The organism is Micromonospora phaseoli (assembly GCF_900109115.1).
Lineage (GTDB): Bacteria > Actinomycetota > Actinomycetes > Mycobacteriales > Micromonosporaceae > Micromonospora > Micromonospora phaseoli.
In genome coordinates this window covers 63180-118200 of the sequence record NZ_FNYV01000005.1, presented here as the reverse complement: position 1 = coordinate 118200, position 55021 = coordinate 63180, and the positions used below count along the sequence as shown (strand labels likewise).

Genomic DNA, 55021 nt, shown 5'->3' with positions numbered 1-55021 from the left:
CCAGCCCCAGCGTGAGCGCGAACAGCATCTCGCCGTACGAGCCATGGTCGTTGATCTTGTCCAGGATCTCACCGGAGAAACCCCGCGCGATCTGCCGCGCCTGAAGCGCATCGCCGGACTGGGTGGCAACAAACGCCGTGATCGGCGCCACCACCGCCAGGATGGCCACCGCCCAGTCCAGCCGGGACCGGAACCGGGGCAACGCGATGTACGCGAGGGCGAGCAGCACCAGCAGCGGCACGAACACGACGACCGCGTGCACGACCAACACGTGCACGGGCAGGCCCAGCACCTTCTCGAACATCGGCACCTCCGGGGTTGGATGATCGCGGGATGTCAGCGTACGGGCCGCTGGTTGATCAGCCCAGGACCCGTTTCATCACACGCATCGGCGACCGCCCGGGTTCAGCGGGGTGCCCGCGGGTCGGCCCGGCCGTGGCCGCCGTCACCGATTCCCGGTCGTTGGTTGTCGCGCCAGGGCGACCATGCTGTCATTGACGCATGTCCAGCCGTGCGGACCTGCTCCGGTCGAGGGGCCTGCGGGTCACCCGACCGCGCCTCGCCGTGCTCGACGTGCTGGCCGAGGGCGGCCACCTGGAGGTCGACGAGATCACCCGACGGGTACGGGAGCGGCTCGACTCCGTCTCCACCCAGGCGGTCTACGACGTGCTGGGCGCGCTCTCCCGGGCCGGGCTGTCCCGCCGGATCGAGCCGGCCGGAAGCCCCGCCCGCTACGAGGCCCGGGTCGACGACAATCACCACCACGTGGTGTGCCGGGGCTGCGGCGAGATCGCGGACATCGACTGCACCGTCGGCAGCGCCCCCTGTCTCGATCCGGACACAGCCCACGGTTTCCAGATCGACGAGGCGGAAGTGACCTTCTGGGGCCGGTGCCCCTCCTGCCAGGCCCGTCGTAGCGCCGACAACTGATCATCGGGCCGGACCTGGCCGGGCGTGGCACGCTTGACCAGTGGAAACCGTCGACGTCGGCCTGTTCGGCCCAGGTTCGGTCACCTGGAAGCTGCACGAGGAGCCCATCCTCTTCGTCGCCGGACTGCGCTCTCTCTACCTTCAGGCGCTGCACCCACGGGCGATGGCCGGGGTGGCCCAGAACAGCAACTACCGCCACGACGCCTGGGGCCGGCTGATCCGCACCGCCGACTACGTGGGGACCACCGTCTACGGCACCACCGCCGAGGCGGAGCAGGCCGGGCTTCGGCTGCGCCGGCGGCACGCCCGGATGACCGCGGTCGACAAGGCCACCGGCGAGCGGTTCCGGATCGACGAACCCGACCTGCTGCGCTGGGTGCACGTCACCGAGGTGGAGTCGTTCCTCGACACCGCCCGCCGGGCCGGCGTACGACTGGATGCCGCCGAGGTGGACCGCTACTACACCGAACAGCGCCGCGCAGCCGCCCTGGTCGGGCTGGACCCGGAGACGGTGCCCGGCACCGCCGACGAGGTGGCCGAGTACTACCGGTTGACCCGGCCTGAGCTGCGGATGACCCGGGAGGCCGCCGAGACCGCCCTGTTCCTGAGCGTCCCGCCGCTGCCCTGGAAGCTCAACCTGCCCGCCCGGGTCGGGCTCAACCTCGGGCCACCCCGGTGGGCGTACCTGGGGGTCGCCGCGACCGCGTTCGCACTGCTGCCGGCGTGGGCCCGGCGGCTCTACGGTGGGTTGGGTCTGCCGACCACCGCCCTGTCGGCGGACGTGACGGTACGCGCGCTCCGGCTCGCCCTCACCGCGCTGCCCCGCGACTGGCGGGAAGGCCCGATGCAGCGCACCGCCAAGGAACGGGCCGCCCAGCTGACCGAGACCGGCTGAGCACTACCGGCTGGCGTCAGTCCTGCGCTGCGGGCGGCCCGGCGAAGCGCTCTACCGCGGCCCACGGCTCCTTGCCTGGCATCGCTGAGCCCGCCGGACAGTGGCGCCGAAAGTCGCACCAGGCGCAGCGCGGCCCGGCTGCGGTCGGGAAGGCGTCGTCCGCGTCACCGCCTTCGGCGACCGACCGTTCGGCGGCCATGATGTCGCGGGCGGCCGCCTCGGCCCGGGTCACCTGCCGCGCCAACGACTCGACGGTGTGCTCGTGCCCGGCGATCGTGCCGCTGGGCAGGTGGTGCAGCTCGACCCGGCGGCACGGCCGGCGGAACACCCGCTCGGCCGCGTACGCGTAGAGCGCCAACGCCTGCGAGCCTCTCGCGTCGTCGCCATCCAGCCCGGTGCGGCCGGTCTTGTAGTCGACGATGACCAGCTCCGGGCCGTGCGGGCCGGGTCGCGAGTCGATCCGGTCGGTGCGGCCGTTGAACGCCAGCACCCCCGTCTTCACCGCCACCACCCGCTCCACCCCGACCGGCTCGTCGGTGGGATCCAGCCCGCCGACGTAAGCCTCCAGCCAGGCAAGCGCCCGACGGTAGGCGTCGCGCTCCTGCTCGTCGTCGCGGTAGCCGTCCCGAACCCAGACGCCCTTGAGCAGCGTCGGCAGCACCTCCGGCCGCCGCCGGTCGGCGGGCAGTGCGAACCAGTTCTTCAGGGCGGTGTGCACGCTGGCGCCGAGCGAGTTGTGCGCCCACGGTGGCCCCTTCGGCGGTGCCGGCCGGTCGACGTAGGAGTAGCGGTAGCGCCGGGGGCAGTCCTCGTAGGCACCCAGTTTGCTCGGGGTGCAGACGAAGAGCCGCTCCGGCATGCCCTCGAAACCGAGCTGCTCGGGCTGCGCGTCGCGGGGCCGGGGCGGGCGGCCACCGGCGGCGGGTCGTCCGGCTGGGGAGGCTCGTCGCACAACTGCGATCCTGCCATCCACCCCCGACAGACCCACCAACCCGGGTCAGCCGCCGCTGTACTGCACGACGAACGCGGCGATCGCGTCCGCGATGAGCTGCACGGCGATCGCGGCCAACAGCAGGCCGGCGATCCGGGTGAGCACCTCGATCCCGCCCGGCCGCAGGACCTTCACGATCCCGCCGGAGAAGCGCAGCACGATCCAGACCGTCAGCATCACCGCAACGATCGCGGCGGCGATGGCGGTGTAGTCGACCGTCCGGTCGGCCTGCTGGACGAAGAGCATCGTCGCCACGATCGCGCCGGGCCCGGCCAGCAGCGGCGTACCCAGCGGAACCAGGGCGATGTTGGCGGTGGCCTGCTTGGTCGGGTCGTCGGCCTTGCCGGTCAGCAGCTCCAACGCGACCAGGATCAGCAGCAACCCTCCCGCCGCTTGCAACGCCGGCAGGTCGACGTGCAGGTAGGCGAGGAGCGTCTGGCCCGCCACCGCGAAGACCACGATGACGCCGAGCGCCAGCGCGACCGCCTGCCAGGCGGCCCGGTGGCGTTCCCGAGCCGGCAGCGGGCCGGTCAGCGCGAGGAAGATCGGCATCATGCCCGGCGGGTCGACGATCACCAACAGGGTCACGAAGACCTCGCCGAAGAGCTTGAGATCCACCCGGTCACCGTAGCGGCGGCCGGCGGGCCCGAACCCCGGGTCAGCCCGAAGCGACCCCGGTCACCCCGGAGGAGGCGGCGACGATCCGCTCGTACGCCTCGACGCCGGTGGTGAACGCGCCCAGCTGGACGGTCTTGTGAGTGCCGTGGAAGTCCGACGAGCCGGTCACCAGGAGCCCCAGCTCGGCGGCGAGTCCGCGTACGTGTGCCCGCTCGGCGGGCGAGTGGTCCTCGTGGTCTGCCTCCAGACCGACCAGGCCGACCGTCGCCAGCTCGGCGATCAGCTCGTCCGGCACGATCCGGCCGCGCCGGCTGGCCCGGGGATGGGCGAAGACGGGCACCCCACCGGCCGCCCGGATCAGCCGGACGGCGTGGAAGACGTCGATGTCCTCCTTGGGCAGCCGGTACCGGTCCCCCAGCCAGTCCGGCCCGAACGCCTCGGAGGTGGTGGCGACCAGGCCGGCCCGGATCAGCGCCTGCGCGATGTGCGGCCGGCCCACCGTGCCACCGGCCGCCCCGGCCAGGATCTCCGGCCAGCTCACGTCGATACCGTCGGCGCGCAGCAGCGCCACGATCCGCTCGCCGCGGGCCACCCGGGCGGCCCGCACCCGGGCCAACTCGGCGACCAGCTCCGGCGCGTCCGGATCGAAGAGGTACGCCAGCAGGTGCAGCGGGACCGGCGGCTGCTCGCCGTACCACCGGCAGGACAGCTCCGCCCCACGGACCAGGCGCAGCCCGGACGGCAGCGCCCGCAGCGCCGGCTGCCAGCCGTCGGTGGTGTCGTGGTCGGTGATGGCCACCACGTCGAGGCCGGCCTCGGCGGCGGCGCGGACCAGCCCGGCCGGGCTGAGCGTGCCGTCGCTTGCGGTGGAATGGGTGTGCAGGTCGATCCGGTCAGCCACCGCTGACCACCACCGGCAGCTCACCGGACGGGAGCCCCGCAAGGGTGACCGGGGTGGCGGGTCGACTGGTGCGTAGCGGATCGACGGCCACCCGGACCAGGTCCCCGGCGGCGTCGGCGTAGTAGGCCGTACCCGGTGCGCTCCAGACCACGGTGCCGGTCATCGCGGGCCCGGCCGGCTGGGCCTCGGCGGAGCGGTCGAGCCGCGTCAGATCCACCAGCAGTGCCGACTCCTGGTCTCCGGATCGCCCGTTGACCAGCAGCCAACGCCCGTCCGGTGACACCGAGCCACGGCCGTCGCCATCCACTTCCGGCCCGCAGTCCGGTCCGGCCGGGGCGAGACCCTGTGCCGGGTCGAGCAGGGTCAGGCAGGCCGGCCGGCCGGCGGGCACGGCTACCTCGCCGACCAGACGCCCGTCGGGCAGCGCATCGAAGACCTGGGTGCTGACCCGGTCGGTGCCCTGATCGAGTGGGCCGGGTTTCAGGCCCCACAACACGTGCCCAGGGCGGTCCGGCGCCAGCCGCACCAGCACGGTGTCGTCGACGAAGCGCTGCGGCACCGCCTCGGCCGGCGCTTCGGCGCGTACGGTGTCGGCCAGTTCGCCGTTGACGATCCCGGCGGCGGCCAGCACGGTCCCCTGTTTCCAGGCGACCCGCCGGCCCTCCGGATCCAGGATGATCTCGTCGGCGCCGGCCAGCAGCACCTGTGCCGTGCCGTCCGGACGCACCGACCAGAGGGCACGCCCGGCGATGGTCGGCGCACCGACGGCCAACCAGCCACGGCCGTCGGTGAGGCGATGCGCGCGCTCCACGTCGCCGGTGCCGAGCAGCGGCACCATCCGACCCTGCGCGGTGACGATCATCTCGCCCAGCACCACGTCGACCTCGGCGAACGGGGTCATGGTGTTCGGCCCGGGCGGCGGGATGGTCCGGGTGACGGCCGGCGGTGGGTCCGGCTCGCCGATGGCCACCGACCCGCCCGTCGGTGGCCGGTCGTCGCGCAGTTGCATGCTGCCCGCACTGACCAGCACGATCGCCACCGCGGCCAGGCTCATCCCGGCTGCGGCGCGGCGACGTTGGATGCGGTTGGCGCGCCCGATCACCGCGCTCGCCGGATCGCCGGTGAGTGCGCGCGGAGCTGCCACCCGCCGGGACAACTCCTCCCGAACGGCATCTTCCAGCTGGTTCTGCGGCACGTCCAATGAACGTCCCGGCACACCGCTCGGGTTGTCACGACCTCCGGAAACGACGCTCACCGGCGTTCTCCGACCAGGGCACCATCGGGCCGCGGCGCGGCCGGGGCACTGTCCGACTGAGGCCCGGTCCGGGCGTCGTCCGGCTGCGGCGCAGCCGGGGCACCGTCCGGCTGCGGCGCGGCCAGCGGTGGTGCTCCGGCCTCGCGACGGCCGCCGGTACCGCGCGGCGCGGGAGCGGCGGGTCGGCCACCGACCGGTGCCTTGTCGGGAACAGCGCGGCCCGGCCGGACGTCGGCCGGCCGGCCCGGGCCGGACGTGGCGCGGGCGGCCGGCACGAAGGTCTCCTCCGCACCGATCCGCCGGCGCAGCGTGGCCAGCGCCCGGGAGGTCTGGCTCTTGACCGTGCCGGGCGAGATCTCCAGCAGGGCGGCGGTCTGCGCCTCCGACATGTCCTCGTAGAAGCGCAGCACCAGCACCGCGCGCTGCCGAGCGGGCAGCGCCCGCAGGTGTCGCCAGAGCACGTCCCGATCCAGCCGCTGCTCGATCTCGTCGACGGCGGCCTGCTCGGGCAGGACCGCGGTCGGACGCTCGCCATGCCAGCGTCGCCGCCACCAGCTCGTCGACGTGTTGACCATGACCCGGCGGGCGTACGGCTCAAGCGCCTCGATCCCACCCAGGCGCTTCCACGCCAGGTACGTCTTGGTCAGCGCGGTCTGCAGCAGATCCTCGGCGGTCCCCCAGTCGCCGGTGAGCAGATAGGCGGTCCGCAGCAGCGCCCCGGAACGGGCCGTGACGAAGTCACGGAACTCCTCTTCCAATGGGTTGCTGCTGGCCACCTGCCACCTCCGTGCCTGGTCCTGCCGCAGCCTGCCACAGGCGGACCAGGGGGTCGAGGACGAAGGTGCGCAACATCGCCGATGATCGGTCGAAAAGTTTCAGCCGCTCTATCAGGCTCCGTCGTCGGCCTTGGCCTCGTCCTGCTCCTTGCCCAACCGTGCCTCGACCGCCTGCGGCTCGTACATCTCCTCGACGACACGCAGGTAGAGCTCGTTGGGGTTGGGCAGGTTCTTGACCTCGCGCAGCGCCTGTTCCTGACCGGCGGACTCCAACACGAAGGTGCCGTAGTTGAGCGCGCGCCCGGCCGGCGTCTGCTCGTACTTCATGTCGGTGACGCGGACCAGCGGCATCATCGCGACCCGCCGGGTGATGATCCCGTTGACCACCATGACCCGCTTGTTGGTCAGGATGAAACGGTCATACCACCAGTCGGCGACCCGCCACGCCACCCAACCCATCACCCCGAACCAGAGCAGGACGGCGATCGTGGTGAGCGCGCCGACATCCTGCCCGGCGAGGAAGCCGGAGAGATAGCCGAGCACGAACGTGGCGGCGATCCCGATCAGGACCGGGGTGATGAGGTGAATCCAGTGCCGCTTCCACTCGCCCCGGTAGCGCTCGGTGGGGAACAGGTAGCGGGCCACCAGCGAGCTGGGCTCGTCCTCCAGCGGCAGCACCCGCCGGGGTGCGGAACCGCTCGCGTCGGCACGCAGCCCGGCAAGCTCCTCCTCGGAGATCTGCGGAGGCAGGTAGCCGGCCTCCGGGTCACGCGCCCAGGCCCGCCCCGACCGAGCCTCACCGGCGTAGGCCGGACCGTCGCCGTATCCGGCGTCGTCGGAGAAGGACGGACCGTCGGAAAGACGGGGGCCGGTACCGTAGCCCGGACCGTCGTCTGGATCGATCCGGGGGATCGGTTCGGTGTCGCGTTCCCGGCGTGCCCGGTCCGGGTCGTCGGGATCGAAGGGTGGGCCGGAGGGGCTTCCCATCGGAGGCTAGGCGACCAGTGACGTGAAGAAGTCGCCGAAGCCTTGGGCGATGTCCATGATGCCGCCACCCAGCGACTTGAACACGTCCGCGGCAGAATTTGGCCGGTAGGCGACGAAGAAGATCAAGAATGCGATTCCGGCCCAGGTGAGGACCTTCTTGACCATGGCGGGCCATCCTCTCGCGCGGCGCCGGGTCCCATTACCGCAGCGGCACCCAGAGTATCAGCGTGGTGTCTTACCGTGAATATCTGCGTCCGTTCTCCGACATTCCGGGGGCTTGTCAGGCCTTCCCGTGCAGGTAAGGAGATGGTGCGCCGTACACGAGCTCGGGTGGCGTCCACTCGACCAGGTCGTGCAGCAGCACGTCCTCCGCGAGCAGATGCCCCGCACTCGCCGGCCAGGCTATCGCATAGAGCCACATTCCCCGAGCTTCGCCGGCGTACGCGCTTCGATCTGTCAGCGAATTCACCAGCCACAGTGGAGTCGGGTGGCCGGCCACCTTGATCCCCGCGCGTCCGACATGGCCCGGATGCCCAGGCCCCGGGTCGGTCAACGCCTCGGCCAACTCCGGCCCGGCGTCCGGCCCGGGCACCCCGGCGTACCGAGCACCCAGGCCCACCCCCGGCTCCTCGGCCACGAAGACCAGGTCCGCCGGCCCACCGCCGAGCGGCTCGGGGCCGGCACAGGCGACCACCGTGGCACGCACCCCGAGTCGATCATCGCCGGCCCACGCCACGCCGGTCGTGGTCCAACCCGGCGGCAGCGGCCACGGGCACCACAGCGGAACCGTCGGCCGGCTCGGCTGCGCGGCGGCCTGGATGTGGTCGACCACGCTGGCCATGATCTCCGCGCCGATGTGCTCCGGTACGTGCAGTGGTGCGACCGGCCCGCAGTCGGGGCAGCGGGACTCGGCGTGCATCAGGTCCGGTCCCCGCACCGACCCACCACATCTGGGACAACTCACCGCAACAGTCACCACTCCACCGTCGCCCCGCGCCGGCCCCCCGTCAAGCGGAGCAACCCCATTCCCTCAATCCACATCCCTCCCGGCGCCCTCGCACCACCCCCGGTTGATCATGAGATCGTCGGACACCGCCCGGCGTGTCGCGACGACAACCCCATGATCAACCTGAGGCAGGTCGAGGTGGGATCAGGGGGGAGGGGGGTCGGCGTGGGTGCGGATCCAGGCGTGCATGGCGATTCCGCTCGCCACACCCGCGTTGATGGAGCGGGTCGAGCCGTACTGGGCGATGGAGAAGAGTTGGTCGCAGGCGGCCCGTGCGGCGTCGGAGAGGCCCGGGCCCTCCTGACCGAACACCAGTACGCACCGCCGGGGCAGCGTGGTGGTCTCCAGCGGACGACAGCCGGGCAGATTGTCGATCCCGACCAGCGGCAGGGCCTGCTCCCCCGCCCACGCGACGAACTGCTCGATCGTCTCGTGGTGACGTACGTGCTGGTAGCGATCGGTCACCATGGCGCCCCGCCGGTTCCACCGCCGCCGGCCCACGATGTGCACCTCGGCGGCGAGGAAGGCGTTGGCGTTGCGCACCACCGTGCCGATGTTGAGGTCGTGCTGCCAGTTCTCGATCGCCACGTGGAAGTCGTGGCGCCGCCGGTCGAGGTCGGCGACGACCGCCTCGCGCCGCCAGTAGCGGTAGCGGTCGACGACGTTGCGCCGGTCGCCCTCGGCGAGCAGCTCCGGGTCGTAGCGGGGGTCGTCCGGCGGGTCTCCGGGCCAGGGTCCCACACCGACGTCGAGCTGCTCAGCGGTCACGGTCACGCAGGTTACGCCCCACCAGCACGGCCGACGCCAGGTATCCGACCGGCGAACCCGGGCAGCGCTCAGCCCAGGTCGAGCGCGCCGCCCAGCCGGTCGAGGAAGCGACGGTCGGCGGGGGCCAGCGCGCCGCCCGGCACCACCTCCGACGCGGTGCGACAGACCCGGGCCGCCACCGACTGCACCCACTGCCGGTACGCCGCCGAGTCAGCCGGGTCGGCGCGGCGGTCGAGTACCCGCACCACAGCCCGGCAGGCGGCGAGCACATCCACCAGGTCGGCGAGTTGGGCCACCGGTGCGGACGCGCCGTCGTGCCGGGCGTAGATCGTGGACACCACCGCCCGGACCAGGTCGCTGTCGAAGGCTCGACCGGCGGCCATCGCGTCCAGACCGGCCAGGCCGGCGGCCACACCTCGGTGCGGTCGCCCGGGGCCGGGCTGGGCGGTCGCCACGACCACCCGGCCGGGCAGGCTGGTGAGCAGGTCCCATTCGGTGGCGGAAAAGGCCGTGGTGGTGATGCCGCGTCCGCCGCGTTCACTCATGCCGCCACCTCCGGCGCCAGCATATGTGCCCCGGCGCGGGCCGGTGCCTCTCCGGCGCGAACCCGCTACGGCGTGCCGTGGCGACCGGCGGACGGCCCCGAGTGGCCCGCCGGAAGCCCGGCCGGGCGGTACCCGTACGCCGTCAGCGGGGTTCGGGGAAGCTGGGCCGCTCCGGGTCGACGCCCTCGGGCACGGCGGCCGTCGCGTACTCCCGCTTCGGGACCATCACCTTGCGCCGGAAGACGCAGACCAGCGTGCCGTCCTGGTTGTAGCCACGGGTCTGGACCGCCACCACGCCCCGGTCGGGCTTGGAGGAGGACTCGCGCTTGTCCAGCACCGTGGTCTCGCCGTAGATCGTGTCGCCGTGGAAGGTCGGTGCGACGTGCCGCAGCGATTCGATCTCCAGGTTGGCGATCGCCTTGCCGCTGACGTCGGGCACGGACATGCCGAGCAGGAGCGAGTAGATGTAGTTGCCGACCACCACGTTGCGCTTGAACTGACTCGCCGACTCGGCGTAGTGCGCGTCCAGGTGCAGGGGGTGGTGGTTCATGGTGAGCAGGCAGAACAGATGGTCGTCGTACTCGGTGACCGTCTTACCCGGCCAGTGCCGGTAGACCGCGCCGACCTCGAACTCCTCGTAGTAGCGGCCGAACTGCATCCTGGTCCCCTTCGACGGGAGGCGATGGAGTTCGGCACAGCATGCCTTATCGAAGGTTAAGGAAGGTCGCGGGGCGCGGACGGTGGCGAAAAGTCACACCGACCGGGGGTCCTGCTGCGGTGGGCTGGCCGGAGCGGGCGCGACAGGCGGTTCCGGCGGGCGCCGACCGAGGCCGGACGCAATGAGCGGCGGGGCCCTCCCCGGCACCCGCCGCCCACGCTCTGATGCTTCAAGATTCTGCCGTACGGGTGTCCGACTGCACAGAGACCGAGGTCACATTTATCTTTTTGTTACATTACACAGAGTCACTGATCATCGGCCAAAAGGCGATCTCCGCAGGTCGAATAGGCGCTCGTCAGCACGGAAGTTACCAACTCGTAGCGCGACAATGGGTTGATCTCATTGGAAACGCTCCCATCACGCCTGGTTACGCAATTGCGACGTGCATTTGCGTTCTGCGGAGGCCCCCTGGCACCGACGGTGATCGATGCGGACAAAGCACCCAGCGGGACCCTGCCCAGGGTTTCGGTGGCACCCCGGCGGGAATGCGACGGGGTACGCACCGGTTTCACCAGACGTAGCTGTTCCGCGTGATCGGAGAGATTCAGATGGCAACCGTCGAGCTGACCACGGCTAACTTCGACCAGGTGACCGAAAGCGACGGCATCGTGCTGGTTGACTTCTGGGCCGAATGGTGCGGTCCCTGCAAGCGGTTCGCCCCGGTCTACGAGCGCTCTTCCGAGAAGCACTCCGACATCACCTTCGGCAAGGTGGACACCGAGGCGCAGCAGGAAGTCGCCGCCAAGTTCGACATCCGGTCCATCCCGACCATCATGGCGATCCGCGACGGCGTGATCGTCTTCGCCAAGCCGGGCGCGCTGCCGGATTCCGCCCTGGAGAACCTCATCGAGCAGGTCCGCGCCCTCGACATGGACGACGTACGCAAGAAGCTCGCCGACCACAAGCACTGACGCCACCGGGTGGCCCGGGCCCGCATTCGGGCCCGGGCCACCGGCGTCCTGGTCGGCCACGCTCGTCACAGGTCGGACACGGCACCGCCGATCGGACTCCACCGGCCACCACGCGTGCCGTATCTTCTCAACGCGATGGAAGCGCTGACGGGCCGCGGCCGCACGATCCGGGTGGGAGTCACGGCACTCGGCCTCGCCGTCCTGCTCGCCGGCACCATCTGGGGCCAGGACGACCACTTCCCGTTCGGCCCCTTCCGGATGTACTCCACCTCCGACCCGGCCGACGCGGACGCCCCGGACACCCGGGTCGAAGGTGTGGACCACGCCGGCAACCTGGTCGACCTCGGCGAGGGTGCGACCGGCATCCGGCGGGCCGAGATCGAAGGCCAGCAGAGCCACTACGTCGCCGAACCTGACCGGCTGCGGGAGGTCGCCGAGGCGTACGCCCGACGCAACCCCGAGGCTCCAGCGCTGGCCGAGGTCAGAATCGTGATCCGCTGGCACGACATCACCGACCGTCGGCCCACCGGCCGGTGGGCCGACGAGACCGTGGTGCGTTGGGAAGTCACGCCGTGAGCCGCTGGCTGACCGAGGCGGTGCCCCGAGGCCGCGTCGCCGCCTTCCGCACCCTGGTCTACCTCTTCGTCGCCGCCGACCTGGTCATCTTCACCCCATGGGTACGCGCCCGCGTCGACGTGCCCGGCGACCTCTACCAGCCACTCTTCGTCGGACGGGTACTGCCGCTGCCCACCCCCACCTCAACGCTGGTGGGCGCGATCTTCTGGGCGCTGCTGCTGCTCGCCCTGCTGGCAGCCACCGGACGGGCCCCCCGGCTGCTCGGCTGGACGGTCTTCGCGCTCTACCTCGAGTGGATGATCATCGCGATGAGCTACGGGAAGGTGGACCACGACCGGTTCGCCCTACTCGTCGCGCTGGCGGTGCTTCCCACCGTGGGCCGGGCCCGGCACGGCGATCCGACCAGGAGCGAGGCCGGCGGCTGGGCCCTGCGGGTCACCCAGATCGCGGTCATCTGCACCTACTTTCTCGCCGCCCTGGCGAAGTTCCGCTTCGGCGGGCTGGACTGGGCGACCGGCTCGGTGCTGGCGAAGGCGATCATCCGGCGCGGCACCGAGCTGGCCGACCTGATCGCCCAGGTGCCGCACCTGCTGCTCGTCGCCCAGTTCGGCATCCTCGCCTTCGAGCTGCTCAGCCCGGTGATCTTCGTGCTGCCCGAACGCTGGCGGCACGCAATGGTCGGCTTCTTCTACTCGTTCCACCTGGTCACCATCGCGACCATTACCATCTCGTTCGCACCGCACCTGGTCGCCATGACCAGCTTCCTCCACCTGGAACGGGTCCGCCCGGTCGTCACGGTGCGGCGGCTACTGGTCCGCCGGTCCGGGCGGGGCACCGGCGTCGTGGCCCCACCGGTCCTGGGCGGCGACACCGACGCCGGACCCGATCGCGTACCGCTCGACGACGCCAAGCAGCCGGACGTACCGCTCGTCGGGGGCGAGCCGATCCCCGGTCCGGTCACGCCTTAGGTTCAGCTGCCCGACGGGCCGTAGAGGCGGTCCCGGGTCTCCTGCGGCAGCGAGCAGGCGGCCGTGCCGCCGGGCATCCGGTGCCGGTTGCGGGCCACCCAGCGGTACGCGGGCCAGGCGGCAGCGCGTACCGGCGGGAACCGGAGCCCGGCCCCGGCGGCCCGCCAGAGCCGGCCGCTGTCGCCGAGCAGCGCCGCGATGGCGTCCGGGCCGGCGGCGCGGGTGCCGTCGCGCCCCACCCACTGCACCGCCTCCTCGCACTCGGCCTCGGTCAACCCGAGCCGGTCCAGGTCGGCGAACTGCCAGGGCACCACGTGGGCGCCGGTCGGGATCCGGCGCTCGATGAACTCCGCGCAGCGGGTGCAGAACGCGCAGTCCCCGTCGTAGACGAAGGTCGACCTCTCCATGCCTCCCATCCTCCCCCGGCGTGCACCGGTCGACGCGTGGGTGTCCGGTGCGTCACTTGCACACCGATCGTACGTGTGTTCGAATGGTGGCCATGCGCTGGGACAACCTCACCGCTCCCCCGGTTGAGGGAGTTCCCGGACGGGCAGCGCCAGCGACGCCACCCCTGCCGCTGGCGCTGCCCGACGCGGTCGTCCGCACCTTCGACACCCCGGACTTCGCCGGGATGACCTTCTACGAGGTGCGCGCCAAGTCGATCCTCAACAGGGTCCCCGGCACGTCCCGGGTGCCCTTCGAGTGGACGATCAACCCGTACCGCGGATGCAGCCATGCGTGCTATTACTGCTTTGCCCGAAATACCCACACCTACCTTGACTTCGACGCCGGGGCGGACTTCGACCGGCGGGTGATCGTCAAGGTCAACGCGGGCGAGCTGGTACGCCGCGAGCTGGCCGCGCCGCGCTGGCGGGGTGCGCACCTGGCGATGGGCACCAACGTCGACTGCTACCAGCGGGCCGAGGGCCGCTACCGGCTGATGCCACCGATCATCGAGGCGTTGCGCGACTTCGCGAACCCCTTCTCGATCCTGACCAAGGGCACCCTGATCCTGCGTGACCTGCCGCTGCTGCGGCAGGCGGCCGAGGTCACCCGGGTCGGCATCGCCTTCTCGGTGGGGGCCGTCGACGAAGCGTTGTGGCGGTCGGTCGAGCCGGGGACACCGGGCCCACGCCGACGTCTCGACGCCGTACGCCAGTTCGCCGACGCCGGCTTCGAGGTCGGCGTGTTGATGGCACCGATCCTGCCCGGCCTCAGCGACTCCGACGAGTCCATCGAGGCCACCGTCGCGGCGATCGCGGCCGCCGGGGCGGCCAGCGTGACCCCGCTACCGCTGCACCTGCGCCCCGGCGCCCGGGAGTGGTACGCGGGCTGGATCGCCCGGGAGCACCCGCGGCTCGTGCCCCGCTACCGCGAGCTCTACCGGTCGGGCTCCTACGCGCCCCAGTCGTACCAACGGGAACTGACCGCACGGGTACGCATCGCCGCCCGCCGCCACGGCCTGATCCGGCCCGAGCGCGGCGAACACCGCGACGTGCCGCCCCCGACGCCGGCGCCTGAGCAGCTGAGCCTGCTCTGACCTGCCGGAATCGGCCGGCGGTGGCGCGGCTAGAGTCGGCGGGTGCGCTCCGCCCAGCAGATCCTCGCCGACTCCGCCGTGATCGCCGTCGTGGGCGCCTCACGCGACCCAGCCAAGGCCGCTTACCGGGTACCGGCCGAGATGCAGCGGTACGGCTGGCGCATCATTCCGGTCAACCCGATCGCGGACGAGCTGTTCGGCGAGCCGGTGTACCGGTCCCTGGCCGACATTCCGCACCCGGTCGACCTGGTCGACGTGTTCCGGCCGGCGGAGGACGCCGTGGACGTGGTCCGTGAGGCGGTGGCGATCGGGGCCCCGGCGGTGTGGTTGCAGCTCGGCATCGTCTCGCCACCGGCCCGGCGGATCGCCGAGGAGGCCGGCGTCGACTACGTGGAGAACCGCTGCCTCATCGTGGAGCGCGCCGCCGCCGGACTGACCCGCGCGAACTGAATTCCAGTAGACCTCGGCGGCGGTGACCAGCATCCTTTCCGGGTGCCGATGTCTTGCCGGGCCCTCCTGCGGTGGCAGTTCGACCTGACCTGGTCGCTGTTCGAGTACCACCTCGAACGGCTCGAACCGACGGACTTCTGCTGGGAACCAGCCGAACTCAGCTGGACCATGCACCGAGGCTCCGAGGGAGCCTGGACGCCGGACTGGGCGGACACCGAACCCGATCCGGTCCCGGTACCCACGATCGCCTGGCTCACCTGGCACCTCGGCTGGTGGTGGAGCGCGGCCATCGACCAGTTGCACGGGCGGCCCGTCCCGAAGCGCGAGGACGTCGACTGGCCAGGGCCGGGAGAGGAGACCGTGAGCTGGTTGCGCGAGCTGCGCGAGCGGTGGCTGACCCTGACCGACGCCCTGACCGACGACGACCTCGACACCACCGCCGCTTTTCCCTGGCCGGCGGAGAGCGGGCACACCGTCGCGCAGTTGCTGGGGTGGGTCAACGCCGAACTGATGAAGAACGTGGCCGAGATCGGCCAACTCCGACTGACGCGCGCCGCGCAACCTGCCGGGCGTTAACAGGGGGCCCCTGCTATACCGGAGGCGTTAACAGGGGGCCCTTCCTTCAGAGCTTGTACTCGCGGAGCAGGCCCCGGGAGATGATCGTCTTCTGGATCTCCGAGGTGCCCTCGCCGATGAGCAGGAACGGCGCCTCCCGCATCAGCCGCTCGATCTCGTACTCCTTGGAGTAGCCGTAGCCGCCGTGGATGCGGAACGCCTCCTGGACGACCTCCGCGCAGTACTCCGAGGCGAGCAGCTTGGCCATCCCGGCCTCGACGTCGTTGCGCTGGCCGGCGTCCTTGAGCCGGGCGGCGTTGACCATCAGGGCGTGCGCCGCCTCGATCTTGGTGCCCATCTCGGCGAGTTTGAAGGCGATGGCCTGGTGTTTCGCCAGCGGCTGGCCGAAGGTCCGGCGCTGCTGGGCGTACCCGACGGCCAACTCGAAGGCGCGGATGGCGATGCCGCAGGCGCGGGCGGCGACGTTGACCCGGCCCACCTCGATGCCGTCCATCATCTGGTAGAAGCCCCGGCCGACCCGGTCCGCGCCGCCGAGGACGGCGGTGTCGGGGACGGTGACGCCGTCGAGCACCATCTCGGTGGTCTCGACGCCCTTGTAGCCCATCTTGTCGATCTTGCCGGGGATGGTCAGGCCGGGAGCGGTCTCGCCGAAGCCGGGCTCCTTCTCCAACAGGAAGGTGCTCATGTTGCCGTAGACCGAGTCGGCGCCGGTGTCGGTCTTGACCAGGGTGGCCACCACCGAGGAGTACGCGCCGTTGGTCAGCCACATCTTCTGGCCGTTGATGACGAAGTTGTCGCCGTCGCGGACCGCCTTCGACTTGATCGCCGAGACGTCGGAGCCGCACTCCGGCTCCGACATGGAGAAGGCGCCGCGCACCTCGCCGGTGGCCATTCTCGGCAGCAGCCGGGCCTGCTGCTCGGCGGAGCCGTGCTGCGAGATCAGGTACGCCACGATGAAGTGCGTGTTGACGATGCCGGAGATCGACATCCAGCCCCGGGAGAGCTCCTCCACCACCAGGGCGTAGGTCAGCAGGGACTCGCCGAGACCGCCGTGCTCCTCGGCGATGGTGAGGCCGAACAGGCCCATCTCCTTCATCCCGTCGAGGATGTCCGCCGGGTACTCGTCGGCGTGTTCCAGGCGCTGCGCGTGCGGGATGATCTCCTTGTCCGCGAACTCCCGGACGGTCTCCAGGATCGACCGCTGCTCGTCGGTCAGGCCGGGCGTCTGGGCCAGTCGAGCCATCTCAGCCTCCGGGGAATCGACACCTTACTCGTTGGTAACTAAACGCTCGATCAGTATCGGTCGGCGGGCCGGCGCGGCCAAGGTGACCAGTCCATACAACCGCTGTGAAAAGGTTCACCGCTGCGGGTAGCGTCCCGCAATGGGGGGCCAACCGCCAGGGCGTACGGCCCTGAAGCCTCGTCGGTCAGAGCGAACGGCGCCGCGGAGCCGCCGGGCGGCACGGAGGAGGAGAGCGTGAGCCAACCACCGGAGCCGGACCAGCCGCCGTCGCCCTACGAACCACCTCCCGGCGGGCAGCCGTCCGGTCAGCCCCAGTACGGCCAGCCCTACGGGCAGCAGCCGGACCAGCCGTCATACGGGCAGCAGCCTGGGCCACCGTCATACGGAGAGCAGCCGGGCCAGCCGGCGTACGGGCAGCCGTCGTACGAGCACCCGGGCCAGCCACCGCACGGCCAGCAGTGGGGGCAGCAACCCCCGTACGCCCCACAGGTGCCCTACGGGCAGTACGGCCCGCCGTCTCCCCAGGGCGGCGGTGGCGGCACCAACGTGCTCGCGATCCTGTCGCTGGTCTTCGCGTTCGTCTTCGCCCCCGCCGGCATCGCCCTCGGACATCTGGCCAAACGGCAGCTGCGTACCAGCGGTGAGGACGGCGAACAGCTGGCCACCTGGGGCCTGATCCTCAGCTACGTCTTCACCGGCATCTTCCTGGTGGCCTGCTGCGGCTGGCTCGCGCTGGCGATCTGGGCCGGCTCCGACGGCACCAACACCTGACCGCTCAGCGGAACTGGGACTCCCGGACGCTGTTGCCGCCGTCGACCACCAGCATCTGACCGGTGATGTACGACGCGGCCGGCGAGCAGAGGAACGTGATCGCGGCGGCCACCTCGTCCGGCGTGCCGGGCCGCCCCACCGGCGTACCCAGGCCCTGCTTGATCTCGGCCATCGTCGAGGCGGCGGTGTAGATGGTGCCCGGAGCCACCGCGTTGACGGTCACCCCGTCGGCGATCATCTCCATCGCCAACGCCCGGGTCAGCCCCACCACGCCCGCCTTGGCCGCCGCGTACGCCGCCTCGGTGGGCTGCGCGTTGACCGGCCCGGCGGTCGCCGCCAGGTTCACGATCCGGCCCCAGCCACGCTCGGCCATCCCGCCGATGAACGCCCGGCTGCACAGAAAGGCCGTGGTCAGGTTCCGGTCGATCTCGCCGCGCCACTCGTCGTAGCTGAGCTGGGCGACCGGGCGCAGCACCTCCGGGCTTGCCCGGCTGGCCAGGCCGGCGTTGTTGACCAGCACCTCGACGTCACCGAGCTGCTCGGCGACGGCGTCGGCCAGCGCGCCCACCTCGGACTCGTCGGTCAGGTCGGCGACGAAGCCGATCACGCCGAGTTCGCCGGCCCGTTCGTGGATGCGCCTCGTGGTCGAGACGATCGCCACCCGGGCGCCCAGATCGGTCAGCCGGCGCGCGGTGGCGTACCCGATGCCGTCCGGGCTACCTGCCCCGGTCACCAGCGCGACCTTTCCGTCCAACCGCATCGTCACCGGCTCGGGTAGCGCCGCCGGTGCATCCTGGTCGGCAGGCCCGGGCGTCGCGACGGGGCGGGAGCGCCGGGCCACACCCGGCCGGCTGACGTCCCGTCTCGCTCTGTTGCCGGAACGGTCGGCCGCGCGTGCGTCAATCCCCATGCCGAGATCCTGCCCTCTGCTGCCGCGCCGGGCAACGCGCACCCGGTGTCGGGCGCGTCGCGAATTGCCCGCCGGTGATTACCCTGACTGCGCCACAGCAACGCGACGGAAGAGAACCCGATGACACAGCCCCCGCCGTCCGGCGGCTGGCCCGACCCCGCGTCGACCGGCCACCCTTCCAGCCCGCCCGTCGACCCGACCATGCCGGTGAGCCCACAGCCACCGGTGCCGTCGCAGCCGACCGGGTACGACCCGTACCAGCCGGTCGCCGACCCCTACCAGCCGCCGGCCGACCCGTACGCCGGCATGAAGTCGGACCTCGGCGCGCCGGCCGCCGCGCCGTACCCGCCGGCCGGATACCCGCCCGCCCAGCCTCCCGGATACCCGCCGGCCCCGCCCGGCTACGGCTATCCCCCGCCGGGGTACGGCTACCCGCAGCAGAAGACGAACTCCATGGCCATCGTCGCCCTGGTGCTCTCCCTGATCGGAATCGGTTCGTGCATCACCGCCCCGATCGGCGCGATCATGGGACACGTGGCCATGCGCCAGATCCGGGAGACCGGCGAGGGCGGCGAGGGAATGGCGAAGGCGGCCATCATCGTCGGCTGGATCCTCACCGGCCTGCTCGCCCTGGTGCTCATCGGGTACGCGGTCGCGATCGCCTTCGCCATCGCGAACTCGTCGAACGTCTGAACCCTCGCCTGTCTGCCCCGGCCGCCGGGGCAGACAGGCGAGCTGCGACGGCTACTCGGCGGGCGGGGTGAAGGCCGAGGTACGCGTCATGCCGGCGGCCCGTCCCTTGGCCGCGATCACCAACGCCATCTTGCGGGACGCCTCGTCGATCATCTCGTCGCCGAGCATCACCGCGCCGAGCCGGCCGCCCGCCTCCGAGGTGTAGTGCTCGTACGCGTCGAGGATCAACTCGGCGTGGTCGTAGTCGGCCTGGGCCGGCGAGTAGACCTCGTTCGCGGCATCGATCTGCCCGGGGTGCAGTACCCACTTGCCGTCGAAACCGAGCGCCGCCGAGCGCTTCGCCACCTCACGGAACGCGTCGGTGTCCCGGATCTGCAGGAACGGGCCGTCGATGGCCTGCTTGTCGTGCATCCGGGCGGCCATCAGGATGCGCATCAGGATGTAGTGGTACGGGTCCCCCGGGTAGCCCGGGATGAGCCCGCCGACCACCAGCGACTTCATGTTGATCGAGGCCATGAAGTCGGCCGGTCCGAAGATGATGGTCTCGACGCGGGGCGAGGCGGCGGCGATGGCGTCGACGTTGACCAGGCCGGCCGCGTTCTCGATCTGCGCCTCGATGCCGATCCGGCCCACCGGCAGGCCGAGCGTCTTCTCCAACTGGGTGAGCGTCATATCCAGCCACTGCACCTGCGCCGCGTCCTGCACCTTGGGCAGCATCACGCAGTCGAGGTTGGCGCCCGCGCCCTCCACCACGTCGATCACGTCCCGGTAGGTCCATGGCGTGGTGAGGTCGTTCACCCGGACGACCCGGGTCTTGCCGGCCCAGTCACCCTCGTTGAGCGCGGCCACGATGTTCTTCCGGGCATCCGGCTTGGCCAGCGGCGCGACGGCATCCTCCAGGTCGAGGAAGACCTGGTCGGCCGGCAGGCCCTGGGCCTTGCCGAGCATCTTGACGCTCGATCCGGGCACGGCCAGACAGGACCGTCGGGGACGCCCAACAGCGGCCATTGACTGCGCTCCTTCGCCGGGTGCGGCGGACCCGCCGCCGCCACCTGAGAAAACCCGGGAACTTAACGATCCCAAAGGTGCTTGTGACCTCACGGTAACCTCGTGCCGTGACCGGGGTGAATGGACCTGTGGAAGATCTCACTGGGCGCCGACTGGTGGTCGTCACGGGTGCCAGTTCCGGCATCGGGCTGGCCGCCGCCATCGACCTCGCGTGCCGTGGTGACCAGGTGGTGCTGGTCGGCCGGGATCCGTCCCGGCTGCGGGCCGCCGCCGAGGAGGTACGCGAGGCGTCCGGGGAGCGGCCCGAGGTGTTCCGCGCCGACTTCGCCGTGCTCGACGACGTCCGGCAGGTGGCCGGGCAGCTGCGCGCGGCGTACGACCGGATCGACGTGCTGGCCCAGAACGCCGGCGCGATCGTGCTCCAGCCGATCACCACGGTCGACGGTTTCGAGCTCTCCATCCAGGCCAACCACCTGGCGCCCTTCCTGCTCGGCAACCTGCTGGCCGACCGGGTCCGCCGGATGGTGGTCACCGCCTCCGGCGCTCATCGCAGCGGCACACTCGACCCCGACGACCTCAACGCGCCGCTGCGCCGCTACCGCCCGCTGTCCGCGTACGGCACCAGCAAACAGGCGAACATCCTGTTCACCGCGGAGGCGGCACGCAGGTGGCCGGCGGTCGACGCGTACTGCTTCCACCCCGGCGTGGTGCGCACCCGCTTCGGCAACGAGAGCCGGGTCGTCGCCCTGGGCATGCGCCTGCTGCCGCTGCGCGACCCGGTAAAGGGGGCGCAGACGCTGGTGTGGCTGGCCAACCAGGACCGGTCCCGGCTGAACGACGGCGGTTACTACTTCGACTGCCGACCGCGCCGCCCACTGCCCAAGGCGGCCGACCCGCGACTCGCGGCCCGACTCTGGACGGCCAGCGCCGCCGCCGTCGGCATCACCGCCTGAGCCGGTACGGCTCGACCGCAGCGCGACGGGGTCGCGGTGCTCGACCGCAGCGGGACGGGGTCGCGGGAATCAGGTGACGTTGCGATACTCCGCGGCATGACCACGACCGGGAGCACCAGCCTGCAGGTGTTCGGCAAGGACGAGGAGCTGGCCGCTCGGCTGGAGGCGGAGCTGACCGCCTTCAACCAGCAGGCGACCGGCGCCGACGACGAGGCGGATCTCTCCGTTCGGGTCACCGGCGCGGACGGTGAACTGGTGGCCGGGCTGACCGGGTGGAGCTGGGGGGCCTGCGCCGGGATCAACATGGTCTGGGTCCGTGCGGACCGCAGGGGCGAGGGCTGGGGCGGCCGGCTGCTGGCGGCGGCCGAGGAAGAGGCCCGCCGCCGCGGCTGCACCGAGATCTCGGTCGCCTCGTTCTCCTTCCAGGCCCCCGACTTCTACCGCCGACACGGCTACCTCGACACCGGTCGCCGGGAGGGCATCCCAGGTGGCCACGTCGACCACCAGTTCTGGAAGTCGCTGGTCACCGACTCGGCCGCCGCGGTGCGTCTGGTCGCGCTGGTCGAGATCCCGGCCGCCGCGGTCGAGGCCGGTCAGCAGTACGAGGACACCGTGCTCTCGCTGCTGCCGCGCTACGGCGGGCGGGTGGAGCGGCGGCTGCGCACCGGCGACGGGCGTACCGAGGCGCACATCATCCGGTTCGACACCCGGGCCGGTTACGAGGCGGCCCTGGCCGATCCGGAGCGGACCGCCCTGCGGACCATGCTGGGCGAGGCCGCGCCGACGACCCGGGTGCTGGAAGTGCACGAGGTCTGACCGTAAGCCGGCCGCCCTCAGTCGCGCAGGGGAGCCGCGTCGGCGGGGACGGCCGTGCTCACCTGTCGCGCGCGGCGGGCCGTACGGGCGGTGGACAGCACCACCACCGCGACGCCCACCAGCAGCAGCGACAGGCCGGGCAGCGTCACCGGGTCGGGCAGCTGGCCCAGCCACGCCCAGCCGATCAGGGCGGCGCCGGGGGCCTCCAGCAGGATCAGCACGCTGACCGTGGTGGCCGAGATCCGCCGCAACGCGTAGCTGAACATCGAATGGCCGAGCAGTTGGGCTCCGGCGACCAGGGCCAGCACGGCCAGCCAGGTCTCGGTGTCGAAGCCACCCAGCGGCACCCGGCCGACCAGGCAGACGACCAGCAGAATCAGCCCGCACACCCCGTAGCAGATGGTGGTGTAGGTGGCGGTGCTCACCGTGACCCGGGCGCGCTCGCCCAACGCGGTGTACACCGCCGCGAACAGACCTCCGGCGACCGCGAGGAGGTCGCCCGTGAAGGCCTCGGCGGACACCGTGAAGTCCGCCCCGGTCGCCAGCACCGCACCGACGACCGCCACGCCGATACCGGCCCAGACACCGGCCGGCAGTCGGCGCCCCTGAGCCCTCGCGATCAGGCCCTGCCAGACCGGCTGGGTCGCGACCAGCGCTGTCGCCGCAGCCACCGAGGTGAGCTTCGCACTCGGCATCCAGGTGGCGAAGTGCGCCGCCAGCGCCACCCCGGACAGCACGCAGAACATGCCGTCGCGCCGGCCGACCCCGCTGACCAGGGACCGGAATTCGGTCCGGCGCCGGGCGACGGCGAACGGACCCAGCACGGCGAGGGCCAGCACGTTGCGCCAGAACGCGATGGCCAGGGCAGGTGCGGCGGCGAAGGCGATCAGCGGAGCCGAGGACGAGACGGCCACGACGGCGAGCGCCAGCGCTCCGCCGGTCAACAGGTCCAGCGGCGGACGTTGGGGTTCGGGGGACACGAGACGCAATCCTCACACGTCACCGGTCACCACTTTCCGTCAGCCTTCGGTTACGATCACCGGCGTCCTCGCCGGGGCTCCCCTCATCCGCCCGGAGGCAGTTCCCGATGCCCAGGTTCCAGGCGGTGCTGTTCGACTTCTTCGGCACGCTGACCCGTCCGGTCCAGCGTGGCGCCGGTCATCGCCGCACCGCAGAGATGCTCGGCTGCCCGCCGGACACCTTCGTGCAGGTGCTCGACCGCAGCTTCTACGAACGCGCCTGCGGGCGCTTCGGCAGCGCCGAGGCCACCCTGCGGTGGGTGTGTGAGCAGGCCGGCGTCCGCCCGTCCGAGGAGGTGCTGCGGGCGGCGGTCGCCGCCCGGCACCGGGCCGTACGCGCGGACACCCGGCTGCGAGACGACGCGGTGTCGACCCTGCGGGCGCTTCGGCAGCGGGGCGTGCGTACCGGTGTGATCAGCGACTGCACCCACGAGCTGCCGCTGTTCCTGCCGGAGTTGGTGATCGCCCCGCTGCTCGACGTCCGGGTCTTCTCCATACAGGTGGGACGGTGCAAACCCGACGCCGCGCTCTACCTGGCCGCCTGCGCGCGGCTGGGCCTGCACCCGCAGGACTGCCTCTACCTGGGTGACGGCGGCAGCCAGGAACTGACCGGCGCGCGGCGCGCCGGGATGAGCGCCGTCCGGCTGGCCGCGCCTGACCTTGCCGACCATCTGGTCTTCAACCTCGACGCCGACTGGACCGGTCCGGTGCTGGGCACCCTGAGCGGGGTGCTCGACCTGGTCGAGGAGATCACCGCACCGGTGGGCGTGCCGTCGTGAGTCGCGCCTCAGCGACGCCGGACCCGGTGCAACCGGAACGGCCTGCGGGTGGCCCGCACGGCCGGCGACGGCCGGGGCCGCTCGGCCAACGAACCGGCCGGCAGCCCGCTGCCGTGCTCCGGCTCGCCGGCGGCAGCGAGCCGGACCAGCGCGCAACCCTCGGCCGCCCAGCGCGCCACCAGGTCCACGGTGGCACCTCGGGAGTTCAACCGCTTGGCACCCACCAGCGGGGCCAGCGTCTCCCACTCCTCGGTGCCCGGGGACACCCGGGTCACCCGCGCCGGCCAGGTGACGATCCGGCCGCCGTGGTCACCGCGGAGCGTCACCTGAGCCTCGGCCGCCTCGGCCAGGCCGGGGGCGGCCTGCTCACCGGGGCCGCTGACCACGAACAGCGCGCCCTCCAGCGGCACGCACCACAGGGCGAGCGACGGGCCACCGGCCACCGCGACCCAGGCCACCGAGGCCTTCTTCATCGCCTCGTCCACCAATGGGCTGCTGTCACGCTCGTCGGTCACCGCCGCATCCTCTCCTACCCGGGCCGGTCCGTGCCGCCCGCTCAGCCGACGAACGGCGGGACCATGATCTCCCCCCGCGCCACCGACATCACCTGACCGGCGACGCTCGCGCCCAGCACGGTGCCGCCGGCCGCAGTAACCGTGCAGGCCAACAAGGACGGCCGGCCCATCTCGACGCCCTGCCGGACGGTGTACGACGATCGTTCGTCGCCGGGCAGCAGTCCGCTGGCGACCAGCCACACCCCGAGGCCGAGCGCCGCCGACCCGGTCGCCGGGTCCTCCGGTACGCCGAGACCGGGAACAAAGACCCGGGCGTGCGCGGTTTGCGTCGGCGCGTCCCAGGAGAAGACGCTGACATGCTCGATCCCGTATCGCCGTGCCGCCACCGGGTCGACCTCGGCTCGAGCCAGCGCCTCGGGGCGTACCGGCAGGAACGGGAACTCCAGTCCGCAGCCGGCCACCCGCGGTGGCGGACCGAGGTGGTCACCGGCGCCCAGCCGGGCCATCTCCAGCAGCGGCTCCGGGTCCAGCTCGGGCCCGAGGGTGGGGGTGCCACCGGTCAGGGTGGCCGCGTCCTCGGTCACCTCGATCGGCAGCACCCCGGCACCGCACTCCTGGGTGACCTGCCCAGTAGCGAACAGACCGCGCCGGCTGGCGGTCACCGCGGCGCCGACGCTGGGGTGACCGGCGAACGGCAGTTCGTCGACCGGGGTGAAGATCCGGGCCCGGTAGGTTGCGCCGACCTGGGTGGCGGGCAGCACGAAGACGGTCTCCGAGAGGTTGAACTCCCGGGCCAGCGCCTGCATCTGCTCGGTGGCCAACCCTTCGGCGCCGAACACCACCGCGAGCGGGTTCCCGGCGTACGGACGGTCGGTGAAGACGTCCACGATCTCGTAAGCCAAGGTCGACATGTGATAAACACTAGGCCCTCTGGCGTCTGTCCACGGCACAGCAGGGCCGGGACATCGGCCCACGCCCTAGGCTGGTGCCCGTGAGCACGCCGACCCGGGTGTACATCGCCCGCCTCGCCGGAGTCGCGGTCTTCGACCCCAACGGCGACCAGGTGGGCCGGGTACGCGACGCGGTCGCCCGGCTGCGGGCGAGTCAACGTCCGCCCGAGGTGGTGGGCCTGGTCGCCGAGATGCCGATGCGTCGACGGATCTTCCTCTCCATCAACCGGATCACCTCGGTCGACGCCGACGCCATCGTGCTGGGCAGCGGCACGCTCAACCTGCGTCGGTTCGAGAAGCGCCCCAACGAGCTGCTGGTGCTCCAGGAGTTGCTGGACCGCCGGGTGCAGGTCGCGCCCGAGGGCCGGGCGGCGACGGTGGTGGATGTGGCGATGGAGTGCAACCGCAGTGGGGAGTGGTCGCTGGCCCGGGTGGCGGTACGCGAGCAGACCGGCCGGTTGGCCCGCCGGGGCCACCTGCACCAGGTCGAGTGGGACCAGGTACGCGGTCTCAGTGGCGTGGCGGACACCCGTGGCACCGCCAACCTGCTGGCGGTGCTGGAGGAGATGCGCCCGGCCGACCTGGCCAACGCGTTGCAGGACCTGCCCGACACCCGCCGCAACGAGGTCGCTGCCGCCCTGGACGACGAGCGGCTCGCCGACGTGCTGAGCGAGCTGCCCGAGCGCGACCAGGTGGAGATCCTGGCCGCGCTGGACCGCGAGCGGGCCGCCGACATCCTGGAGGAGATGGACCCGGACGACGCCGCCGACCTGCTCGGCGAGCTGCCGCCACCGGAGCAGGATGTGCTGCTCGACCTGATGGAGCCGGACGAGGCCGACTCGGTGCGGCAGTTGCTGCACTACACGCCGGGTACGGCGGGCAGCGTGATGACCTCCGAACCGGTCATCCTGCCCCCCGACGCGACCGTGGCCGAGGCGCTGGCCCGGATCCGGGAGCCGCAGCTCTCCCCGGCGGTGGCCGCCCAGGTGTTCGTGGCCCGCGCGCCGATGGCCACCCCCACCGGCCGCTACCTCGGCATGGTGCACTTCCAGCGACTGCTCCGGGAGCCGCCGGCCGACCTGCTCGGCGGGGTGGTGGTCAACGACATCGACCCGCTGCACACGACCACGCCGTTGCCGGAGATCACCCTCCGGATGGCCACCTACGATCTGGTGGCCATGCCGGTGATCGACCGGAACAACCGGCTGGTGGGCGCGGTCACCGTCGACGACGTGCTGGACCATCTGCTGCCGCGGGACTGGCGGGACCGGGACGCGGCAGCGAGCAGCAACCCGGACGCGACGACCAGGGCGGCCGGCCCCGACGCGGCGACGGACGGTGAACATGAGTGAGCAGCGACGGGGGGAGCGGCTGGACCTCCCACGGGAGCCTCGCGGGCTGAAGCTGCCCCGGGTCGACCAGGAGACCTTCGGCCGGTGGGCCGAGGGCATCGCACGCGGCATGGGTACGGCGAACTTCATCGTCTACATGACGCTGGTGATCACCGCGTGGTTCCTCTGGAACACCCTCGCCCCGGCGGGACTGCGCTTCGACCCGTACACCTTCACCTTCCTCACCCTGGTGCTCTCCATCCAGGCGTCGTACGCGGCTCCGCTGATCCTGCTGGCGCAGAACCGTCAGGCCGACCGGGACCGGGTGGGGATGGAGGAGGACCGACGCAGGGCCACCATGCAGAAGGCCGACACGGAGTACCTGGCCCGTGAACTCGCCGCGCTGCGGATCTCGCTGGGCGAGGTGGCGACCCGGGACTTCGTCCGCTCGGAGCTGTCCCGGTTGGCCGAGGAGCTCAACGAGGCGGCGCAGCGACGGCAGCGGCTGGAGCGCCGGCAGCGGGAGGGCGGCCCCGGGGCGCTGGTCGGCCGGAGCGGGCTGGAGGAGCCCCGCGACGAGGTCGACGGTGACCATTCCGGTGGTGGCCGCCAGGACGCCGAGGCGCCCCGCGCTCCGGAGAACTGACCACCGGCCTGATCGACTCGCTCACACCGGCTGCGGCTGGCGTCTGCGACGGACCCGAGCGACGTAACATTGCCGGCATGTCAGCTCCCGTCAGCACCGTCAACGACGCAGTTCAGGCCGCCCTGGCCACCGTCAACGACCCGGAGATCCACCGGCCGATCACCGAACTCGGCATGGTCCGCTCCGCCGAGGTCGGTCAGAACGGCGTGGTCCGGGTCGAGCTGCTGCTCACCGTGGCCGGCTGCCCGCTGAAGGACAAGCTGCGTGCGGACATCACCGCCGCGGTGGGCGCGGTGAGCGGGATCACCGGCGTCGAGATCGAGTTCGGCGTGATGAGCACCGAGCAGCGCCAGGAGCTCCAGACCAAACTGCGTGGCGGCGGCGCCTCCCAGGAGCCCGTCATCCCGTTCGCCCAGCCCGGCTCCCGTACCCGGGTGTACGCGGTGGCCAGCGGCAAGGGTGGGGTCGGCAAGTCCAGCGTGACGGTGAACCTGGCCGCCGCGCTGGCCGCCCGTGGCCTCGCCGTCGGCGTGGTGGACGCGGACATCTACGGCCACTCCGTGCCGCGGATGCTCGGCGCGGACGGCCGTCCCACCCGCGTCGAAGACATGATCATGCCGCCGGAGTCGCACGGCGTGAAGGTCATCTCGATCGGCATGTTCACCGCCGGCAACGCCGCCGTGGTCTGGCGCGGCCCGATGCTGCACCGCGCGTTGCAGCAGTTCCTCGCCGACGTCTACTGGGGCGACCTCGACGTCCTCCTGCTCGACCTGCCCCCGGGCACCGGAGACGTGGCCATCTCGCTGGCCCAACTGCTGCCGAACGCCGAGATCCTGGTGGTCACCACTCCGCAGGCGGCCGCCGCCGAGGTGGCCGAGCGGGCCGGCGCGATCGCCCTGCAGACGCATCAGCGGATCGTCGGTGTGATCGAGAACATGTCCTGGCTGGAACTGCCGGACGGTTCCCGGATGGAGATCTTCGGTGCCGGCGGCGGCCAGACGGTGGCTGACTCGCTGACGCAGACCATCGGTGCGCAGGTGCCGCTGCTGGGTCAGGTGCCGCTCGACACCCGGGTACGCGAGGCGGGCGACAACGGGAACCCGATCGTGCTGGCCGAGCCGGACTCTCCGGCGGCGAAGGCCCTGGACCAGGTCGCCGACCGGCTCGCGGTGCGCCGCGAATCCCTGATCGGCAAGCCGCTGGGCCTCAAGCCGGCCGGCCGCTGAGCGAACCGAGGCGTCAGGTGACCTCGTCGTAGCTGGCGGCACGGGGCGGGGGAGCCGGCGCGTCGGTGCGCGTCGCAGCGGAGGACCCTGGCCGGCGCGGGTCGGCTGCGGTGGCGACGTCCTTGAGCTCGTTGTGCACGCCGGAGACGTCCGCGCGGAGGTCGTCGTACACGCCCTGCAACGGCTTCCGGATCGCCTGCTCGTCCTCCTCGCTGAGCAGGTGCTTGCGGATGAACGCCTTGGGGTGCAGGTCCTCCAACTGGATGTCGGTGCCGAGTTCCTTGCTCAGGTCGGTGGTGGCGGTGCGGGCCATGTTGCGGAGGTTGCGCACCATCCGCAGGCCGTCGGTGATCACCACCGGCAGTCGGTCACCGAAGATCAGCAGCGCCAGCAGCAGCAGCGCCCCGACCTCCCACACGTTCAGGTTCTCGAACACCCTCCGGCCCTCCTCTCCCCGCTACCGCAGCCAGAGTACGCACGTCGGTGGCCCGGCCAGAAGAGGGCGCGAGATCACTTCGCGTCCGCGGCGAGGGTCACCGAGGCGTTCTGGCGGGTCGAGCCACGCCGGTACTCGATCGTCACCACCGAGCCGGGCGCGTACTTGCGGACCAGGGCGATCAGGTCGGTCGGCTCGGTCATCGGGCGGCCGTTGAGCTTCAGGATCACGTCACCGGCCCGTAGCCCGGCACCGGCGGCCGGTCCGGCGGGCTCCACCGTCCCCAGGCGTACGCCGACGCCGTTGGTGCTTGATCCGGGTCCGCCGACCTGGGCACCGATCACGGTGCGACGGGCCTTGCCGGTGCCGATGATGTCCTGCGTGATCCGCTTGGCCTGGTTGATCGGGATGGCGAAGGCCAGGCCGATGTTGCCGGCCTCCTGGCCGTCGGCGACCAGGGACTTGATCGTGGAGTTGACCCCGATGACCCGCCCCGCCGAGTCGACCAGCGGGCCGCCCGAATTACCGTGGTTGACCGCGGCGTCGGTCTGGATCGCGGCGTAGTAGCGCGTCGGGCCACCCGGCTCGCCGGCGTGCATGGTCCGGTCCAGGGCGCTGACGATCCCCGCGGTGACCGTGTTCGCCAGCGACAGCGGGGAACCCATGGCGAGCACCGGATCGCCCACCGCCAGCGCGTCGGAGTCACCGAACTCGACCGGCCGCAGCCCACTGCGCGAGACCTTGATCACTGCGATGTCGGACTCCGGGTCCTGACCCACCACGGTCGCGGCGGCCGAGCTGCCGTCGTTGAAGATCACTGAGGCCTTACCGGTGCCGCCGGCGACCACGTGGTCGTTCGTGATCACGTGTCCGTCGCCGCTGACGATGAATCCGGAACCCTCGCTGGTGCCGCCCACGCCGGCCACCCGGACGGTGACCACGCTGGGCAGGACGCGTTCCGCGACCCCGGCCAGCGACTCCGGCGGGCGCTGCGCGAGCGTGGGCACCGGCCCCGGGGCCGCGCCGAGCACCGGCCCGCCCGCACCTGCCCGGAGGGCGAAGGCGTAGCCGAGCGCACCGCCGAGCGCACCGGCGAGCAGGGCGATCACCAGCGGGACGAGCAGCATCTGACGCAGCGTCGGTCGGCCGGGCGCGTCCGGGTCGGTGACCGGTTCCGGTTCGGTGCCGGCGACCACTGCCGCGGGCAGCACCACCGCCGTCGGGGCGTTCGGGTCCCGCCACGGATCCGCGAGCGCGTCGGACCACCACGGCGACTCGGCGCTGTGACCGCCGCCAGGTGGCGCAGCGGGTACGCCGGCCAGCGGGTGTCCGGACACCGGTTGCCCCGCCGGTGCCCCGCTCGCGCCGGGCTGGCGCCAGTCCCAGCCGTCGGTCACTCGGTGCCTCCCACTCCCGTCCCCCGGTATCCACGATCCGCGATCGGGCGCCGCCAGAGGTGCGGTCGACGGGATACCGCTTCCAGGATTGCACGGATGCGCCGCGCGGGGTCAGCGGTTGTCACCGCGGGTGGATGCCCGGCTGCGCTCAGAGCGGGTCGCCTCTAGAGTCACAATGCCCACTCGCCCTTCACATCACGCTCGCCGCCCGGAGGTGCCCCATCGCCACGGTCGCCGGTTCCGGCAGTTCGACGAACCCGGCCCTGCAGTTCGCGGAGTCGTACGTCACGGAGGACCTGGTGCTGCGTACCGCCCGCAGCATCGCCCACGAGGTCGGCCTCGACGCGGTCACACCGGGCGCGGGCGCCGCGTTGCGCCTGCTCGCCGCGGCGGGCAACGCCCGCGGCGTGGTCGAGATCGGCACCGGCACCGGGGTCAGCGGGGTGTGGTTGCTGCGCGGCATGCGCGCCGACGGGGTGCTCACCACCATCGACGTCGAGGTGGAGCATCAGCGGATCGCCCGACGCATCTTCGCCGAGGCCGGCTTCGTCGCCGGCCGGACGCGGATCATCACCGGCCGGGCGCGCGACGTCCTGCCCCGGCTCGCCGACGGCGCGTACGACCTGGTCTTCGTCGACGCCGAGGCGACCGGCTTCACCGCCTGCGTGGACGCCGCGCTGCGGCTGCTGCGACCGGGCGGTGTGCTGGTGCTCAACGGCGCGCTCGCCGGCGGCCGGATCGGTGACCCGGCGGCTCGGGACGCGGAGACGGTGACGGTACGCGAGACGGTGAAGGCGATCCGCGAGTCGGAGCACTGGATCCCGGCGCTGCTGCCGGTCGGTCACGGACTGCTGGCCGCGGTGCGCTGCTGAGCCACCACCGAGCCCGGTGGGTCGTTGCGCCCACCGGGCCGGTGCGCTGCTGAGCGACCGCCGGGTCAGGTCAGGGTCGCCAACCAGCGCAGCAGGCCGCGTACGCCCCAGCCGGTCGCGCCCCGGGTCAGCTCCGCGTGGTCCCGGTCGCTCCAGGACGGCGCGGACATGTCGATGTGCAGCCAGCGATCGCACATCTCGCCGGTGAACTCCCGCAGGTAGAGAGCGGCCAGGACGGACCCGGCGCCCTGCGTCGGAGCGCTGTGCAGATCGGCCAGGTCGCTGCCGAGGTGCTCCACGTAGTCGGCGGCCAACGGCATCCGCCAGGCGGACTCGCCCGCCGCGTCGATCGCCGCGAGCAGATCCTTGGCGAGCTGGTCGTTGTCGCTGTAGAGGGCGCCGGTGCGGCTGCCGAGCGCCACCGCGTTGGCCCCGGTCAGGGTGGCCAGGTCGATGAGCAGATCGGGCTTGAGCTCCTGTACCGCGTACGCCAACGCGTCGGCGAGGACCAGCCGGCCTTCGGCGTCGGAGTTCGTCGTTTCGCTGGTCAGCCCGCCGTAGTGGCGGACGATGTCGCCGGGTCGGAACGCGGCGCCGCTGACCATGTTCTCGGCCAGTGGCGCGAGCGTGGTGACCCGGACCGGCAGCCGCATCGCCGCCGCGCCGAGGGTCGCCGCGACGACGGCGGCGGCCCCGGCCATGTCCTTGCGCATCAGCTTCATCGCCGGCACCGGCTTGATCGAGATGCCGCCGGTGTCGAAGGTGATGCCCTTGCCGACCAGCACCACGTGGGTACGGGCGTCGGACGGATGCCAGTCCAGCTCGACCAGGCGCGGCCCGCTGGCCGATCCGCCGCCGACGGTGAGGATCCCGCCGAAGCCCTCGGCGGCCAGCTCCTCCGGCTCGCGGACCCGCAGGCCCAGCCCGGGCAGGTCGGCGGCGGCCTCGGCGACCTGCGCCGCGAACCACTGCGGGTTCTTGACCGACGAGGGCATGTTGGTGAGGTCACGGGCCAGCCGGGTCATCCGGGCGGTGGTCCGGGCCACCTCGACGGCCGGTTCGTACGTCTCGGGGGCGCTGACCGCCAGGTCGACGCCGGCCAGCTTGGGTGCGTCGGCGTCGTCGCCCAGCCGGAACCGGTAGGAGCCGAGCAGCAGACCTTCGACCAGTCCGCGCACCGCCTCCGGAGTCGCCCCGGCCGGCAGCGCGAGTGTGATATGAGTCTCATCTTTTCCGGCGCGCACCAGCGCCGCCCCTGCCGCCCGCCAGCCGGCCTCGTCCGCCTCGCCGACCCCCACCAGCAGCAGCCGGGACGGGCTGCGCCCCGGGCGCAGCTGTACGCGGACCTCGCTGGCCCGGCCGGTGAACCGGGCCAACGGGAGCAGCTCGGCCGCTTCGCTCGCGACCTGGTCGGGCAGGGTGACCGACGTCGGAATCGGCTCCGCCGGCGCGTCGTCGGTGACGCCCGCCCGTACGGGCAGGGCCAGGGTGTCGAGCCGGTCCGGTTCGGCGGTCAGACGGATGGCGAGCACGCGGAGCCGTACCTCCTGGAGAGATCGCGGAACGGGCGCTCCACGAGATCGGGTATCCGGGGCAGCTCCCCGGGAGTTGGTGCGAAGGCCCTGAGCCACCGGCTCTGCCGGTGGCTCAGGGTGAGGGCGTGGCTCGGTGGAGACACGCCCTCGACGAGCCGTCCGCGGCGGCGAGCGTCGCTGACGAACCGGCCTTGATCAGCCGGCGGCCGCCTTCAGCGCGTCACCCAGGGCGGTTGCCTCGTCGGGAGTCATCTCGACGACGAGCCGGCCACCGCCCTCCAGCGGGACCCGCATGACGATGCCCCGGCCCTCCTTGGTGACTTCCAGCGGACCGTCGCCCGTCCGCGGCTTCATCGCCGCCATGTTGTCTCCCCTCAGACCTACACCAGGGTCGGTGGGTTGCCCCACAGCCACTTCGCCATGACCACCCGCAACTTGCGTGAGGGTGTCGACCGACGATTTTCCCTGATGAACACCGCCGGACCCAAACCGAAGCAGCATTGATGTAACAGCATCTAGCTTATCCTTAGATGGCCTGTCACAATGTGCGGTCATGCAGGCACGGTCGGCACTCTTCGACCTGTACGGCGACCACCTCCGACCACGGGGTGGCCGCGCACCCGTTGCCGCACTGGTCAAGCTGCTGGCACCGCTCGGGATCGCCCCGCCCGCCGTGCGGACGGCGGTCTCCCGCATGGTGCGACAGGGCTGGCTCGAACCGATCAAGTTGACCACTGGACCGGGATATTCGATCACACCCAAGGCGGCCCGACGGCTGGACGAGGCCGCCGCCCGGATCTATCGCACCGGCCGGGTCACCTGGGACGGCCGGTTCGACCTGCTGGTGCTGGACGCGCCAACCGCACGCCGGGACCGCCAACGCCTCGCCGGCAACCTGCGCTTTCTCGGCTACGGCACGATGGACGAGCAGACCTGGGTGGCCACCCGTCCCGGCGAGGACGTCGACCTGCTCCTCAACGAGGCCGGCGTGCGTTTCGAGCGGTTCACCGCCGCGCACGCCGCCGGCACGCCGGGCGCGATGGGCCTGGTCCGCCGGGCCTGGGACCTGGCCGAGATCGGCCGGGCGTACGAGCAGTTCGTCGCCGAGCAGCGGACGCTGCTGACCGGCGTCACCGCCCGCAGCGGCGACGAGGAGGCGTACGCGGCGCGATTCCGGCTGGTGCACGCATGGCGTACCTTCCTCTTCCGGGACCCGCAGCTGCCACCGGCGCTGCTGCCCGAACGCTGGCCCGGCACCGCCGCGGCCGGCTTCTTCGACCGGCACGCGGCCCGGCTCCGGCCGGCCGCCGACCGGTACGTCGAGCAGTGCCTCGACGGTGGAAACCGGTTAGCCCGACAGAAGGGTCGCCAGACGTGACCGAGCCGCTGCTCGTCGACCGCACCGACGCCGTCGTCACCCTCACCCTGAACCGCCCGACGGCGATGAACGCGCTCGACGTGGCGCTCAAGGAGGCGCTCCGCGACACCCTCGCCGAGTTGGAGTCCGACCGGAGCTGCCGGGCGGTGGTGCTCGCCGGGGCCGGCGGGTCCTTCTGCGCCGGCCAGGATCTGCGCGAGCACGTGAACACCCTTGAGTCGAACAACGGCAAGCCGCTGGACACCGTCCGGGCGCACTACAACCCGATCGCCGCCCGGCTGGCCAGCCTCCCCAAGCCGGTGGTCGCCGCAGTACGCGGGATGGCCGCCGGGGCGGGCGCCTCACTGGCGTTCCTGGCCGACATCCGCGTCGGTGGACCGTCGACCAGCTTCCTGATGGCGTTCGCGAAGGTCGGGCTCGCCGCCGACACCGGCGCATCCTGGACGCTGCCCCGGCTGGTCGGCCACGCCAAGGCCGTCGAGCTGCTGATGCTGGCCGAGCCGGTACGCGCCGACGAGGCGTGCCGGCTGGGGCTGCTCACCCGGATGGTGGACGACGACGAGACCGTGTTGCCCGCCGCCCAGGAGCTCGCCGCCCGACTCGCCGCCGGCCCGACCGTGGCGTACGGGGCGATCAAGCGTCAGCTCTCCGTCGCCGACGCGGGCACCCTGGCCGACGCGCTGGCCGCCGAGGCGCAGGCCCAGGCGATCTGCGGCAGGACAGCCGACCACCGTGCGGCCACGCTGTCCTTCGTCAACAAGCAGAAGCCGGTCTTCGAGGGCCGCTGAGCGGGCCCTGGCCGGCACCGGCCAGCCGGCAGCGGGTCAGTCGTCCTCTTCGGGGTCCTGGTTCGCCTGGGCGCCGAGCACGAACGCCTGCATGGCCAGCTCGTCACCGGAGGGCGAGACGAAGGCGGGCAGCTCCCGGGGACCCAGCTCCTGCACGTAGGCCCAGAACAGGCGGACCGCCTCCGCCGGCGAGTCGGCCTCGATCGGCAGATCCAGACTGACCAGCCAGTTGCGGCGCTGCGGCGCCGGGCCGAGCAGGTCGACCAGCTCGCGGAAGGTCACCGGGTCGAGCGCGGTGACCGGCCCACCGAGGATCAGCGCGTCGACCGGCACCGGCTCGTCGAAGGCCCGCCGGGTGTAGGCCACCACCAGCGTGTCGGGTGCCCGGTCGGACTGCGGGTCGTCCGGATCCTCCGGGCGCGCGGCGGCCGGGCCGGCGACCCGACCCACCGCGACCAGGCGGGGCGGCTCGTCGGCCAGCACCGCGACCTGGTCACCGAAGCGGGGTAGGGCCACCTCGCCAAGCCCGGTCAACTCCAGCGTGTCGTGGTGGACGAGCCGCTCGGCGTCGTACCGCCCGGCGGGCAGGAGCACGGCCCAGGTGCCCGGGCCGTCCGCCTGGCTCACTCCGTTCACCCGGTGCGCGGTGTCGGTCGTCATGCCCTCATCCCATCACGCCCGCCCCGGAAGTCACGACATGGCAGCCCGCAAGATGGTCGTCGACCATTCCGGTCGCCTGCATCAACGCGTAGGCCGTGGTCGGGCCGACGAAGCGGAAACCGCGCTTCTTGAGCGCCTTGGCCAACGCCGTGGAGGCGTCGGTCAGCGCCGGCACGGCGGTGACCGAGGCCGGACGGGCCCGGCCGGGCGGCGGGGCGAAGGACCAGAGCAGCGCGGACAGCCCTTCGGGCAGCTCCTGGGCCGCTCGGGCGTTGGCGATCGCCGCCTCGATCTTGGCCCGGTTGCGGACGATGCCCGCGTCGGCGAGCAGCCGGGTCACCTCTGACTCGCCGAAGCCGGCGACCGTGTCGATCCGGAAGTCGGCGAAGGCGGCCCGGAACGCCGGCCGCTTCCGCAGGATGGTCAGCCAGGACAGCCCCGACTGGAACGCCTCCAGCGTCATCCGCTCGTAGAGGGCGTCGTCACCGTGCAGCGGGCGACCCCATTCGGTGTCGTGGTAGACCGCGTAGTCGGGGGTGCTCGCGCCCCACCCGCACCTGGCCAGGCCATCGGCGCCGATCACCAGTTCAGTCACGGCATCCAGGCTAGGCGAGCCCTCCGACACCGCTGCGCGCTGTCCGGTGCCGTGGTTGCCGGGCGGCGCGCAGGGCGCCGAGCGGCTCGGGTGGCCCGGGTCAGGGCAGGCGGCCCTGCTCGACCTGACGGGCGAACCTGCGCAACGCCTGGGTGAGGCTGAACTTCGAGCCGGGCCAGAGCACCGGCCAGGCCACCCGGCCGGCCGGCCCGCCCGGCAGGTGGAACCACTCGTGCCAGACCACCTGGCTGCGGCCGCTCTCCAACTGGGTGCAGCGCAGCACACCCGGGCCCCGCAGCAGCGTGCCGCAGTGCACCACACCGATCTCGTACGGCGCGTCCACCCGGACCACCCGCATCTTGTCCCGGATCACCGCCGGGCCGAGCGTGGTGACCGCCTCCACCAGACTGCCCTCGCCGCCGTCCCCCTCGACCACCCGGACCGTGGTGAACGGGATCCAGTCGGACTGCCGCTCCCAGGCCAGCAGGGCGGCGAAGACCTTCTCGGCGGACGCGTTGACGATCACGGTGGCGGTGACCTCACCGGCGCCGGGCTGGGCCGCCTCCCGCAGATCGTCGGAGCGGTCCGAGCCGCTCACGCCGACTCCGACCGCACCACGGGACCGCGCGAATCGGCCTCCGGCTCTCCGGCACCGGCCGGCTTCTCGCCGGAGCCGGCATCGCCGGACGCGCCATCACCGGGTACCTCGGCGGCGGTTGCGGCAGCGCCGGGTTCGGCGGAGGTGGCGGCGGCAGGCGCGGCAGCGGTGGAGCTGGAGGCGTCGTCAGCGGCGGTGTCGGTGTCGGTGTCGGTGTCGCCCGTCGGCTTCGCGCCGACTTCCCCGGCCGGGAGGACCGGCGGCCGCGAGGACTGCTCACGGGCCCGCCGCAGCTCGTCGGCTACGGCGGTCCGCCCGGTACGCAGTGCGGCCACCTCCGCCTCCAGCACCCCGATCAGCTCGGTCTTGTAGCCGATGTCGTACGCCGCCCGGCGCATCGCCTGGTCGACCTGAGCCATCTGGTACCCACGCAGGGCGGTGTCGAAGCGCACCTCGCCCACGTCCGACTCGCGCAGCGGCCGGTCACCGGGCAGCGGCACCGCCCGCCCGTCCGCCTCGGCCGGCACCAGGCCGGGATCCCGACCGGTGACGAGCACCGTCACGCCGAACACCACCGCCGCGACGGTGACCGCCACGACCAGCAGGAGCAGAAGCTGACCCATGCACTGATCGTGGCACGCCGACGGGAACGGAGCGACCCCCAACCGGCGCGCCGTACCGGACGAGGCACCCGGCCCCCGACCGGATAGCGTCATCGTGACGGCGGCGCGATCGGCCGGCGACGTACGGCGATGAGGGAGGCGGCGTGGCCGGGGAGCTGCGGCTCGGTGGACGTACGTTCGGCTCCGACGAGCTGGTGGTGATGGCGATCGTCAACCGCACCCCGGACTCGTTCTTCGACCGCGGCGCCACGTATCACTCGGACAGTGCGCTGCGGGCGGTGCAGCGCGCGGTGGACGAGGGCGCGGAGATCGTCGACATCGGCGGGGTGAAAGCCGGGCCGGGTGCCGACGTGGACGTCACCGAGGAGATCCGTCGCACGGTCGACACCATCGCCGCCGTCCGGGCCGCCTTCCCCGAGGTGGTCATCTCGATCGACACCTGGCGCGCCGAGGTCGCGGTGGAGGCCGTGGCGGCCGGCGCTGACCTGCTCAACGACACCTGGTCGGGGGCGGATCCGGCGCTGGCCCGGGTCGCCGCGCAGACCGGTGCCGGGTTGGTCTGCTCGCACGCGGGCGGGCTCAGCCCGCGAACCAGGCCGCACCGGGCGGCCTTCGCCGACGTGGTGGCCGACGTGGTGACGACGGTGACCGGGCTCGCCGAGCGCGCGGTCTCGCTGGGGGTACGCCCCGACGGGATCCTCATCGACCCGGCGCACGACTTCGGCAAGAACACCCGGCACTCGTTGGAGATCACCCGGCGGCTCGGTGAACTGACCGCCACCGGCTGGCCGCTGCTGGTCGCGCTGTCGAACAAGGACTTCATCGGCGAGACGCTGGACCTTCCGGTCACGGAGCGGCTGGAGGGAACGCTGGCCGCGACGGCCGTCTCCGCCTGGCTGGGTGCCCGGGTCTTCCGGGCCCATCAGGTACGCCCGACCCGCCGCGTGCTCGACATGGTGGCCGCCGTGCGGGGCACCCGCCCGCCCCGGCTCACCCGGCGCGGCCTCGCCTGACCGGGTTCAGGTCCAGGTCAGGATCTTGCGCCGCCAGGCGTAGAGGAGACCGAGGGCGAGGACTGCCACGAAGATCGCCATCTCCACCACGGTGACCAGCCCGAAGCCGGGCCGGTCGAAGACCACCGCCCAGGGGAAGAGGAACACCGCCTCGACCGCGAACAGCACGTAGAGGTAGGCGTAGACGTAGTAGCGGATCTGCATCTGTGCCCAGTCGCCGCCGACCGGGTCGATGCCGCACTCGTAGCTGGCGCGCTTGCCGGGCGGGTCGGCCGGGCGGGCGGGACGCAGTACCCGGTTGGCCGCGAACGCCACCGCGAGGAATCCGATGCCGGCGAGCAGCAGCAGCCCGAGCGTCGCGTACGAGCCCAGGTAACCGGTCACGGTCGGTCAGCCTACCGTCTCGCCGGTCCACCGCGGCGTTGCGAACTTGTTTTCACGTGGGACTAGTGTCCCAGGGCAACTTCCGGCCAACATGAGACACCACCACCAGCACCGGAGGATCCATGGTCCGTCCTGACGGACGCCCTGCTCAACGCCGCGCCCTGGCGTCCGCCCTCGCCATCACCCTGGCGATCGGCGGCGCGATCGCCGGGGTGCCGGGGTCGGCCACGGCCGTGCCGCTGGTGGACCGGGCCGCCGAGCCGGACCCGCACAGCCCGCCCGTCGAGCCGACCGACGAGCCCGGGCCCACGTCCCCTCCGCCCACCGTGGAACCGCCCGAAGAGCCGAGCCCACCCGCGTCACCGTCGCCTCCGCCCACGCCGGGCGGGACGACCGGCGCGCCCACGCCGAGCAGCGGCCCGCCCGTCACCACCAGCCCGCCCAGGCCGACGCACTCCCCGCCCGGCCGGCCACCGGCCTCGACCCTCGCCCCACCCGGGGTCCGGGTCAGCACCGACGACCTGACCCTCCCCGCCGGCTACTGGAACGCCGCCAGCACGGTGGCCACCCTGCAGGTCACCATCACCAACACCGGTACGGCCAGCGCCGGTGTCCGGCTCACATACACCCTTCCGGTGGGGCTCGCCGACGCCGGCACGGACGGCTGCGCCAGTGCCGGGAACCGGCAGTACCGCTGCGGGCAGTGGACGGCGGCACCGGGCGCACGGTTCAGCACCCGACTGCGGGTGCGGGTCGACGGTGACGCCTGGCGGGAGATGCCGCTGGCCGGTTCGGTCCGGGTGACGGCGACGGGTGCGGCCGGCACGGCGCGCGACGACGAGGGCTTCGCGGTGCTCTTCCCGCCCGGCCCGCCCGTTCCGGGGATCACGATGCGGGCCGGCGAGGTCAGTTTCGCCGCCGACGGCGCCAGCGACGGGCTCACCGTCTCACTGAGCAACACCGGCCGGGTGGACGCCGAAGGCCGGGTCGACGTGGTGCTGCCCGCCGGGGTCACGGTGCCGGCGCCACCGCCGGGCTGCGTCGCGGCGGCGGACGGACGTACCCGCTGCGACCTCGGGTCGGTGCCGTCGGGGCGTACCGGCCAAGTGCGGCTGCCACTGGCGGCGACGACGGAGGCCCAGTTGGCCGCGCCGCTCGCCGGTGCGGTGATCGGTCGACTCGATCCGCGCAACGGTGCCGGCCGGCAGATGCAGCTGAGCTTCCGGATCACCGCGACACCGCCGCAGGAGACCGCGGTGGTACCGCCACCGGGGCCGGTCGACCCACCGAGCCTGCGGCCCGCCGGGGCACTGCCCGACGACGGCGACGCACCGATTTCGACGCGGCGGACGGCGGTGTTGCTGATCGCGGTTTCGGTGCTGCTGGTGCTGCTCGTCCTCGGGCTGGCCACCGCGTCGCTACGCCGCCGGGCCGCCGGCACCGGGGCTGACGGCCGGGCGGCAGCGGGCGACGGGACCGGAGCAGGCGCACCGGGCGATACCGGGCCCGCGCCGGAGACGGGGATCTGGTTCCAGCCCCGGCGACCGGCCCGGCCTCGCGACCGGCCGGGCTGGGACGTGCGGTGATCTGGATTACGGCGGGCCGGACGAAACACCGCAAGAGACCGCATAAACCCTCACATTCCGTTCCCAGTCGGCGGACCTCTGGGGATGGCGCACCCCCGATCCGACGTAGGCTCTCGGTGAGGACTGACAAACGGGCCGTACGCTCACGGACGGCCGGTGCAGCGGCGCGTCAAGGAGGTCTCGTGGCCGGGCAAGGCGAGGTCACCATCCAGTTCAGCCGACCGCGCCAGGCGCGACGAAGCGAGGTGCGGCCGTGACCAAGCAGATCCGCCAACTGGAACGGGTGGTCATCCGATTCGCCGGCGACTCCGGCGACGGGATGCAGCTGACCGGCGACCGGTTCACCTCCGAGACCGCGCAACTGGGCAACGACATCTCCACGTTGCCCAACTTCCCGGCCGAGATCCGGGCACCCGCCGGCACCCTGCCGGGTGTGTCGAGCTTCCAGGTGCACTTCGCCGACTACGACATCCTGACTCCCGGCGACGCGCCGAACGTGCTGGTCGCGATGAACCCGGCGGCGCTCAAGGCGAACCTCGCCGACCTGCCCCGCGGTGCGGACATCATCGTCAACACCGACGAGTTCACCAGGCGCAACCTGGCCAAGGTCGGGTATGCGAGCAGCCCGCTGGACGACGACACCCTCGACGGGTACGCCGTGCACCCGGTCGCGCTGACATCGATGACGATCGGCGCACTGGCCGAGCAGGACGTGTCCAAGAAGGACGCCGAGCGGGCCAAGAACATGTTCGCCCTCGGCCTGCTCAGCTGGATGTACTCCCGGCCGTACTCCTCGACCCTGCGGTTCCTGGAGCGCAAGTTCGCCAAGCGGCCCGAGCTGGTCGCGGCGAACATCGCCGCGTTCAAGGCCGGCTGGAACTTCGGCGAGACCACCGAGGACTTCGCCGTCCGCTACGAGGTGAAGCCGGCCAAGATGCCGGCCGGCACCTACCGCAACATCACCGGCAACGCCGCGCTGTCACTCGGCATCGTGGCCGCGGGGGTCCGCTCCGGCCTGCCGGTCTTCCTCGGCGCGTACCCGATCACCCCGGCCTCGGACATCCTGCACGAGTTGAGCAAGCACAAGCGGTTCGGTGTCACCACCATGCAGGCCGAGGACGAGATCGCCGCGATCGGCGCGGCCCTGGGCGCGTCCTACGGCGGTGCGCTGGGCGTGACCACCACCAGCGGCCCGGGGGTGGCGCTCAAGGGCGAGACGATCTCCCTGGCGGTGGCGCTGGAGCTGCCGCTGCTGGTCGTCGACGTGCAGCGGGCCGGGCCGTCCACCGGCCTGCCGACCAAGACCGAGCAGGCCGACCTGAACATGGCGCTGTTCGGCCGGCACGGCGAGGCCCCGGTGGCGGTGATCGCCCCGAAGTCGCCGTCGGACTGCTTCCACGCCGCCCTGGAGGCGGCGCGGATCGCGCTGACCTACCGCACGCCGGTGATCCTGCTGTCCGACAACTACGTCGCCAACGGCTCGGAGCCGTGGCTGCTGCCCGAGGTGGAGTCGCTGCCGGATCTGCGCGTCGAGTTCGCCACGGCGCCCAACGGCGAGGACGGCACCACCTTCCTGCCGTACCTGCGCGACCCGGAGACGCTGGCGCGGCCGTGGGCCGTCCCGGGCACCCCGGGTCTGGAGCACCGGATCGGCGGGCTGGAGAAGGCCGACAAGACCGGCGACATCTCGTACGACCCGGCGAACCACGACTTCATGGTGCGTACCCGGGCGGCCCGGATCGAGACGATCCCGGTGCCCGACGTCGAGGTGGAGGACCCGGACGGCGAGGCCCGGGTGCTGGTGCTCGGCTGGGGCTCGACGTACGGCCCGATCGGCGCCGCCTGCCGCGCCCTGCGCCAACGCGGGCTGTCGATCGCGCAGGCGCACCTGCGGCACCTCTCTCCGATGCCGGCCAACCTGGGTGCGGTGCTGCGCTCCTACGACCGGGTGGTCATCCCCGAGATGAACCTCGGCCAGCTCGCCCACGTGATCCGGGCCCGCTACCTGGTCGACGCGATCGGCTACAACCAGGTCCGCGGCTTGCCGTTCACGGCCGCCGAGCTGGAGACGACGCTGGAAGAGGTCCTGAAGAATGTCTGAACCCGTCGCTCTCAAGCTCACCATGAAGGACTTCAAGTCCGACCAGGAGGTGCGCTGGTGCCCCGGCTGCGGTGACTACGCGATCCTCGCCGCCGTGCAGCAGTTCATGCCGGAGCTGAACATCCCCCGGGAGAACATCGTCTTCGTCTCGGGCATCGGCTGCTCGTCGCGCTTCCCGTACTACATGAACACCTACGGGATGCACTCGATCCACGGGCGTGCTCCGGCGATCGCGACCGGTCTGTCGGTCTCCCGCCCCGACCTGTCGGTCTGGGTGGTCACCGGTGACGGTGACGCGCTCTCCATCGGCGGCAACCACCTGATCCATGCGCTGCGCCGCAACGTCAACCTCAAGATCCTGCTGTTCAACAACCGGATCTACGGCCTGACCAAGGGCCAGTACAGCCCGACCTCCGAGGTCGGCAAGATCACGAAGTCGACGCCGGTCGGTTCGGCCGACGCGCCGTTCAACCCGCTCTCGCTGGCGCTCGGCGCGGAGGCGACCTTCGTCGGCCGGACCATCGACTCCGACCGCAAGCACCTCCAGTCGGTGCTGCGCGCCGCGGCGGAGCACGAGGGTTCGGCCTTCGTGGAGATCTACCAGAACTGCAACATCTTCAACGACGGGGCGTTCGAGCAGCTCAAGGAGCCGGGCATCCGGGACGACCATCTGATCCGGTTGGAGCACGGCCAGCCGATCACGTTCGGCTCCGACGGCCAGTTCTGCGTGGTGCACCCGCCGGGCGGCTTCGGCCTGGAGGTACGCGAGACCGCGTCGACCCCGGCCGAGGAGATCGTCGTGCACGACGCCACGGTCACCGACCCGGCGTACGCGTTCGCGCTGTCCCGGCTGCCCGGGTTCGACCTGCGCAACACTCCGATCGGGGTCTTCCGGTCGGTGCGTCGGCCGTCGTACGACAGCGTGGTGCAGGCGCAGCTGGCCGAGGCCAAGGCCACGGTCACCGAGACTCCGGAGCAGCAACTCGCCGGCCTGTTGGGCAACGGCGACACCTGGACCATCGTCGGCTGACCCGTACCCGCGCCGCCATGGAAAGGGCGGGCCGTTCCGTGCCGGAACGGCCCGCCCTTTCGGCGTACTGATGCGTGATGCTCAGACCGCCGCGGACGTCGCCGCCCACAGCTCGTCGATGGCCCGCTCGGCCGCCGCGAGGCTCTCCTCGTGCAGCGGAACCAGCTCGGCCATGGCGGGCACCACCGGCGCGAGCGTGAGCTCGGCGGCGATGAAGCGCGGCTGGAGGCCGGTCTGCGAGAGGCCGTGCGGCAACCAGGACTCGGCGTGGTCCCAGCCCTCCCGCGGGGTACCCGCGCCGTAGCCACCGCCCCGGGACGTGACCACGATGAACTCGCGGTCGCCGAGCAGCCCGGTGCCGGTCGCCGGGTCGTACGCCAGGCCGGGCACGATGAGCAGGTCTACCCAGGTCTTCACGCTGCTCGGTGCGGCGTAGTTGTAGAGCGGCAGGCCGAGCAGGACGGTGTCGGCCCGCTGCACCTCCGCGACCAGCTCCTCGCTCAACTCCCAGGAGCGGCGCTGCTCCGGGGTGTGCTGGTCGACCGGCGTCATCCGCGCCAGCCCGCCCGCCTCGTCGAGGTGCGGCAGCGGCTCCTTGCCGAGGTTGCGATAGCTGACCGTGCCGCCCGGGTGAGCGGCTCGCCAGGCGGCGGCGGCGCGGGCGGTGAGCCGCCGGCTGACCGACAGCTCGCCACGGATGCTGGAGTCGATGTGCAACAGGTGCGGCATTGGTCAATCCTCCATAGATGGCTTGTGTAGCGCCAACCATTTATAGCAGGTCAATATTTCGCCCGGTGGGTAAAGTGGGTCACATGTCTTCCGGGTCGGCCGCACAGTCGGAGCGCCGCTCCGGCGCGCTGCTCAACCACCTGGCGCGGCGGATGCGGCTCCGCTCGGAGTCGGTGCTGGCCCCACTCGGCCTACGCTCGCGGCACCTCGTCGCGCTCACCGTGCTGCGAGATTCGGGCGGCATCAGCCAGCAGGGGCTCGCCGGCACCCTCCAGATCGACGGCACCAACGTCGTGGGGTTGCTCAACGACCTGGAGACGGCCGGCCTGGTCGAGCGGCGTCGCTCACCCGAGGACCGGCGTCGACACGTGGTGAGCCTCACCGAGGCCGGCGCAAAACGCCTCAACGAGGCCGAGTGCGCCCTCGTCACCGCGGAGGACGACGTGCTCGGCGCATTGGACCCGGCAGAGCGCGACACGCTCTACGAGCTGCTGCGGCGGGCGTCCAGCGGGGCGCAGCTCACCTGCGCCGACGCGGTCAGGAACGAACCGGACGCCCGCTACTGACCCCCGTTCCCGGTCAGGGCAGAGTGTTGGCCGTGGGCCGGTCGTCGCGGACATGCACCAGCATGTCTCCGGTCTCGATGACGGCATTCGCCCGGTCCGCCACGGTGACCACCTTGCCCCGTCGTACCAGGGCGATCACCAGTGTCTCCAGCTCACGGGGGTTCTTACCCACCTCGTGCCGCTCGGCCGACCGCATGGCCAGCGCCATCCCCTGACCCGGGGTGAGCAGATCCTCCACCACGTCGATCAGGGGCGGAGCCGAGGTCGACAGGCCCAGCAACCGACCGGCGGTCGCCGAAGAGACGATCACGTGGTGGGCGCCGCTCTGCTTGAGCAACGGCGCGTTCTCCGCCTCCCGGGCCGCGGCGATGATCCGGACCTGGCCGGCCGTCAGTTGGCGTACGGTCAGCGCCACCAGCACCGACGCGTCGTCGCTGTCGGTCGCGATGATCACCGCCTTGGCGGTACGCACGTGCGCCTGGTTGAGCACCGAGGAGCGGGTCGCCGAACCCTCGATCACGACCAGCCCGTTCGACGTGGCCTGGCGCAACGCCGGGCCGTCGCGTTCCACCACCACGATGCGGGATTTGTCCAGCCCGTTCTCCATCAGCGCGGAGATCGCACTCCGCCCCTTGGTCCCGTAGCCGCAGATGATGACGTGGTCCTTCACTTTTCTCTCCCACCGGTGCAGGCGACGGCCGGTCCGGTACTGCTCGGTCAGGACCTCGAGGGTGGTGCCGACCAGGATGATCAGGAACAGCACCCGGGCCGGGGTGATGAACAGGACGTTGACCAGCCGGGCCTCCTGGGTGGCCGGCACGATGTCGCCGTACCCGGTGGTCGACAGCGACACCACGGCATAGTAGAAGCAGTCGAGCAGCGTCAGGCCGTCGCCGTTGACGTCGCGGTAGCCGTTCCGTTCGATGAACACGACCGCGACCACGGCGAGCACCAGACCGATAGCGGCGGCCAACCGTAGGCTCAACGCGCTGAGCGGGCCTCGCCGCTGCGCGGGAAAATGGATCACCGGGGGCCCTGCCCCGCCTCGGTCGCCTGCACGCCCACAACATAGCCCGTCCTCGGGCAACCGGATGTCGGGGTGGCCGCGAAGGACGGGGGACGGCGAGCGGGCCGCTGGACGGGCATGATGAGAAGGTCAGCCCAGGACCGGCGAGAGTGAGGCCCGCATGTCGTTGCTGCGACGGGTGATCGGCGCGGTACTGCGCCGGGAACGCCAGCGCCAGGGCCGCACCCTGCGAGAGGTGGCCCGCGCCGCCGGAGTCTCCGTGCCGTACCTGTCCGAGGTCGAGCGCGGCCGCAAGGAGGCGTCCTCGGAGGTCCTCACGGCGATCTGCCGGGCGCTCGACCTCTACCTCTCCGACCTGCTGGAGGAGGTCCGCGACGAGTTGCGGCGGGTCGAGCGCCGGCTGCCGGCAGCCCCCGGGGCCAGCCGCGTCCCGACCGCCCGGCACGGTGCTCCGGCGGTCGCGACCTCTGCCGGACGCGGTACGGACGGCTCCGCGCATCCCGTGGCCCGCCTGAACGCTGTCGGCTTCGGCACCGAGCTGCCCCTGCCCGGCGGGACCGGGATGGTCGGCGGTCAACTCTTCACCGCCTCGACCCGCGTCGGCCCAGGCGGCGGACGTGTCGCCAGCGGCATTCCCGGGCCCACCATGCCCGGGTTCACCGACGGCTCGTCCGGCGGGCTCCGCGGGGGCCTACGCGACGGCGGGGGCCTGTACGACGGCGTTGGCAGCATGATCGGCGGCGCGCTCGGTGGGGGTCTGAACGGCGGTATCCGAGTCGTCGTGTTCGCCGGCCCGACCGCCGGCATCGACACCACCGCCGGCATCGACACCACCACCCACGGCTCGGCGCGCACTCACACGCCGACCGGCGGCGCGCGCCGGGCTCATGCACGCGCACGCTCAGCTCTGGTGGCCATCCGACGGACCCGCGCGCTGGCCCGGTCGCGGCGGTCGCTCCGGGCCTTGTCCGCAGCCACCTCGGTCATGGCTGGCGCGGCCGAGGGATAACCCTCCACCGGGCCCGGGCCGCCGTCACCTGGCACCGCCGGCTGGTGACCGTCGGCGCGTTCTGCCGTGGGCGGATCTGCCGGGGGCAGAACTACTCGGGAAGGGCCGCCCGGTTGGCGGAGGCTGGAGGGAGCCGGTTCCCGGGCGCTCGACGTCGCCCCCGGCGGGTGGAGGTTGACGCCATGATCACAATGTTGGACGACGGCCAGCGGGCCTTCGGTGACCAGGTCTTCGAGCGACTGTTGCGGGAACGGATCGTCTTCCTCGGCAGCGAGGTGACCGACGGGATCGCCAACCGGATCTGCGCCCAGATCCTGCTGCTGGCCGCCGAGGATTCGGAGCGGGACATCCATCTCTACGTCAACTCACCCGGCGGCTCGGTGAGCGCGGGGATGGCGGTCTACGACACGATGCGCTTCGTCCGCAACGACGTGGCGACGCTGGCGCTGGGGCTGGCCGGTTCGATGGGTCAGTTCCTACTCTGCGCGGGCACCGCCGGCAAGCGGTACGCCCTGCCACACACCCGGATCCTGATGCACCAGCCCTCCGGTGGGATGGGCGGCACGGCCTCCGACATCACCATCCAGGCGGAGAACATGCTGCACGTGAAACGGACGATGCAGGAGTTGATCGCCGAGCACAGCGGGCGCACCCTGGCCGAGATCCAGCGGGACTGGGACCGCGACCGCTGGTTCACCGCCGAGCAGGCCCGCGACTACGGCCTGATCGACCAGGTCGTCACCACCGCCACCCAGATCCCATAGCGAAGCGGTCAGGCGCGGGTGTCGTAGCGGTCGCGGGCGGCTTCGACCTCCGGAAGGTGGTCGGTGGCCCAGGCCTCCAGACCGGCGAGCAGGGTCAGCAGGCTACGGCCGAGGTCGGTCAACTCGTAGTCGACCCGGGGCGGTACGGCGGCGTGCACCGTCCGCGTGGCCAGGCCGTCGCGCTCCAGGCCGCGTAGGGTCTGGGTGAGCATCTTCTGGCTCACCCCGTCGATCCGCTCGGCCAACTCGCCGTAGCGCCTGGGGCCGTCGGCGAGGGTCAGCACCACCAGCACGCTCCACCGGTCCCCGATCCGGTCGAGCACCTGCCGGCTGCCGCACTTGCGGTCGTACAGGTTCGGCTTCACACCATCACTCTCCATCAGAACGTGACGCACTTCAAGGTGCCTACTCTCCAACGGGAAGTATTGGCGGGGTGTTCCGAGTTGACGTCGACGTCAGACCATTTTTCCGGAGGGAGCACCACCCATGTCCATCGTCGTCACCGGAGCCACCGGACACCTCGGCCGTCTCATCGTCATCTCGCTGCTCGATCGGGGCGTACCGGCCGAACAGATCGTGGCGGTCGGCCGGGACACCGGCCGGCTGGCCGACCTGGCCGGGCGGGGCGTCACCGTACGGCAGGCCGACTACGACGATCCCGGCTCGCTGCGGACCGCCCTCGCCGGCGCCGAGAAGCTGATGTTCGTCTCCGGCAGCGAGGTGGGCCGACGGGTGGCCCAGCACCACAACGTGATCGCCGCCGCCAAGGAGGCGGCCGTCGGGCTGGTCGTCTACACCAGCATCCCGAAGGCCGAGACCTCCAGCCTCATCCTCGCCGCCGAGCACCGGGCCACCGAGCAGGAAATCGTCGCCTCCGGCCTGCCCTACGTCTTCCTGCGCAACAGCTGGTACCTGGAGAACTATCTTCCGCAGCTGCCCGCGTACCTGGAGCACGGGGTCGCGGGTGCGGCGGGTGACGGCCGGATCAGCGCCGCCACCCGCGCGGACTTCGCGGAGGCCGCCGCTGCCGTGCTGACCGGCGACAGCAACCCCAACCAGGTGTACGAGTTGGGCGGCGAGTCCTTCACCCTGGCCGAACTGGCCACCGAGGTGTCCCGGCAGAGCGGGCGCGAGGTGGGCTACACCGACCTGCCGGTGGAGAAGTACGTCGAGGTCCTGGTCGGCGCCGGCCTGCCCCGGGGGTTCGCGGAGGTGCTGGCCGACGGCGACCGGGGTGCCGCCGAAGGCGAGCTGCACGTGGCGAGCGACGACCTGGCCAAGCTGATCGGGCGGCCCCCGACCACCCTCGCCGAGGCGATCCGCACCGCTCTCTGATCACCGACGGCTGGCCACCGAGCCGACCGCCGTTGGCGGGAGTGGCTCAGCGTCGGTTACGGGGTCGGCGGGCCGCCCACACGCCGCCGACAATCGCCACCACGCTCGGCAGAAGGCAGCAGAGCGTCAGGACCAGCAGCTGCCACGGTTTGATAGCTCCCATGGCCGAGAGGATAGGCACCGTGGCCCAACACCACCGTCCCCTCGGCCCTCGATCTGGCCGTGCGCTTTCGGTCGCGTGCCCGTGCGGTGAGTGGTCTGCGTGAACCGGGCGGGCCCGGCGTGACGCCGGACCCGCCCGATCCTCATGCGATGGACACCAGGTTGAATCGCTGGTTGGTCTGTCCGTGGCAGTCGTACAACTGGACCTGCGCCCCGTTGGCGGTGCTCCACACGTCCAGGCACCGCCCGGACTGCACACCACTGATGGTGCCGTTGGAGTTGACGTTCCACTGCTGGTTGGTCTGACCGTGACAGCTGTAGATCTGAACCGCCGCCCCGTTACCAGAACCCCCCGCATCCAGACACATGTCGCCGTACACCCGTAGCTGCTTACTCGACGTGTACGTCCACGACTGGTTGGACTGCCTGTTGCAGTCGTACAACTGCACCCGAGTGCCGTTGGTACGCGAAGCGTTCGGCACATCCAGGCACCGGCCCGACTGCCCGCCGACGATCTGACTCGCAGACCCGGGCGGAGGCGTGGTCGGCGTCGGCGTCGGCGTCGGGGTTGGGGTTGGGGTTGGGGTCGGCGTGCCGGTCGGCGGCGGAGTGGTCGGCGGGGTCGAGCCGTCCAAGCCGAAGAACTGGATGGCGACCCGCGCCATACCGCTCGACGGCAGGCTGTGCCCCGCGCCCTGGATGGCGTATGCCTCGACCTGGGTGCCGAAGCGGCGGCGGTTCCAGTTGGCCTGCGGGGTGTCCGTGGACGTCGGGGTCTGGCTCAGCCCATGCACGTTGGTCCACTGCTCGACCGACTCCTGCAGCAGCGAGTACGGCACCAGGGTGTCGTTGGTACCGTGCCACAGCTGGATCGGCGGGCGAGGGCCCGTGTAGCCGGGATACGCCGCCCGGACCAGGTCACCCCACTGCTGTGGGGTCCGGTTCATCGTGCCGTTGGTGCACGAACCGCCGGGCGGGTAGGCGGCCGCGTTGGCGAAACAGTTGAAGGGTACGCCCATGAAGGACGCACCCGCCTTGAACAGGTCGGGGTAGACCGCGAGCATGTGCTGGGTCATCATGCCGCCGGACGAGCTGCCGGTGGCGTAGACCCGGTTGATGTCACCGCCGTGCTGCGTCCGGGCGTAGTTCACCATCGACTCGATGGAGACCGGGTCGCTGCCACCACCGCGACGCTTGGACGCGTCCGACCAGGTGTCGAAGCACTTGCCGAACCCGGCCTCCTGCATGGCGCTCGGGTAGATCACGATGAACCCGTACTGGTTCGACAGCGAGGCGAACTCGCTGCCCGAATAGAAGCCCGGTCCCGACCCGCCACAGCCGTGCATGGCGACCACGATCGCCGGGTTGGCGGGCCGGTTGTCCGGGACGTAGATGTGCATCCGCATGCCGCCCGGGTTGTTGCCGAAGTTGGTCACCTCGACCAACGACGCGGCGGACGCGGGCGGAGATAGGGCGACAAAACCCACTGTGAGGAGCAGAAGGCTGGCCACACCAGCCAGTGCTGCCCTGGTTCCTCTCATAGCGCCTCCATCGATGGTGGTGGATTTAAACGCTATACATTTTGCTGACGACCGTCAATCAGGTGCCTAATGTTCAGCGCCGGGAAGGGCCCTGCCCGACGAGTGCCGCACGCGCCTGCCGGTAGCCGGGGTCCGTCGCTCATCGGCGACCTTTGGCCGCCCGCTGTCCGTCGTGACCGGGAGGCGGTTGTGTTGGTTGGCGACCGAGGGCGGGGTCCCCACGGGTTCGTCGCCCCGAGAAGGATCTTCGTGGGTGCCAGGTCATTGGCCAGGCTGGCGGCGGGCAGGGACGGCATGATCCCGACCGTGGCCGTCAGGAGATGGCGATGCCCCGAAGGGTCGCCCGTGGCTGGTGCCGGTCGAGTGGAAGATCCTGCCGCAGTTGCGGCCGGGATGACGCGGGCAGGACGGTGCGGGCGGGCTCGTGTGGTGTCCGAGCCCGCCCGTTTCCGGTGTCTAGTGCGTTATGCGAGGGGTGTGAGTCGGAATTGCTGGTTGGTTTGTCCGTGGCAGTCGTAGAGCTGGATCTGGGCGCCGTTGTTGGTGCTCCAGACGTCGAGGCATCGTCCGGACTGGACGCCGCTGATGGTGCCGTTGGAGTTGACGTTCCACTGCTGGTTGGTCTGGCTGTGGCAGCTGTAGATCTGGACGGCGGCGCCGTTGCCGGAGCCGGCGGCGTCCAGGCACATGTTGCCGTACACCTGTAGTTGCTTGTTCGCGGTGTAGGTCCAGGCCTGGTTGGTTTGCCTGTTGCAGTCGTAGAGCTGGACCCGGGTGCCGTTGTTGCGGGAGGCGTTGGGTACGTCGATGCAGCGGTTGGACTGGGTGCCTCTGATTTCGCTGGCGGAGCCGGGTGGCGTGGTCGGCGGCGGGGTGGTGGGAGCCGGCGTGGTGGGCGTCGGCGTCGGCGTGCCGGTCGGCGGAGTGGTCGGGTCCGTCGGCAGCAACGGACACGTGCTGCGGTAGGTCACCACGCCGCTGTTGTCCAGCAGCGGGCAGAGGAACTGGCTGTACCGGGTGTCGTTGTCGATGAACATCTTCAGGAACGGCAGCATGGTCCGGACCAGCACTGGGTTGGACCGCCCGACCATGAAGCCGTGATCCCCGCCGGCTACCTCGAGGTATACGCTCTCCGTCGTGGCCGGGATGCTGTTGTACAGGCCGAGGGCGTATGACGGGGTGACCACCGTGTCCGCCTGCCCAGAGATGATCATCGTGGGTACCCGGTCGTTGGCCAGGTTCGACGACGGCGAGTACGGCGTGATGCCGACGACTGCCTTCAACGACGCGCGCCGCATGGCTGCGCTCAGCGCACCACCGCCGCCCATGGAGTGACCGGAGACGGCCAACCGGCTCGGGTCGACCCGGTCGCGTACCGGGCTCTGCTGGGTCAGGTAGTCCAGCGCGGCGAGCAACTGGGTGCCTCGGGCCGTGTCGAAGTCGTTACGGCTGTTCGTCTCGATGCCGATCACGACGAAGCCGTGCGATGCCAGCCACGGGCCCATCCAGGCCAGTTCCGCGGAGAACAACGCGGTGTAACCCGGCGAGATCGCAATCGCCCCGAAGGTGCCCTGGCTGGTGTCGGTCGGGTAGTAGATCCGGCCGCCGTTGAAGCCGTGCCCGGTCGGGACGCTTACCGAGGTGTTGGCGAAGGGGCCGTTCACGGCCGTGACGCTGGTCCGGGTGGGGTCCGGGCCTCGCTGGTAGGGGTTGTCGGCGGCCGATGCCGACCCGGCCGCCACCGTCATGGTGAACAACCCGACGGCGGCTGCGATCCCGGCCGTGGCGAGTCTGAACAGCCTCCCCCGAACGCGGGGGGACACTCGGACGGCAGGGGATTCCCCCGACGGCGGGGGGTGGTGTACGGGTGGTCGCACGGTCGGTACCTCCTGGTGGTGGGTGTGTGAGGGGTGGGCGGGCTCGGTTTCGTGCCGAGCCCGCCCGCTCCGGCTGTGCCCGCGCCGGACCTGCACGCCGTCAGCGTTGCAGGGTGAGTACTCCCGGGCGGTAGGGCAGCAGGCCGTAGTCGCCACCGGAGTTGGGGGAGCGTCCCTGGTAGAGGAGTTGGAGGTTGCAGGCGTTGACGGTCATGGTCTGGTCGGCGTTGGTGCGGATGAGTTCGCCGTGGCTGATGTCGTTGGTCCAGGTCGCGCCGCTGTTGGCCTTGCCGGCGAACGGGTTGCTCTCGGTGGCCGCCTGCGGGGTCCAGGTGCCGCCCAGGCTGGTCGCGGTGAACGACCGGAAGTAGCGGCCCTGTGAACCGATCGCCTCCACGAGCATCAGGTACCGGTTCTCGCCCTGAAGCTTGTAGACCTGAACACCTTCGAACAGGTTGTTCGTGGTGTCAGTCATGATCGTGGTGTAGTTCGAACCGAAGCTGCCCGGGAAGTTCCCGATCGGCATGCTGGCCCGGTAGATCCGACCGTTGTCACCGGCGAAGAACAGGTACATGTTCTGGTCGTCACCGATGAGCGCCTGGTCGATCGGGCCGGTCGAGGAGTTGGAGATGCTGCCGGTGAACAACGTCTGGTGCGCCGACCAACTGTTCACGTTGGTCGGATCGGTCGAGGTCCGGTACGAGAACGCCGGTCCACCCCACTGGTAGGCCAACACCCACACATTGCGAGGCGCGAAGTAGAACAGTGAGGGTGCGACCGCCGCGAACGGCATCGCGTTCTGACTGGCCGAACCCATCTGGTTCCAGTTGGAGAACAGACCGAAGTTCATCGAACCCCACGTCGTACCGGTGTCGTGCGTGGTCCCGTACACCAGGTGCTGACCGTTGTACGGCGCGTGCGTGAAGTCCTTCAACGACACCCAACCGGACCTCGGCTGCGCCAACGCACCGGTGGACGACCACCGGTACGACGACGGCAGACTGCACGTACCGCCGGTGGGCGTGGGCGTCGGAGTCGGCGTGGCCGTCGGCGTCGGAGTCGGGTTGGACCCGCCGAGGGAGACGAGCCGGAACTGCTGGTTGGTCTGTCCGTGGCAGTCGTAGAGCTGGATCTGGGCGCCGTTGTTGGTGCTCCAGACGTCGAGGCATCGTCCGGACTGGACGCCGCTGATGGTGCCGTTGGAGTTGACGTTCCACTGCTGGTTGGTCTGGCTGTGGCAGCTGTAGATCTGGACGGCGGCGCCGTTGCCGGAGCCGGCGGCGTCCAGACACATGTTGCCGTACACCTGTAGTTGCTTGTTCGCGGTGTAGGTCCAGGCCTGGTTGGTCTGCTTGTTGCAGTCGTAGAGCTGGACCCGAACGCCGTTGTCGCGGGAGGCGTTCGGTACGTCGATGCAGCGGTTGGACTGGGTACCGACGATCTCACTCGCCGAGCCGGGCGGAGCGGTGGGGGTGGGCCCCGGCGTGGTGGGGGTGGGCCCCGGCGTGGTCGGCGTGGGAGTGGGCGCGGGGCCGGCGCTGTTCAGCGCGTCCAGGGTGGCCGTGTAGGCCGGCTTCTTGTTGCCGCTGTTGTCGAAGAGCAGCGGGGTGCCGTAGGAGCGCCATGAGTCGCTGTCCCGGATGCCCCACACGGTGATGCCGTTGCAGCGGGGCACCGCCAGACAGTCGTTGACCACGCTGCGGTAGGTGTTGGCCTGCGTGGTGCCGGAGCCCTCGATGTCCAGCTCGGTGATCTGCACGTCGACGCCGAGGGCGGCGAAGCTGGACAGCGTGGTGCGGTAGTTGCTGTTGTACGCCGACTGCGCGTTGAAGTGCGACTGGAACCCGACGCAGTCGATCGGCACGCCACGCTGCTTGAAGTCCTGCACCATCCGGTAGACGGCCTGGGTCTTGGCCCAGTTCCAGTTGTCGGTGTTGTAGTCGTTGTAGCAGAGCTTGGCACCCGGGTCGGCCGCCCGCGCGGCCCGGAACGCCGCCTCGATCCAGTCGTTGCCGGTGCGCTGCAGGTTCGAGTCACGCCGGGCACCACTGTCGCCGTCGGCGAACGCCTCGTTCACCACGTCCCACGAGTCGATCTTCCCGCGGTAGTAGGTCGCCACCTGGGTCACGTGGTTGAGCATCGCGTTACGCAACGCGGTGCCGGACATGTTCTGCATCCAGCCGGGCTGCTGCGAGTGCCAGGCCAGCGTGTGACCGCGCACCTTCCAACCCCGACTGAGGGCGTGGTTCACGATCCGGTCCGCATTGGTGTAGGTGAACTGGTTCTGCTGCGGCTCCAGCGCGTCGATCTTCATCTCGTTCTCGGCCGTGACCGAGTTGAACTCGCGGTTCAGGATGCCGACGTAGGTGGAGTCGGAGAGCTTGTTCGCCGCCACCGCGGTACCGAAGTACCTGCCCGACTGATTGGCGGCCGCGGCGAGGGTGGTTTCGGCGGCCTGGGCGAGACTGGGTAGCAACGACGCGGCGACGACCGCGACGACCGCGGCCGCTCCGGAGACCGAGAGCCTTCGGAGTCGACGCCCGGCGGGACGGGTCCGGGAGATCATGCTGATCCTCCAAGGGGATGGATTGGGGCGAAATTGGTCAGCTCGGAGGTGAATGGGTGATTGGTGGTCCGACCGTCCGCCCGGCCTGGTGGTGGCTGCGGGGGTGGACCTGTTGTGATCCGACGCGAGCACCACCGGAGGTTCTGGGTGCGACCCCTCGGTGGCGAGCGACCTTGTT

Annotated in this window: 60 protein-coding genes and 1 pseudogene (1 of these 61 running past the window's edge); 27 read left to right on the top strand and 34 right to left on the bottom strand. The window is 71.4% G+C overall.

The features are described 5' to 3' along the window. On the bottom strand, positions 1-304 hold the 5' portion of the coding sequence (locus BMY89_RS14770) for a DUF2231 domain-containing protein (protein ID WP_092380554.1). 182 nt of this gene lie to the left of the window's left edge; 304 of the gene's 486 nt are visible here — the first part of the coding sequence; the start codon lies at positions 302-304; the stop codon falls past the left edge of the window. A 197-nt stretch (positions 305-501) separates the two neighbouring features. Here BMY89_RS14770 and BMY89_RS14765 point away from each other — a divergent pair, with 197 nt between their 5' ends. Both BMY89_RS14765 and BMY89_RS14760 read left to right on the top strand, forming a co-directional pair. Beyond that, positions 502-930, top strand: coding sequence for a Fur family transcriptional regulator (locus tag BMY89_RS14765; RefSeq protein WP_092380553.1), 429 nt, complete (start codon positions 502-504; stop codon positions 928-930). A 40-nt stretch (positions 931-970) separates the two neighbouring features. Next, positions 971-1825, top strand: coding sequence for an oxygenase MpaB family protein (locus BMY89_RS14760; protein ID WP_092380552.1), 855 nt, complete (start codon positions 971-973; stop codon positions 1823-1825). Between the two features lie 16 nt (positions 1826-1841). On the opposite strand, the gene BMY89_RS14755 is transcribed toward BMY89_RS14760, so the two are convergent. The 11 genes from BMY89_RS14755 to BMY89_RS14710 all read right to left on the bottom strand — a co-directional run bounded on the left by BMY89_RS14755 (position 1842) and on the right by BMY89_RS14710 (position 10330). Then, the gene (locus tag BMY89_RS14755) at positions 1842-2684 is read right to left on the bottom strand and encodes a RecB family exonuclease (protein ID WP_372433286.1); all 843 of its coding nucleotides are present in this window, start codon (positions 2682-2684) and stop codon (positions 1842-1844) included. A gap of 138 nt (positions 2685-2822) precedes the next feature. Further along, positions 2823-3434 carry a MarC family protein gene (locus BMY89_RS14750; protein ID WP_092380550.1) on the bottom strand — a complete coding sequence of 204 codons (612 nt, stop codon included), beginning with the start codon at positions 3432-3434 and terminating at the stop codon, positions 2823-2825. A 40-nt stretch (positions 3435-3474) separates the two neighbouring features. After that, positions 3475-4335 carry a PHP domain-containing protein gene (locus BMY89_RS14745; RefSeq protein ID WP_092380549.1) on the bottom strand — a complete coding sequence of 287 codons (861 nt, stop codon included), beginning with the start codon at positions 4333-4335 and terminating at the stop codon, positions 3475-3477. Continuing rightward, positions 4328-5530, bottom strand: coding sequence for a hypothetical protein (locus tag BMY89_RS14740; protein ID WP_092380548.1), 1203 nt, complete (start codon positions 5528-5530; stop codon positions 4328-4330). The genes BMY89_RS14745 and BMY89_RS14740 overlap by 8 nt, the downstream gene beginning before the upstream one ends. A 56-nt stretch (positions 5531-5586) precedes the next feature. Next, positions 5587-6366, bottom strand: coding sequence for a SigE family RNA polymerase sigma factor (locus BMY89_RS14735; RefSeq protein ID WP_092380547.1), 780 nt, complete (start codon positions 6364-6366; stop codon positions 5587-5589). A 111-nt stretch (positions 6367-6477) separates the two neighbouring features. Continuing rightward, a complete protein-coding gene (locus tag BMY89_RS14730) occupies positions 6478-7353 on the bottom strand; it encodes a PH domain-containing protein (protein WP_092380546.1) in 876 nt (291 codons plus the stop codon). Positions 7354-7359: 6 nt separating this feature from the next. Beyond that, positions 7360-7518, bottom strand: coding sequence for a hypothetical protein (locus tag BMY89_RS30385; RefSeq protein WP_007455302.1), 159 nt, complete (start codon positions 7516-7518; stop codon positions 7360-7362). A 115-nt stretch (positions 7519-7633) separates the two neighbouring features. Continuing rightward, positions 7634-8317, bottom strand: a complete 684-nt coding sequence (locus tag BMY89_RS14725) for a TFIIB-type zinc ribbon-containing protein (RefSeq protein WP_332455098.1) — start codon at positions 8315-8317, stop codon at positions 7634-7636. Between the two features lie 186 nt (positions 8318-8503). Continuing rightward, positions 8504-9127: a TrmH family RNA methyltransferase gene (locus BMY89_RS14720; RefSeq protein ID WP_092380819.1), complete on the bottom strand. Its 624-nt coding sequence runs from the start codon at positions 9125-9127 to the stop codon at positions 8504-8506. Between the two features lie 68 nt (positions 9128-9195). Continuing rightward, a complete protein-coding gene (locus tag BMY89_RS14715; RefSeq protein ID WP_092380544.1) occupies positions 9196-9672 on the bottom strand; it encodes a hypothetical protein in 477 nt (158 codons plus the stop codon). A gap of 142 nt (positions 9673-9814) precedes the next feature. Continuing rightward, positions 9815-10330: a MaoC family dehydratase gene (locus BMY89_RS14710; RefSeq protein ID WP_092380543.1), complete on the bottom strand. Its 516-nt coding sequence runs from the start codon at positions 10328-10330 to the stop codon at positions 9815-9817. Between the two features lie 608 nt (positions 10331-10938). On the opposite strand from BMY89_RS14710, the gene trxA reads away from it, so the two are divergent. The 3 genes from trxA to BMY89_RS14695 all read left to right on the top strand — a co-directional run bounded on the left by trxA (position 10939) and on the right by BMY89_RS14695 (position 12845). Continuing rightward, entirely contained in the window at positions 10939-11301 is a 363-nt protein-coding gene (gene trxA, locus BMY89_RS14705) for a thioredoxin (RefSeq protein ID WP_092380818.1), read from the top strand. Between the two features lie 135 nt (positions 11302-11436). Beyond that, the gene (locus BMY89_RS14700) at positions 11437-11877 is read left to right on the top strand and encodes a hypothetical protein (protein WP_092380817.1); all 441 of its coding nucleotides are present in this window, start codon (positions 11437-11439) and stop codon (positions 11875-11877) included. Beyond that, the gene (locus BMY89_RS14695; protein ID WP_111313825.1) at positions 11874-12845 is read left to right on the top strand and encodes an HTTM domain-containing protein; all 972 of its coding nucleotides are present in this window, start codon (positions 11874-11876) and stop codon (positions 12843-12845) included. Before BMY89_RS14700 ends, BMY89_RS14695 begins: the two co-directional genes overlap by 4 nt. A gap of 2 nt (positions 12846-12847) precedes the next feature. Here BMY89_RS14695 and BMY89_RS14690 read toward each other — a convergent pair whose 3' ends face one another. Next, positions 12848-13252, bottom strand: coding sequence for a thiol-disulfide oxidoreductase DCC family protein (locus tag BMY89_RS14690; protein ID WP_092380542.1), 405 nt, complete (start codon positions 13250-13252; stop codon positions 12848-12850). 92 nt (positions 13253-13344) lie between these two features. Between BMY89_RS14690 and BMY89_RS14685 the strand changes: the two genes are divergently transcribed. Genes BMY89_RS14685 through BMY89_RS14675 form a run of 3 tightly spaced genes read left to right on the top strand, consistent with a single transcriptional unit; the run spans position 13345 to position 15411 of the window. Then, positions 13345-14385, top strand: coding sequence for an Rv2578c family radical SAM protein (locus BMY89_RS14685; protein WP_092380816.1), 1041 nt, complete (start codon positions 13345-13347; stop codon positions 14383-14385). A gap of 42 nt (positions 14386-14427) precedes the next feature. Continuing rightward, the gene (locus BMY89_RS14680; RefSeq protein ID WP_092380541.1) at positions 14428-14835 is read left to right on the top strand and encodes a CoA-binding protein; all 408 of its coding nucleotides are present in this window, start codon (positions 14428-14430) and stop codon (positions 14833-14835) included. A gap of 48 nt (positions 14836-14883) precedes the next feature. Beyond that, positions 14884-15411 carry a DinB family protein gene (locus BMY89_RS14675; protein WP_092380540.1) on the top strand — a complete coding sequence of 176 codons (528 nt, stop codon included), beginning with the start codon at positions 14884-14886 and terminating at the stop codon, positions 15409-15411. A gap of 46 nt (positions 15412-15457) precedes the next feature. Here BMY89_RS14675 and BMY89_RS14670 read toward each other — a convergent pair whose 3' ends face one another. Continuing rightward, entirely contained in the window at positions 15458-16654 is a 1197-nt protein-coding gene (locus tag BMY89_RS14670) for an acyl-CoA dehydrogenase family protein (RefSeq protein ID WP_092380539.1), read from the bottom strand. A gap of 234 nt (positions 16655-16888) precedes the next feature. On the opposite strand from BMY89_RS14670, the gene BMY89_RS14665 reads away from it, so the two are divergent. Beyond that, positions 16889-17425 (top strand): DUF4190 domain-containing protein, encoded by a 537-nt coding sequence (locus BMY89_RS14665; RefSeq protein WP_092380538.1) that lies wholly within the window; start codon positions 16889-16891, stop codon positions 17423-17425. Positions 17426-17429: 4 nt separating this feature from the next. Here the strand turns inward: BMY89_RS14665 and BMY89_RS14660 are convergent, their stop codons facing one another. Next, entirely contained in the window at positions 17430-18266 is an 837-nt protein-coding gene (locus tag BMY89_RS14660) for an SDR family NAD(P)-dependent oxidoreductase (RefSeq protein ID WP_175510377.1), read from the bottom strand. 189 nt (positions 18267-18455) lie between these two features. On the opposite strand from BMY89_RS14660, the gene BMY89_RS14655 reads away from it, so the two are divergent. Continuing rightward, complete coding sequence (locus tag BMY89_RS14655; RefSeq protein ID WP_092380536.1) at positions 18456-19028, top strand: DUF4190 domain-containing protein; 573 nt, start codon at positions 18456-18458, stop codon at positions 19026-19028. Between the two features lie 51 nt (positions 19029-19079). On the opposite strand, the gene BMY89_RS14650 is transcribed toward BMY89_RS14655, so the two are convergent. After that, positions 19080-20036, bottom strand: a complete 957-nt coding sequence (locus BMY89_RS14650; protein ID WP_092380535.1) for an HpcH/HpaI aldolase/citrate lyase family protein — start codon at positions 20034-20036, stop codon at positions 19080-19082. Positions 20037-20164: 128 nt separating this feature from the next. Here BMY89_RS14650 and BMY89_RS14645 point away from each other — a divergent pair, with 128 nt between their 5' ends. Continuing rightward, positions 20165-20989 carry an SDR family NAD(P)-dependent oxidoreductase gene (locus tag BMY89_RS14645; protein ID WP_092380534.1) on the top strand — a complete coding sequence of 275 codons (825 nt, stop codon included), beginning with the start codon at positions 20165-20167 and terminating at the stop codon, positions 20987-20989. Positions 20990-21085: 96 nt separating this feature from the next. Further along, on the top strand, positions 21086-21805 hold the full coding sequence (locus tag BMY89_RS14640; RefSeq protein WP_092380533.1) for a GNAT family N-acetyltransferase: 720 nt from the start codon (positions 21086-21088) through the stop codon (positions 21803-21805). A 17-nt stretch (positions 21806-21822) separates the two neighbouring features. Here the strand turns inward: BMY89_RS14640 and BMY89_RS14635 are convergent, their stop codons facing one another. Then, positions 21823-22794: a DMT family transporter gene (locus BMY89_RS14635; protein ID WP_372433284.1), complete on the bottom strand. Its 972-nt coding sequence runs from the start codon at positions 22792-22794 to the stop codon at positions 21823-21825. A 98-nt stretch (positions 22795-22892) separates the two neighbouring features. Between BMY89_RS14635 and BMY89_RS14630 the strand changes: the two genes are divergently transcribed. Then, a complete protein-coding gene (locus BMY89_RS14630; protein ID WP_092380531.1) occupies positions 22893-23603 on the top strand; it encodes an HAD family hydrolase in 711 nt (236 codons plus the stop codon). Positions 23604-23611: 8 nt separating this feature from the next. Here BMY89_RS14630 and BMY89_RS14625 read toward each other — a convergent pair whose 3' ends face one another. Then, positions 23612-24076, bottom strand: a complete 465-nt coding sequence (locus tag BMY89_RS14625; RefSeq protein ID WP_092380815.1) for a hypothetical protein — start codon at positions 24074-24076, stop codon at positions 23612-23614. 83 nt (positions 24077-24159) lie between these two features. Further along, positions 24160-25029: a PhzF family phenazine biosynthesis protein gene (locus BMY89_RS14620; RefSeq protein ID WP_092380530.1), complete on the bottom strand. Its 870-nt coding sequence runs from the start codon at positions 25027-25029 to the stop codon at positions 24160-24162. A gap of 80 nt (positions 25030-25109) precedes the next feature. On the opposite strand from BMY89_RS14620, the gene BMY89_RS14615 reads away from it, so the two are divergent. The 3 genes from BMY89_RS14615 (at position 25110) to BMY89_RS14605 (ending at position 28271) form a co-directional block, all read left to right on the top strand. Continuing rightward, on the top strand, positions 25110-26420 hold the full coding sequence (locus tag BMY89_RS14615) for a magnesium transporter MgtE N-terminal domain-containing protein (RefSeq protein ID WP_092380529.1): 1311 nt from the start codon (positions 25110-25112) through the stop codon (positions 26418-26420). Continuing rightward, entirely contained in the window at positions 26413-27045 is a 633-nt protein-coding gene (locus tag BMY89_RS14610; protein WP_092380528.1) for a DUF1003 domain-containing protein, read from the top strand. The genes BMY89_RS14615 and BMY89_RS14610 overlap by 8 nt, the downstream gene beginning before the upstream one ends. Before the next feature lie 77 nt (positions 27046-27122). Then, positions 27123-28271, top strand: coding sequence for an Mrp/NBP35 family ATP-binding protein (locus tag BMY89_RS14605; RefSeq protein WP_092380526.1), 1149 nt, complete (start codon positions 27123-27125; stop codon positions 28269-28271). Positions 28272-28284: 13 nt separating this feature from the next. Here the strand turns inward: BMY89_RS14605 and BMY89_RS14600 are convergent, their stop codons facing one another. Continuing rightward, positions 28285-28707 carry a twin-arginine translocase TatA/TatE family subunit gene (locus tag BMY89_RS14600; protein ID WP_092380524.1) on the bottom strand — a complete coding sequence of 141 codons (423 nt, stop codon included), beginning with the start codon at positions 28705-28707 and terminating at the stop codon, positions 28285-28287. Between the two features lie 74 nt (positions 28708-28781). After that, positions 28782-30104, bottom strand: coding sequence for a S1C family serine protease (locus BMY89_RS14595; RefSeq protein WP_092380522.1), 1323 nt, complete (start codon positions 30102-30104; stop codon positions 28782-28784). A gap of 263 nt (positions 30105-30367) precedes the next feature. On the opposite strand from BMY89_RS14595, the gene BMY89_RS14590 reads away from it, so the two are divergent. Continuing rightward, positions 30368-30976, top strand: a complete 609-nt coding sequence (locus BMY89_RS14590; RefSeq protein ID WP_175510376.1) for an O-methyltransferase — start codon at positions 30368-30370, stop codon at positions 30974-30976. A gap of 65 nt (positions 30977-31041) precedes the next feature. On the opposite strand, the gene BMY89_RS14585 is transcribed toward BMY89_RS14590, so the two are convergent. Together BMY89_RS14585 and BMY89_RS14580 are read right to left on the bottom strand one after the other, a co-directional pair. Beyond that, a complete protein-coding gene (locus tag BMY89_RS14585) occupies positions 31042-32508 on the bottom strand; it encodes a leucyl aminopeptidase family protein (RefSeq protein WP_092380518.1) in 1467 nt (488 codons plus the stop codon). Between the two features lie 198 nt (positions 32509-32706). Continuing rightward, positions 32707-32874, bottom strand: coding sequence for a DUF3117 domain-containing protein (locus BMY89_RS14580; RefSeq protein ID WP_013283866.1), 168 nt, complete (start codon positions 32872-32874; stop codon positions 32707-32709). Between the two features lie 190 nt (positions 32875-33064). On the opposite strand from BMY89_RS14580, the gene BMY89_RS14575 reads away from it, so the two are divergent. After that, a complete protein-coding gene (locus tag BMY89_RS14575) occupies positions 33065-33889 on the top strand; it encodes a PaaX family transcriptional regulator (RefSeq protein WP_092380516.1) in 825 nt (274 codons plus the stop codon). Next, positions 33886-34677, top strand: coding sequence for an enoyl-CoA hydratase-related protein (locus tag BMY89_RS14570; protein WP_092380515.1), 792 nt, complete (start codon positions 33886-33888; stop codon positions 34675-34677). Before BMY89_RS14575 ends, BMY89_RS14570 begins: the two co-directional genes overlap by 4 nt. Before the next feature lie 36 nt (positions 34678-34713). On the opposite strand, the gene BMY89_RS14565 is transcribed toward BMY89_RS14570, so the two are convergent. The 4 genes from BMY89_RS14565 to BMY89_RS14550 all read right to left on the bottom strand — a co-directional run bounded on the left by BMY89_RS14565 (position 34714) and on the right by BMY89_RS14550 (position 37153). Further along, the gene (locus BMY89_RS14565; protein WP_092380514.1) at positions 34714-35337 is read right to left on the bottom strand and encodes a hypothetical protein; all 624 of its coding nucleotides are present in this window, start codon (positions 35335-35337) and stop codon (positions 34714-34716) included. A gap of 4 nt (positions 35338-35341) precedes the next feature. Beyond that, the gene (locus BMY89_RS14560; protein WP_092380512.1) at positions 35342-35932 is read right to left on the bottom strand and encodes a DNA-3-methyladenine glycosylase I; all 591 of its coding nucleotides are present in this window, start codon (positions 35930-35932) and stop codon (positions 35342-35344) included. A 100-nt stretch (positions 35933-36032) separates the two neighbouring features. Next, positions 36033-36530: an SRPBCC family protein gene (locus tag BMY89_RS14555; protein WP_092380511.1), complete on the bottom strand. Its 498-nt coding sequence runs from the start codon at positions 36528-36530 to the stop codon at positions 36033-36035. Continuing rightward, positions 36527-37153, bottom strand: a complete 627-nt coding sequence (locus tag BMY89_RS14550) for a DivIVA domain-containing protein (RefSeq protein ID WP_092380509.1) — start codon at positions 37151-37153, stop codon at positions 36527-36529. Before BMY89_RS14550 ends, BMY89_RS14555 begins: the two co-directional genes overlap by 4 nt. Before the next feature lie 143 nt (positions 37154-37296). Between BMY89_RS14550 and folP the strand changes: the two genes are divergently transcribed. After that, positions 37297-38166: a dihydropteroate synthase gene (gene folP / locus BMY89_RS14545; protein ID WP_092380507.1), complete on the top strand. Its 870-nt coding sequence runs from the start codon at positions 37297-37299 to the stop codon at positions 38164-38166. A gap of 6 nt (positions 38167-38172) precedes the next feature. Here folP and ndhC read toward each other — a convergent pair whose 3' ends face one another. Next, positions 38173-38550 carry an NADH-quinone oxidoreductase subunit A gene (gene ndhC, locus BMY89_RS14540; protein WP_092380505.1) on the bottom strand — a complete coding sequence of 126 codons (378 nt, stop codon included), beginning with the start codon at positions 38548-38550 and terminating at the stop codon, positions 38173-38175. A 122-nt stretch (positions 38551-38672) separates the two neighbouring features. Between ndhC and BMY89_RS14535 the strand changes: the two genes are divergently transcribed. The 3 genes from BMY89_RS14535 (at position 38673) to BMY89_RS14525 (ending at position 43267) form a co-directional block, all read left to right on the top strand. Next, positions 38673-40136 (top strand): hypothetical protein, encoded by a 1464-nt coding sequence (locus BMY89_RS14535; protein ID WP_175510371.1) that lies wholly within the window; start codon positions 38673-38675, stop codon positions 40134-40136. 253 nt (positions 40137-40389) lie between these two features. After that, the gene (locus BMY89_RS14530; RefSeq protein WP_092380504.1) at positions 40390-42237 is read left to right on the top strand and encodes a 2-oxoacid:acceptor oxidoreductase subunit alpha; all 1848 of its coding nucleotides are present in this window, start codon (positions 40390-40392) and stop codon (positions 42235-42237) included. Next, positions 42230-43267, top strand: a complete 1038-nt coding sequence (locus BMY89_RS14525) for a 2-oxoacid:ferredoxin oxidoreductase subunit beta (protein ID WP_092380502.1) — start codon at positions 42230-42232, stop codon at positions 43265-43267. Before BMY89_RS14530 ends, BMY89_RS14525 begins: the two co-directional genes overlap by 8 nt. A gap of 81 nt (positions 43268-43348) precedes the next feature. Here BMY89_RS14525 and BMY89_RS14520 read toward each other — a convergent pair whose 3' ends face one another. Beyond that, positions 43349-43996 carry an FMN-dependent NADH-azoreductase gene (locus tag BMY89_RS14520; RefSeq protein WP_092380501.1) on the bottom strand — a complete coding sequence of 216 codons (648 nt, stop codon included), beginning with the start codon at positions 43994-43996 and terminating at the stop codon, positions 43349-43351. 83 nt (positions 43997-44079) lie between these two features. Here BMY89_RS14520 and BMY89_RS14515 point away from each other — a divergent pair, with 83 nt between their 5' ends. Next, positions 44080-44562, top strand: coding sequence for a MarR family winged helix-turn-helix transcriptional regulator (locus tag BMY89_RS14515; protein WP_170147695.1), 483 nt, complete (start codon positions 44080-44082; stop codon positions 44560-44562). Positions 44563-44575: 13 nt separating this feature from the next. On the opposite strand, the gene BMY89_RS14510 is transcribed toward BMY89_RS14515, so the two are convergent. Beyond that, the gene (locus BMY89_RS14510; RefSeq protein ID WP_092380498.1) at positions 44576-45589 is read right to left on the bottom strand and encodes a potassium channel family protein; all 1014 of its coding nucleotides are present in this window, start codon (positions 45587-45589) and stop codon (positions 44576-44578) included. 160 nt (positions 45590-45749) lie between these two features. On the opposite strand from BMY89_RS14510, the pseudogene BMY89_RS14505 reads away from it, so the two are divergent. After that, positions 45750-45995: pseudogene (locus tag BMY89_RS14505) on the top strand (helix-turn-helix domain-containing protein); the annotation flags it as partial. 785 nt (positions 45996-46780) lie between these two features. Then, positions 46781-47362: an ATP-dependent Clp protease proteolytic subunit gene (locus tag BMY89_RS14500; RefSeq protein WP_092380814.1), complete on the top strand. Its 582-nt coding sequence runs from the start codon at positions 46781-46783 to the stop codon at positions 47360-47362. A gap of 8 nt (positions 47363-47370) precedes the next feature. On the opposite strand, the gene BMY89_RS14495 is transcribed toward BMY89_RS14500, so the two are convergent. After that, positions 47371-47742 (bottom strand): winged helix-turn-helix transcriptional regulator, encoded by a 372-nt coding sequence (locus BMY89_RS14495; RefSeq protein ID WP_092380497.1) that lies wholly within the window; start codon positions 47740-47742, stop codon positions 47371-47373. Between the two features lie 106 nt (positions 47743-47848). On the opposite strand from BMY89_RS14495, the gene BMY89_RS14490 reads away from it, so the two are divergent. After that, positions 47849-48697, top strand: coding sequence for an SDR family oxidoreductase (locus BMY89_RS14490; RefSeq protein ID WP_092380496.1), 849 nt, complete (start codon positions 47849-47851; stop codon positions 48695-48697). 305 nt (positions 48698-49002) lie between these two features. Here the strand turns inward: BMY89_RS14490 and BMY89_RS14485 are convergent, their stop codons facing one another. The 3 genes from BMY89_RS14485 to BMY89_RS14475 form a co-directional block, all read right to left on the bottom strand. Then, on the bottom strand, positions 49003-50400 hold the full coding sequence (locus tag BMY89_RS14485) for an extracellular catalytic domain type 1 short-chain-length polyhydroxyalkanoate depolymerase (protein WP_092380494.1): 1398 nt from the start codon (positions 50398-50400) through the stop codon (positions 49003-49005). A 464-nt stretch (positions 50401-50864) separates the two neighbouring features. Then, the gene (locus BMY89_RS14480; RefSeq protein ID WP_408631992.1) at positions 50865-52064 is read right to left on the bottom strand and encodes a poly(ethylene terephthalate) hydrolase family protein; all 1200 of its coding nucleotides are present in this window, start codon (positions 52062-52064) and stop codon (positions 50865-50867) included. A gap of 313 nt (positions 52065-52377) precedes the next feature. Continuing rightward, complete coding sequence (locus BMY89_RS14475) at positions 52378-54843, bottom strand: non-reducing end alpha-L-arabinofuranosidase family hydrolase (RefSeq protein ID WP_232521340.1); 2466 nt, start codon at positions 54841-54843, stop codon at positions 52378-52380. Between the last annotated feature and the right edge of the window lie 178 nt (positions 54844-55021).

Coding starts and splice junctions, on each gene's coding strand:
- BMY89_RS14765 (WP_092380553.1), top strand. CDS start 502: ATGTCCAGCCGTGCGGACCTGCTCCGGTCGAGGGGCCTGCGGGTCACC.
- BMY89_RS14755 (WP_372433286.1), bottom strand. CDS start 2,684: ATGCCGGAGCGGCTCTTCGTCTGCACCCCGAGCAAACTGGGTGCCTAC.
- BMY89_RS14730 (WP_092380546.1), bottom strand. CDS start 7,353: ATGGGAAGCCCCTCCGGCCCACCCTTCGATCCCGACGACCCGGACCGG.
- BMY89_RS30385 (WP_007455302.1), bottom strand. CDS start 7,518: ATGGTCAAGAAGGTCCTCACCTGGGCCGGAATCGCATTCTTGATCTTC.
- BMY89_RS14715 (WP_092380544.1), bottom strand. CDS start 9,672: ATGAGTGAACGCGGCGGACGCGGCATCACCACCACGGCCTTTTCCGCC.
- BMY89_RS14710 (WP_092380543.1), bottom strand. CDS start 10,330: ATGCAGTTCGGCCGCTACTACGAGGAGTTCGAGGTCGGCGCGGTCTAC.
- trxA (WP_092380818.1), top strand. CDS start 10,939: ATGGCAACCGTCGAGCTGACCACGGCTAACTTCGACCAGGTGACCGAA.
- BMY89_RS14700 (WP_092380817.1), top strand. CDS start 11,437: ATGGAAGCGCTGACGGGCCGCGGCCGCACGATCCGGGTGGGAGTCACG.
- BMY89_RS14690 (WP_092380542.1), bottom strand. CDS start 13,252: ATGGAGAGGTCGACCTTCGTCTACGACGGGGACTGCGCGTTCTGCACC.
- BMY89_RS14685 (WP_092380816.1), top strand. CDS start 13,345: ATGCGCTGGGACAACCTCACCGCTCCCCCGGTTGAGGGAGTTCCCGGA.
- BMY89_RS14675 (WP_092380540.1), top strand. CDS start 14,884: ATGTCTTGCCGGGCCCTCCTGCGGTGGCAGTTCGACCTGACCTGGTCG.
- BMY89_RS14670 (WP_092380539.1), bottom strand. CDS start 16,654: ATGGCTCGACTGGCCCAGACGCCCGGCCTGACCGACGAGCAGCGGTCG.
- BMY89_RS14655 (WP_092380536.1), top strand. CDS start 18,456: ATGACACAGCCCCCGCCGTCCGGCGGCTGGCCCGACCCCGCGTCGACC.
- BMY89_RS14650 (WP_092380535.1), bottom strand. CDS start 20,036: ATGGCCGCTGTTGGGCGTCCCCGACGGTCCTGTCTGGCCGTGCCCGGA.
- BMY89_RS14640 (WP_092380533.1), top strand. CDS start 21,086: ATGACCACGACCGGGAGCACCAGCCTGCAGGTGTTCGGCAAGGACGAG.
- BMY89_RS14630 (WP_092380531.1), top strand. CDS start 22,893: ATGCCCAGGTTCCAGGCGGTGCTGTTCGACTTCTTCGGCACGCTGACC.
- BMY89_RS14625 (WP_092380815.1), bottom strand. CDS start 24,076: ATGAAGAAGGCCTCGGTGGCCTGGGTCGCGGTGGCCGGTGGCCCGTCG.
- BMY89_RS14620 (WP_092380530.1), bottom strand. CDS start 25,029: ATGTCGACCTTGGCTTACGAGATCGTGGACGTCTTCACCGACCGTCCG.
- BMY89_RS14610 (WP_092380528.1), top strand. CDS start 26,413: ATGAGTGAGCAGCGACGGGGGGAGCGGCTGGACCTCCCACGGGAGCCT.
- BMY89_RS14605 (WP_092380526.1), top strand. CDS start 27,123: ATGTCAGCTCCCGTCAGCACCGTCAACGACGCAGTTCAGGCCGCCCTG.
- BMY89_RS14580 (WP_013283866.1), bottom strand. CDS start 32,874: ATGGCGGCGATGAAGCCGCGGACGGGCGACGGTCCGCTGGAAGTCACC.
- BMY89_RS14575 (WP_092380516.1), top strand. CDS start 33,065: ATGCAGGCACGGTCGGCACTCTTCGACCTGTACGGCGACCACCTCCGA.
- BMY89_RS14565 (WP_092380514.1), bottom strand. CDS start 35,337: ATGACGACCGACACCGCGCACCGGGTGAACGGAGTGAGCCAGGCGGAC.
- BMY89_RS14550 (WP_092380509.1), bottom strand. CDS start 37,153: ATGGGTCAGCTTCTGCTCCTGCTGGTCGTGGCGGTCACCGTCGCGGCG.
- BMY89_RS14535 (WP_175510371.1), top strand. CDS start 38,673: ATGGTCCGTCCTGACGGACGCCCTGCTCAACGCCGCGCCCTGGCGTCC.
- BMY89_RS14525 (WP_092380502.1), top strand. CDS start 42,230: ATGTCTGAACCCGTCGCTCTCAAGCTCACCATGAAGGACTTCAAGTCC.
- BMY89_RS14520 (WP_092380501.1), bottom strand. CDS start 43,996: ATGCCGCACCTGTTGCACATCGACTCCAGCATCCGTGGCGAGCTGTCG.
- BMY89_RS14515 (WP_170147695.1), top strand. CDS start 44,080: ATGTCTTCCGGGTCGGCCGCACAGTCGGAGCGCCGCTCCGGCGCGCTG.
- BMY89_RS14500 (WP_092380814.1), top strand. CDS start 46,781: ATGATCACAATGTTGGACGACGGCCAGCGGGCCTTCGGTGACCAGGTC.
- BMY89_RS14495 (WP_092380497.1), bottom strand. CDS start 47,742: ATGGAGAGTGATGGTGTGAAGCCGAACCTGTACGACCGCAAGTGCGGC.
- BMY89_RS14490 (WP_092380496.1), top strand. CDS start 47,849: ATGTCCATCGTCGTCACCGGAGCCACCGGACACCTCGGCCGTCTCATC.
- BMY89_RS14485 (WP_092380494.1), bottom strand. CDS start 50,400: ATGAGAGGAACCAGGGCAGCACTGGCTGGTGTGGCCAGCCTTCTGCTC.
- BMY89_RS14475 (WP_232521340.1), bottom strand. CDS start 54,843: ATGATCTCCCGGACCCGTCCCGCCGGGCGTCGACTCCGAAGGCTCTCG.